Origin of the sequence: Bacillus sp. PSXD-155, assembly GCF_049310765.1 — a bacterium.
Lineage (GTDB): Bacteria > Bacillota > Bacilli > Bacillales > Bacillaceae_G > Bacillus_A > Bacillus_A cereus.
In genome coordinates this window covers 1-57,671 of the sequence record NZ_JBMOWC010000002.1, presented here as the reverse complement: position 1 = coordinate 57,671, position 57,671 = coordinate 1, and the positions used below count along the sequence as shown (strand labels likewise).

Sequence of the window (57,671 nt, the reverse complement as noted above, 5' to 3'; positions counted from 1 at the left end):
TCGGTTTTTATGATATTGAAATGGATGAATCGCTGCTTAGGCGCATGAGATGGTATGTGATAGCACAAACGATTTTGTCTATTCAATGGCATACAACAAAAAAACAGCAAGCAGAAGCTGAATATTGGCATCAATATTTACAGCAACTACTTGCTTCAGAATAATACTTAAGAAAAATTGTCCATTCCAGCAATCCACTGAGTAAGTTGTTCTTGATTATTGGAAATATGGTTGTCCAAATTAGAGGAAGATTTACCCGATTGACTATAAGAATATACATCGTTTAGCATTGTTTTAGCGTCACTACTTATATTATCGTTTGCGAGTAACGATTGAATGAGGCGCTCTAATTGCTCGCATTCTGAAACTGTCCCGCAGCAATCACTTTGGTGGTTGACTAAAATATCTTTCAGCACTTCTAATTGATGTTGTTGATTAATTGGCATGAACGGATCATCCTTTCGATTGTTTTTCTCTTCAAATGTAAGAGAAAAAGCTGTTTCGTCATGGAATGTTTAGTGCTGTATGTAGTTTTTATCAAAATGGTACATCTTATACTTGAAAGAAACGGACCGAGTGCTCGTACGTACTTGGTTTTTTGTTTGGTAGATTGATTAAAAAAAGAAAGAAGGAATTATTCCTTTAAAATAGTTTTGTAAAGAGAGGGAGACATCTATGCGTTTAAGACATAAACCATATGCAATGGATCGAATTAACGAGTATTCACATATCGTAATCGGAAACCCAGAGGAGCGCGCTGGTAACTGGAAAGAAGTATTTGGAAATGAACAACCAATTCATATTGAAGTAGGTACAGGTCGTGGCCGCTTTATGTATGATATGGCAAAAGCGAATCCACATATTAATTATATTGGAATTGAAAAATTCACAAGTGTTGTTGTAGATGCACTTGATAAATTAATTGAAGAAGAAGTGCCGAACTTAAAGTTAATTAATAAAGATGCTGAAGATTTAACAGTTTTCTTTGCAAAAGGTGAGATTGATCGCGTTTATTTAAACTTCTCAGATCCATGGCCAAAGAAGCGTCATACGAAGCGTCGTTTAACGTATAAAACGTTTTTACGCAATTATGAAGAAGTGTTAGTAGAAGGCGGAGAAATTCATTTCAAAACAGATAACCAAGGTTTATTTGAATATTCTCTTATGAGTATGGCTGAGTATGGTATGTTACTAACTTACTTAAGCTTAGATCTTCATAACAGCGACTTTGAAGGTAACATCATGACTGAATACGAAGAGAAATTCTCTAGTAAAGGTCATCGTATTTACCGAGTTGAAGCAAAATATCGTACAGAGCCTATGCAGTAATGCATAGGTTTTTTATATCTAAAATAATCAGAATTTTATGTTAAGATTAATTGAAAGGGGGATGTGTAATGGAACAGTTACAAATTGGAGATATAAAAGTAACGTGGTTAAAAGGCGGAAATACACATTTAGATGGAGGGGCAATGTTTGGTGTTGTGCCGAAAGTACTTTGGTCACGTAAATATAAACATAATGACACAAATCATATTTACTTACGAACAGATCCGTTACTTTTACAAACGAAAGATGGAAATATGCTCATTGATTCAGGAATAGGAAACGGTAAGTTGGATGAGAAGATGAAACGAAATCAAGGTGTAACAGAAGAATCATCGGTTTATGAATCGTTAGAAAAACAGGGATTAAAGCCTGAAGATATTCAATATGTTTTAATGACACACCTTCATTTTGATCATGCATCTGGCCTAACAAAATGGGATGGGGATCACCTTGTACCAGCGTTTCCAAATGCAAAAGTTTACGTAAGTGAAACAGAGTGGAATGAAATGAGGAACCCAAATATTAGATCCCGTAATACATATTGGAAGGAAAATTGGGAACCGATTGTAGATCAAGTTGTTACGTTTCAGCAAGAAATAGAAATTACAGATGAAATCAAGATGGCACATACGGGTGGGCATAGTGATGGACATGCAGTCATCATTTTGGAGAGTCAAGGGGAAACGATGCTACATTTAGCAGATCTCTTGCCGACGCACGCGCATCAAAATGTATTATGGGTAATGGCATACGATGATTATCCGATGACCTCGATTGAAAATAAACAAAAATGGATGAAGTATGGTGCTGAAAAAGAGGCATGGTTTACGTTTTACCATGACGCATATTATCGCGCTGTGAAGTGGAATGAGGAAGGTCATATCGTAGAAAAAATAGAACGGAAAACGAGTATAGAAGCATAAAAATAGGAGGTTGTTCCATCATATTTATTGGAGCAGCTTCTTTTTTATTGTCGGGTTTTGTCGGTAAGTCGATATATTTAAAAAATCGCTGATATAATTTTAATCAATACCCGCAATTTCAAAAAAATAAGAGGTTCACCTAATGGGAACCCTCCGTTTTATGCTGCTATAACCTCTAAAACAGTACCTGTTTTAGCATCAACTAAAAATTCAAATCGTTCTTGTATATCATCTAACATTGTTGTAAGACCGCCGCGATAAACTTCATATGCGACATCATATTTTTCAAATGTCTCTGGAACCATATGTACCCAAGAGCCAGTAATTTCACCTTTATGACTTAATGCTTGTTTCACCATTTTCAATGCTTTTTCTGAAGAAATATGGGATTGTTCTTGTACTTTGTTTGCAACGAGATAACCAGCTGCGAACCCAACGCCAAGACCTGCTACTAAACCTTTCCAGCTCATATATTCACCTCAATTCTATAAAATAAAAATAGTGTACCAATAATAATTATAAAGCAAATACAGCTAAAAAAGAAGAAACTAGAAACATTTCGAAAATTTCGTTACAATAAAAGAGGTATTCTACTAAGGTTTGAAAGAAGGGGACTTCGTGAATAAAGAGACATTGCAATTATTTCGTACGTTAACAGAATTACAAGGTGCATCAGGTTTTGAACATGATGTACGCCGTTTTATAAAACAAGAATTAAGCAAATATGCGGATGAAATTGTACAAGACGGTTTAGGTAGCGTATTTGGTCTGAAAAAAGGGGACGAAACTGGCCCGCGTGTTCTTGTAGCAGGTCATATGGATGAAGTAGGTTTCATGGTTACGCAAATTACGAAAAACGGAATGCTTCGTTTTCAAACGTTAGGCGGCTGGTGGAGCCAAGTTTTATTAGCACAGCGTGTACAAGTTATGACGAAGAATGGTCCTGTTATTGGGGTTGTTGGTTCTATTCCTCCTCATTTATTAAGTGACGCGCAACGTGCAAAACCGATGGATATAAAAAATATGTTAATTGATATAGGTGCAGATAGTTATGAAGATGCGATTGAAATTGGTGTAAAACCAGGACAACAAATCGTGCCGATTTGCCCATTCACACCGATGGCAAATGAGAAGAAAATTATGGCGAAAGCTTGGGACAACCGTTACGGATGTGGTCTTGCAATCGAATTGTTAAAAGAATTAAAAGACGAAACATTACCAAATACATTATATTCTGGTGCTACTGTACAAGAAGAAGTAGGTCTTCGCGGAGCGCAAACCGCTGCAAATATGATTCAACCAGACATTTTCTATGCGCTTGATGCAAGTCCAGCAAACGATGCATCTGGTGACAAAACGCAGTTCGGTCAATTAGGAAAAGGTGCCCTTCTTCGTATTTACGATCGCACGATGGTAACACATAGAGGAATGCGCGAATTCATTTTAGATACAGCAGAAACAAACAACATTCCGTACCAATACTTTATTTCACAAGGTGGTACAGATGCTGGTCGTGTACATACAAGTAACTCTGGTATCCCATCAGCAGTAATTGGTGTTTGTGCACGCTACATTCATACACATGCTTCAATTTTACATGTTGATGATTATGCAGCGGCGAAAGAATTAATTACGAAGCTTGTAAGAACAACAGATAAAACGACGTTAGAGACAATTAAGAATAACGCGTAGAGAAGAAGGGCGAAAAACCCTTCTTTTTTTAGGTTGAATAGATGACCCAGCGATGAGTGGGAGCGGTCAGTGCTTAATTGGTGTTCGAATGATGTATGAAGACTCCAAGTAGGAAGTGAGAGGAAGGCTGTTTTTGTTTTCGAAGACGGTAATGTTGCTAGAAAAAACCTTCTTTTTTAGGCTGAATAGATGACTTGGTGATATGTGGTAGTGGTTGATGCTTAATTCGTATCTGATAGGGATATTAGAATAGAATGATGAATTTTTATAGAGGTGAACGAAATGAAAGTAGTAGTAGGATCAAAGAATAAAACGAAGGTTGGCGCTGTGGAGAAGGTTTGGAAAGATGCTGAAATTACATCTCTTTCTGTTCCGTCAGGAGTATCAGCTCAGCCTTTCTCAGATGAAGAGACGATGCAAGGAGCGATTAATAGAGCGAAGCGAGCGCTAGAGGAAGGAGAAGCTCCAATTGGTATTGGGCTAGAAGGCGGCGTAATGAAAACGGAGCACGGTTTATTTATGTGTAACTGGGGCGCGCTAGCAACAATTGATGGGAAAGTATTTGTGGCCGGAGGAGCGCGTATTACGTTACCAGACGATTTTTTAGCACCTCTTGAAGATGGTAAGGAATTAAGCGAAGTGATGGAAGAGTTTGTGCAGCGAAAAGATATTCGTAGTCACGAAGGTGCTATCGGTATTTTTACAGATGATTATGTCGACCGCACGGAATTATTTGTACACGTTGTTAAGTTGTTAGTTGGGCAATATAAGTATGACGAAAAGCAAGCATAAACCTTGCACCGTGCGCGATGTATGGTAGTATAAAAGAAAGATTATAACATGAAAACATGCACTCGTTAGAGGAGGAAATATAGATGAAGTCATTAGAAAGCATGGAGCAATTCCAACAGTTAAAAAATGAAGAGAATGTAGTCTTTATGTTCTCAGCAGAATGGTGCCCAGACTGCCGCTTTGTAGATCCATTTATGCCAGAAGTAGAAGAGAAATATAGTGATTTCTCATTTTACTATGTAGATCGTGATGAGTTTATTGATCTATGTGTAAAATTAGACGTATTTGGCATTCCGAGCTTTGTAGCGTACAATAAGGGTGAAGAAACTGGTCGCTATGTAAACAAAGATCGTAAAACACAAGAACAAATCGAAGAGTTTATTGAAGGTTTAAAATAAGGCAATTTGCCAATTGAATTGTAAAACAACCTCTACCTTCGCGGGGGAGGTTATTTTTTTGGAAGGGAGGAAAAAGAGATGAAGATGACAAGTAAAAAGATGAAAGACGAGTTAATGAAGAAATTATCTCGCCCAGAATGGGACTTTCAGTATGATAGCGAGAAAGAAGTTCTACGTATTGAACAGAAAGACTCTAAAAAAGGTATTAACGTATCGCTTCCAGGAGTTGTGGCAAAATGGGAAGTGAATAAAGAAAAAGCAATTGAAGAGGTTGCTTATTATGTACAAGAAGCGCTAATTGCGATGCATAAAGAAGAAAATAGCGGAGCGAAAATTTTACCTGTTATTCGCTCTACTTCTTTCCCGAAACAAGCAGAAGAAGGAAATCCGTTTATTATGACGGATCATACGGCGGAAACACGTATTTACTATGCGTTAGATTCGAATAAAACGTATCGACTAATCGATGAGCGTCTGTTACAAAAATTAGAACTTACAGAACAGCAAGTACGTGAAATGGCATTATTCAATGCTCGTTCATTAGGTTATGAATTTAAACAAGACACAGTAGCGGGTAATACATTCTACTTTTTAAACACAAATGATGGGTATGACGCGACGCGTATTTTAAACGAATCGTTACTACAATCGATGCGTGAAAAGATTTCTGGTGACATGGTTGTTGCTGTTCCTCACCAAGATGTATTAATTATTGCTGATATCGTTAACGAAATCGGTTATGATATTATTGCACAAATGACAATGAAATTTTTTGCCGAAGGGCATGTTCCGATTACATCACTTTCATTCGTATATGAAGATGGAGACTTTGAACCAATCTTTATTTTAGCGAAGAATCGGAAGAAGACAGATGGAAAAGAGAAAGGATGAACGAAGTGAACGTTTTTTACAACCTTGAAGGAATTGGTGACACTTTAATTGTTGCCTTACAAGATATTACTTTAGAGAACCGTACTTTTGATCGCAAAGGAGATGTTGCTCGCGTTTATGATCGTGAAAGCAACGTAACGGGAGGATTCAACATCTTTAATGCATCTTCTTATTTAGAAGTAACAGAAACAGGTAACCTTACATTAACGAAAGAGCTTGTTGAGAAAATCAACGAAATTTTAGCGAAGAACGGCTTTGAAGAAACAGTAGAAGCAGATCTTTCTCCGAAATTTGTTGTAGGTTATGTAGCTGAAAAAGAAAAGCATCCAAATGCTGATAAGTTAAACATCTGTAAAGTAGAAATCGGTACAGAAACATTACAAATCGTATGTGGCGCACCAAACGTTGATGCAGGACAAAAAGTTGTCGTTGCAAAAATCGGTGCTGTAATGCCAAGCGGTATGTTAATCAAGCCAGCTGAGCTTCGCGGTGTTCCTTCTTCTGGAATGATCTGCTCTGCACGTGAATTAGAGCTTCCAGACGCTCCACAAGAAAAAGGTATTCTTGTATTAGAAGATAGTTTTGAAGTTGGACAAGAATTTAAATTTTAATTGATATAAAAAAAGAGAGGTTGTCCTTTTGGGCAGCCTCTCTTTTTTGTCATTTTTGTTGGTAAGTCGAAATTTCGTGTTGAATCGTTAATATATTGAGAGTTGTGATAGATATACTCAAAAAATCGTAAATATGATAAGGGTGTCACCTTTTGTCTTAAAATCTATATTGTATTTTATAAACAAACTAGTTAAAATTTAGAAAAATAGAAGGGGATAGACGTATGAAACAACAACCAAAAATCGCAGAACTTCTAAAACGAATTGAAACTTCAAAACAGCAAGATGTTGAACTAGGTACTTATGAAATATATGTGTTTAGTGAAAGTGAATTAGAAAAAGGACAAATCGGTTACCGATATGATAAACATAAAAAGTCATTAATAAGTGAAGAAAACGGAAAGTGGCAAGAAGGATGGATTGCAATTGGATATGAAACGGATATGGGCGATCCAGTTTTCGTAAATATAGATGATGACGCTTATCCAGTTTATACTGCAGAACGTGGTACAGAAACATGGCAGCCAGTTTATATTGGAAATATGGATGAGATTATAGGGCAATTATAAGAAAGACTTTGAATCCGGTGCAAAGTGATGGGAGAGAAGTATGAAGTATATAAAAATAATGAGCATGATTGTATTCATTGGAATATATATGGCCGGTTGTTCACAAGAGCAGCCGAAAAAAGAAACTACATCTTCTATACAAGAGAAAAACAAAGATACCAAAGAAGACGCACCGGTAGAAAAGCAGCAAGAACAAGAAAAGAACGAAGAATCACAAGCAATTCAAACGAATGAGCAAGTAGAACATAAGCAAGAGGAAGTATCATCTGAGGAAAAGAAAGAAGAAACTACGCCAGTGCAGCCAATTGAGCAACCAGTGCAAAATAATGAACAAAAAGTAGAGAGTAATGAAAAGCAAGGAAAGTTTCTCGTCGTTATTGATCCAGGGCATCAACAAAAAGCGAATTTAAATTTAGAGCCGATTGGACCAGGGGCAACAACGCAAAAATATAAAGTGACAGATGGTACAACAGGTGTTGTGACGAAAAAGAGAGAGGCTGTACTTGTATTAGAAATGGCTTTTTTATTAAAAGAAAAGCTTGAAGAAAAAGGGATACAAGTGTTAATGACAAGAACGTCACAAGACGTTGATATAAGTAATAAAGAACGGGCGACATTCGCAAATAATCATAAGGCTAATTTATTTTTACGTCTTCATGCAGATGGTTCTGAAAATCCAAACCAAAGTGGATTTGCTGTATTGACGCCGGCAGAAGGAAGTCCGTATACGAAAGAGATTTATGCGGAAAGTCTTCAAATCTCCCAAACGATAGTAAATAAAATGAGAGAAAATCAGCAAGTGAAAGTAAATGGAATTAAATTTAGGGGTGACCTTTCTGGATTCAATTGGTCCAAAGTACCTGGCGTACTATTAGAACTTGGGTTTATGTCAAACTATGAAGAAGATAAAAAATTATCTGACCCGCAGTATGTAAATTCTTTATTGCAAAGTGTAACGGATAGTGTAGATGCATATCGGAAGAGTAAAGCTTAAGCGCAGTCTTACATGAAAGGCTGCGTTTTTCCATAGGAAAACACTCGTAAATTAGAATATTGTGGATAAATATGACATGCTTAATTTTACCTGCACTTTTTGCCGAATGCTGATACAATAAAGGATGTTACTATTTAGTAGAAAGAGTGGTAAGCATGTTAGATTGGATGAAAAAGCTGTTTAACAAAGAGGAAGAACAAACAGCGATGAATAAAGAAGTACCAAAGCAAATTGAAAGTCAGCCGAAAATTCCTCGTGTAAACCACTACACTGAAGCAAGAGAAGCACAAATGGCAAGTAGGAATGCAGGTAAATGCCGTTTTCCTTTAGTACCGGATAATGGGTTCGATGAAGAGGATGAAAGCGAAGTAAATCGCTTTGAAGAACAACCTGTTCAAGGAGTAGCATATGAAGAACCGACTGCCCAAAGAGGAATAAAGGTGGAAAGAAGCAGACGACCGTATGTGGAAAAGGTTGTTTCTACATATGAAGAACCGGAAGTGCAATATGAACCGGTGCGGGAGTCTGTCGTTAAAAAGGCATCTGCACCTTCGCAAGAGAGTAACCGTAGACCATTTCGTCCAACAGAAATGATTTCGCCAATTTATGGATATAATCGTCCTTCAGTAGAGAAAAAGGTTGAAAAGCAGGAGGAAGTAAAAGAAAGAGAAGATCTTGAAATATCTGTAGAGGGAAAAGCAGTTGTTGATGCATGGTTAGAGAAAAAAGGATATAAATTATCTGATTTCTCAGAAGGGCAAGCAACGTCTTCTGCTCCAGGTGAAGTAGTTGAACAGAAAGGCCAACAGAGTAAAAAAGAAGAAAAATCAGTTGTTGATCAATGGCTAGAGAAAAACGGTTATGAAATTGAACGCCAAGTGCCTTTAGTAGAAGAAAAAGAAGTGATTAAAGAAATGAGTACACCGCAGGAAGTTTCAGCGGATGAATTACTTCATAAAACAGTAGCTGAGCAGATGGAAAGTGCTAAGCTAGAAAAAGATGTAGTGGTGTTAAACGAAAACAATCTACAAGAAGAATTAGTAGCTTCTAAAGTAGAGCACGAGGATACAATATTATCAGAAGAAATTAAACGTAATACAGAAATAAAACAACCTACTATTGAAGTAGAAAAGCAAGCTCCAGAAGAATCAGTGATTGTCAAAGCAGAAGAAAAACTTGAAGAAACAATCATTGTGGAAATACCAGAAGAGCTAGAAGAAGTGGAAGTAATTACAGAAACAGAAGAGCAAGAAGAAGTAGAAGTAATTGCAGAAACAGAAGAGCTAGAAGAAGTAGAAGTAATTGCAGAAACAGAAGAGCTAGAAGAAGTAGAAGTAATTGCAGAAGTAGAAGAGTCAGAAGAAGTGGAAGTAATTGCAGAAGCGGAAGAGTCAGAAGAAGTAGAAGTAATTACAGAAACAGAAGAGCAAGAAGAAGTGGAAGTAATTGCAGAAACGGAAGAGTCAGAAGAAGTAGAAGTAATTACAGAAACAGAAGAGCAAGAAGAAGTAGAAGTAATCGCAGAAATAGAAGAATCAGAAGAAGTGGAAGTAATTGCAGAAACGGAAGAGTCAGAAGAAGTAGAAGTGATTGCAGAAGCAGAAGAGCAAGAAGAAGTAGAAGTAATTGCAGAAGCAGAAGAGTCAGAAGAAGTGGAAGTGATTGCAGAAGCGGAAGAGTCAGAAGAAGTAGAAGTGATTGCAGAAGCAGAAGAGCAAGAAGAAGTAGAAGTAATTGCAGAAGCAGAAGAGTCAGAAGAAGTGGAAGTGATTGCAGAAGCGGAAGAGTCAGAAGAAGTAGAAGTAGAAGTAGAAGTAGAAGTAGAAGTAGAAGTAGAAGTAATTACAGAAACAGAAGAGCAAGAAGAAGTGGAAGTGATTGCGGAAACAGAAGAGCAAGAAGAAGTGGAAGTAATTGCGGAAACAGAAGAGCAAGAAGAAGTAGAAGTGATCGCAGAAACAAAAGCGCCTGTAGTAGAGACATTTGTAGCACTTGAGGAAATTCAGCAAGAAGATGAAGTAATTGAACAAAACAGTGAATTCATACATGTAGCTGAGGCTGATGAACAGACAAAGAACGATGTTCAAAGCTTTGCGAATGTTTTAATTGCAGAAACAGAAGAAAATAAACGAGTTGTAGAAGAAGCACCGGTCGTAGAAGAGCAATCAGTTGAAGAAGAAGTGCCGGTCGCAGAAGAACAACCCGTTGTAAAAAAAGAAGAACCAAAACGTGAGAAAAAGCGTCATGTACCATTTAATGTTGTTATGTTGAAACAAGATAGAACACGATTAATGGAAAGACATGCAGCTAGAGCAAATGCAATGCAGCCTTCTGCTAATGTACGAGTAGAGAATAAGCCAGTACAACAAGAGGTAGCAGAACCACAAGTGGAAGAACAACCAATGCAGCAGGTGGTAGTAGAATCACAAGTGGAAGAAAGCCCAGTGCAGCAAGTAGTAGCAGAACCACAAGTGGAAGAACAACCAATGCAGCAAGTAGTAGCAGAACCACAAGTGGAAGAAAGCCCAGTGCAGCAAGTAGTAGCAAAGACACAAGTAGAAGAACAACCAATGCAGCAAGTAGTAGCAGAACCACAAGTGGAAGAGCAATCAATGCAGCAGGTGGTAGTAGAATCACAAGTGGAAGAAAGCCCAGTGCAGCAAGTAGTAGCAGAACCACAAGTGGAAGAACAACCAATGCAGCAAGTAGTAGCAGAACCACAAGTGGAAGAGCAACCAATGCAGCAGGTGGTAGTAGAATCACAAGTGGAAGAAAGCCCAGTGCAGCAAGTAGTAGCAGAACCACAAGTGGAAGAACAACCAATGCAACAAGTAGTGGTAGAGCAAGTACAAAAGTCAATTTCAAGTACAGAACCAAAAGAGAAGGCATATGTTGTAAATCAAAGAGAGAACGATATGCGAAATGTATTGCATACACCACCGACGTATACTGTTCCGCCATTAGCGTTGTTGTCAATTCCACAGCAAACAGCGCTAGATAATACAGAATGGTTAGAAGAGCAGAAAGAATTATTAGATACAACGTTTAATAATTTCCATGTTGGAGCACATGTTATTAATGTATCGCAAGGACCAGCAGTAACTCGTTTTGAAGTGCAACCAGACCCAGGCGTGAAAGTAAATAAAATTACAAATTTAAGTGATGATATTAAGTTAAGTTTAGCTGCGAAAGATATTCGTATTGAAGCGCCGATTCCAGGGAAGAGTGCGATTGGGATTGAAGTTCCAAATAAAGAAAGTAAGCCAGTATTTCTTCGTGAAATTTTAAGAAGTCCTGTATTCACAAAGAGTGAATCACCGCTTACTGTTGCGCTTGGACTTGATATTTCAGGGGATCCAATTGTAACGGATATTCGAAAAATGCCGCACGGACTTATTGCGGGTGCAACGGGTTCAGGTAAAAGTGTGTGTATTAACGCAATTTTAACGAGTATTTTATATAAAGCGAAACCACATGAAGTGAAGTTAATGTTAATTGATCCGAAGATGGTTGAGCTTGCACCATACAATTCTGTTCCGCATCTTGTAGCACCTGTTATTACGGATGTAAAAGCAGCAACAGCTGCATTAAAATGGGCAGTTGAGGAAATGGAACGCCGTTATGAATTGTTTGCACACGCAGGTGCTCGTGATTTAACTCGCTACAATACGATTGTAAGTGAGCGAGAAATTCCAGGAGAGACATTACCTTATATCGTTATTGTCATTGACGAGTTAGCTGATTTAATGATGGTAGCACCGGGTGATGTTGAGGAAGCGATTTGTCGTATTGCGCAAAAAGCACGTGCTTGTGGTATTCATTTATTAGTAGCGACGCAGCGTCCATCTGTAGATGTTATTACAGGTTTAATTAAGTCAAATATTCCAACGCGTATTGCGTTTACTGTATCATCTCAAGTTGATTCACGTACGATTATCGATATTGGGGGCGCGGAGAAATTACTTGGCCGTGGTGATATGTTATTTTTAGGGAACGGTACATCTAAGCCAGTTCGTATACAAGGTGTCTATGTATCGGATGATGAGATTGAAAAAACAGTTGATCATGTGAGAAAGCAAATGAAGCCGAATTACTTATTTAAGCAAGAGGATTTATTAGCGAAAACAGAACAGGCTGAGTCGGAAGATGAATTGTTCTTTGATGCATGTCAATTTGTTGTAGAACAAGGGGGAGCGTCCACATCTTCTGTACAGCGAAAATTCCGCATCGGTTATAATCGCGCGGCACGTCTCATTGAAGAGATGGAATCGCAAGGAATTATTTCTGAAGGTAGAGGAACGAAACCGAGAGATGTCCTTATTTCTGAGGATGAATTTGCCGCTATGCAGGAAACAAATGTATAGTAAACGGTTTTGCTGTATACTAAGAGAAAATGTTGGATAGTAAAGTAGGGAGTAAAGCGACATGAAAGAAATTGAATTAAAATTAAAAGGTGAAATAAATAGACTAACAAATAAAACATTTAAATTTGACGAACGTGTTGGAGAAGGTTGGTTCTCTGCCGTTTACTTTTTAAAGACTAGAGAAATCATCGAAGAATTTCGCCCGAAAAGTGTTGTAACGATGCAATTTTTCCAAAAGGAAAATGCAGTTCTTTGCGGAACGGATGAAGTAATTGCATTGCTACAAACATTCGCTAAAAATCCTGAGGAACTTGAGATTAACTCTTTAAAAGATGGCGATAAAATTAGTCCATTTGAAACAGTGTTAACAATTCATGGTCCTTATGAGAATTTCGGATTTTTAGAAGGTGTTATTGATGGGATTTTAGCTCGTCGTACATCGGTTGCAACAAACGTATATAATGTTGTTCAAGCTGCACGTAGTGTAGATAAAGAAAAACCAGTTATTTTCATGGGAGATCGTGACGATCATTATACACAACAAGCTGGTGACGGTTATGCAGCATACATCGGAGGTATGAGCGCACAAGCGACGCATGCGATGAATGAATGGTGGGGCAGAAGTGGTATGGGAACAATGCCTCACGCATTAATTCAAATGTTTAATGGTGATGTTGTAGAAGCGGCAAAAGCATATCATAAGAAATTCCCAGAAGATGAATTAGTTGTACTAATTGATTACAATAATGATGTTATTACAGATGCACTTCGTGTAGCGCGTGAGTTTGGATCAACATTAAAAGGTGTGCGTGTAGATACGTCTCGCACAATGATTGATCAATACTTTATTCGCCACCCAGAAGTACTTGGAACATTCGATCCACGTGGTGTAAACCCATCGCTCGTATTTGCACTTCGCAAGGCGCTTGATGAAGAAGGATTCCAGCATGTAGACATCGTTGTAACTGGTGGATTTGATGAAAAACGTATTCGTGAATTTGAAGCTCAAAAGGTACCTGTTGACATATACGGGGTAGGAAGTAGCTTGTTAAAAATGAATATTGGCTTTACTGGTGATAATGTAGAATTAAATGGGAAACCAGAAGCAAAAGCTGGTCGTAAATATCGTCCAAACCCACGTTTAGAGCGTGTTCAATTAGAAAAAAGAGAAGATATGTAAAAGAGAGAAAAACTGATAGGTGATTGACCCTATCAGTTTTTCTGTTATCATAGTATAGCGGCTTCTTTTTTGCTATAATGGACTTGTTATGGACATATAAAGAAGTACGTACGAGTTTATCCTGATAAGTGAAGGGAAAGAATAACTTCACTACATCAAAAATGTATGATGATTACCAAAATAAGAAAAGATTCATATACTGTCTTATAGATAGGCCGTTGTATTAGTTCGAAATGTTGGAGGTTCTTTAAGATGACAGTTTACCATTTTGTAGGAATTAAAGGAACAGGAATGAGTTCATTAGCGCAAATTCTTCATGATATGAAGCATACTGTTCAAGGGTCTGATTATGAAAAGCGTTTCTTTACACAAACAGCGTTGGAAAAGCGTAGTATCTCGATCCTTCCTTTTGATAAGAATAATGTAGAAGAAGGACAAGTGATTATTGCAGGAAATGCATTTCCTGATACGCATGAAGAAATCGTAGCAGCAAAAGAATTAAACATCCCAGTCCATCGTTACCATCATTTCTTAGGTGACCTGATGAGCCAATACACAAGTGTTGCTGTAACTGGTGCACACGGAAAAACATCAACAACAGGTTTGTTAGCCCATGTAATGCAAGGTGCACACCCGACATCTTACCTTATTGGAGATGGAACAGGGCATGGGGTAGAAAATAGTAAGTATTTTGTATTTGAAGCTTGTGAGTATCGTCGTCATTTCTTGTCTTACAATCCAGACTATGCAATTATGACGAATATTGATTTTGATCATCCAGATTATTTTGCAGACATCAATGATGTATTCAGTGCATTCCAAGAGATGGCATTGCAAGTGAAAAAAGGCATTATTGCATGTGGAGATGATGAAGAACTTCAAAAAATTCAAGCGAAAGTACCTGTTATTTTCTATGGATTTGGAGAAGATAATGATTTCCAAGCACGTAACATTCAAAAGAGAACAGATGGCACGATATTCGATGTATTCGTTCGTAATACGTACTATGACACGTTCAAAATTACAGGATACGGCAACCATAGCGTATTAAATGCATTAGCAGTAATCGCGCTTTGTCATTATGAAAACGTTGATGTAGAAGCAGTAAAACATCAATTAACAACTTTTGAAGGCGTAAAACGTCGCTTTAATGAAAAGCCGATGGGAGAGCAAGTAATCATCGATGACTACGCACACCATCCGACAGAAATTAATGCAACGATTGAAGCTGCTCGTCAAAAACATCCAGAGCGTGAAGTTGTCGCTGTATTCCAGCCACATACATTCTCACGTACAGAAAAGTTCTTAGATGAGTTCGCAGAAAGCTTAAGCAAAGCTGACCAAGTATACTTATGTGATATTTTCGGATCAGCACGTGAAAACAAAGGTGAATTAACAATCGAAGATCTGCAAAAGCGTATTGACGGTGCAGAATTAATTACAGATACAACAACGGATGTATTAAAGAAACATAAAAACGGCGTTCTAATTTTCATGGGCGCAGGTGACATCCAAAAATTCGAAGCAGCTTACGTAAAAGAAGTTCAAGTTGCAGAGAAATAATAGAAAAGACGCATAGCGGTGGCTGTGCGTCTTTTTTGTTGTGTTCAACTTTTATTTATGTATTGACCTAGAGCTAACTCTAGGTTGTAAGATGAAAATGTAAAAACAAGGGGGAGAGAACATGTATAAAATCGGTGAAGTAGCAGAATTAACAGGGATGGGCATTCACACTTTGCGCTACTATGAGAAATTAGGTTTATTACCACCACCAACGCGATATAGTGGTATTCGTCAATATACAGAAGGCGATGTACGTTTATTAAAATTTTTATATTCATTAAAACAAACTGGGATGTCATTAGAAGAGATGGCTGAGTTTGCAAGTGATGGGTGCATTATAGAGGAAATTAGGCAGAAGAAAGAGGAAGTACCAGCGAAAGTAAAAAAGAGAATTTCCATTTTAACAACGCACTTGGAGCGATTAAAAGAACAGCAGGAACAATTGCAAAAAGTTGTTCAGCTAACGGAGGAGAAGTTAGAAATTTATTACGGTTTTCTAGAAGAAAAGGACTTGGAGGCCGGCAATGAAAAATAAAGTATATACGCAGTTATTAGGTTTTGCGATATTTACTGGTGGGACATTTAATGCGTCGAAATATGCGGTGCAGTATTTCGACGTAATTCATATAGCAGCATGGCGTTTTGGGATTGCTGCATTTGTGATGTTATGTTTGTTAAAAATACGAAAAGATTTTGATTTGAAAGTATGGATGCAGAATAGGACCTATTATCTTTTGCTAGGTATTGTTGGTGTATTCGGCTTTAACTTTTTTTTCTTTTTAGGAATGAAATATACAGAAGCTGTTAATGGTGCACTTATTATGGCGACAAATCCTCTCGTTACGACGCTGTTAGCAAGTGTCATTTTACGAGAGAAAATTGTGAAGCGCCAAGCTATTGGAATGTTACTTGCACTAATTGGCGTTGTTTTTGTACTTACACAAGGTTCGTTTACAATACTACAACATTTATCATTTTCAAAAGGGGATTTTTATATTTTATTAGGGAATATTTGCTGGGCGTTATACGGCGTGCTAGGCAGACGGTTTATTAAAACTGGTAATCCAATACAAACGACGACATATACGATGACTATTGGTGCACTTGCCTTTATTATCATATCTTCTACACAAAAAAGTATAGTACCAGTTTTAGAAATTCCTTTGTTGGCATGGGGAGCAATTCTCTTTATGGCAATTGGAATGAGTGTGCTTGGTTACTTATGGTGGAATAATGGAATTGCTCAAATTGGTGCAGCAAGGACATCATTATTTTTTAATCTAGTGCCTGTTGTTACAATACTTATTTCTTTTATTGAAGGATTCAATATAACATCTGCACAATCTGTAGGAATGATATTAGTTATTACGGGAGTATCGTATTCTTCTGGTTTTATACAAAGAAAATCAAAAGAAAGTGTTAATATTTAACTTTTTACACCTAAAAATGTTAGAATAATAAGAAAACTAAAAAGGGGACTAAAAAGCATGTTCACACTCCGAGTAGATGACGAAATCGAACTACAATTACTAGAAAAACATCATAAAGAGGAATTATATCAATTATTAGATCAAAACCGTAATCATTTACGAAAATGGCTCCCTTGGGTAGATGGGACAAAATCTGCTGATGCTTATGATGAGATTTTTCCGATGTGGTTAAAGAAATTTGCAGAGGGAGACGGTTTTGAAAGTGGTATACGTTACAAAGGAAAGCTCGTTGGGATGGTAGGTATTCATCCAGTGAGCTGGGGGAAGAAAGCCGCGAGTCTTGGGTATTACCTTGCAGAAGATACTGGAGGAAAAGGCGTTATGACGCGTAGCGTGAAGGCTGTGCTTCAATATGCATTTGAGTATTTAAAATTAAATAAAATGGAAATCCGATGCGGTGTTGAAAATGTGAAAAGTCGCGCTATTCCAGAGCGTTTAGGGTTTAAGTTAGATGGTATTTTACGAGATGAAGAATGGTTATATAATCATTTCCATGATGTCGCTGTATATAGTTTATTAGCTTCAGAGTGGAAAGAAATTCGATGAACGAGAAAATTCGTATTGTTCCGTATGAAAGTACGTTTCAAGAGGAAGTAGTAGATCTTATCGTTCATATTCAGCAAAAAGAGTATAATGTTCCCATTACGAAAGAAGAGCAACCTGATTTACTTGAAATAGAAACATTCTATCAAAAGGATCACGGAAACTTTTGGGTAGCAATTTATGATGGTAAAGTAGTTGGAACAGTAGCTTTATTAGATATTGAGAATCATCAAGTAGCGCTAAGAAAAATGTTCGTACAAAAAGAGTTTCGTGGAAAAGAATGGGGCGCATCACATATGTTGCTTCAAACAGCAATTTCATGGGCTGAGGATAAAAAATTGAAAGATATTTACTTAGGAACAACAGTAAAATTTTTAGCGGCACATCGTTTTTATGAAAAGAATGGTTTTCAAAGTGTGAGTATAGATCAGTTGCCGAAAAATTTTCCAGTGTTACAGGTAGATAAGAAATTTTATAGGTACATTGTGTAAAAGGTCATTTAGAAATGGCCTTTTTCTATGAACTAAAATGGAAATAGTGGTATAATTTGGATTAGGGGGTGTAGGTATGAACTTTCCAATTCAAAGAAGTAAGTCAGTAGTCATTTTTGTTTGTCTTACGTTAGCTTTTATGTGTATATATCCAATTGTCATGCTTTTCACTAATAAAGCGCATTGGATATCGGCGTTGATTGGGATGGGTTTATGCTTCATTGTAAATGTACCACTTGTTTGGGAAGTATTTATTAAAAAACATAAAGTAGAAAATGGCGTATTAAAGTACGGTGTTTTAAATGACGATATTGTATTGAAAGAGATAAGAATAATTCGTCAAGTTAGGAAATCGCTTGAAATTACGACGAATGCATATAAAGTACATATAATTGCGATGCCGCAAAATATGAATGAATTTTTGGCGCTTATCGAGAAAGAAAATCCGCATGTGAAAATAGAAATGGTAGGTAAGAAATGAAATATGTAAAACCTTTGTTTTGTTTGGAAATTTTGCTTGTGTTTGCTATTTGCACTAGAGTATATATGAAATGGGATCTGCCCTTATATGAACCAATATTAATAGGTACTATCGCAGTGGCGCTTTTATATTATTTTCATTTTCAGCAAACAAAAAGTAAGAACAGTAGATCGATATAGGGTGAGGATAATAAAAAACGCTCGGATATAATTCCGAGCGTTTTTTATTATTTTAAGTTCTCTGGGTTTAAAGCTTCTAGTTCAGGTACAACGAAGCGTCCGTCTTTACGGATTAGTACGTCGTCGAAGTAAATTTCACCGCCGCCGTATTCAGGGCGTTGGATGCATACTAAGTCCCAATGGATGTTTGAGTTGTTACCATTCCATGCATCGTCGTAAGCTTGTCCAGGAGTGAAGTGGAAGCTGCCATCGATTTTTTCATCGAATAGGATGTCTCCCATTGGATGTAAGATGTATGGGTTTACGCCAATTGCGAATTCACCAACGTAGCGTGCGCCTTCGTCTGTATCGAAGATTTTGTTAATGCGTTCTGAATCGTTTGCAGTTGCTTCAACGATTTGGCCGTTCTCGAACTTAAGTTGTACATTTTCAAATGTATAACCGTTGTAAGGAGATGGTGTGTTGTAAGAAACTGTACCGTTAACAGAGTCACGAACTGGTGCAGAGTATACTTCACCATCTGGAATGTTTAAATGACCTGAGCATTTAATTGCTGGAATGTCTTTAATAGAGAATGTTAAGTCAGTTCCAGGACCAGTTAAACGAACTTTATCTGTTTTATTCATTAATGTAACAAGGCTATCCATCGCCTTATCCATTTTACCGTAGTCTAAGTTACATACTTCAAAGTAGAAGTCTTCGAAAGCTTCTGTACTCATTTTAGCAAGCTGTGCCATAGAAGCATTTGGGTAGCGAAGAACAACCCAGCGTGTTTTTGGAACGCGAATGTCTCTATGAACTTTTTTGCCAACTGTTTGGCCATGAACTTTCATACGCTCACTTGGAACGTCAGCTTGTTCATTAATATTATCGCCAGAGCGAAGACCGATATAAGCGTCCATGTCTTTCATTACGCTTGCTTCATATGCAGCGATTTGTTCGAAATGTTCTTCAGTAGCACCCATTAATAAAGAGCGATCTACTTGATGATCTTTTAAAGAGACGAATGGGAAACCACCAGCTGCATATGCTTCTTTTACAAGTGCAGTTACAAGTTCTTTTTGTAAGCCAAAGTTTTCAATTAATACTTTTTCACCTTTTTGTAAGCGGATAGAGTAGTTAATTAAATTGTATGCTAACTTTTCAATACGTGGATCTTTCATATGTAAAGCCTCCCTACTAATTATGTATCCTCTCCTATTGTAACCTACTTAGTGGAATTTGTTGAATGATTTATGTTACAGTTAACGAATAAGTATGAAAATTCTAATGATGAGATAGGGATTAGAATGAAACGGAAAATGATTGTATAATAGGGGAAAGTATGAAAAAGATAAAGGAAGTGATGAAATGCAAGTTCTTTTATATGTAAGTGCGGCTATTATCGCGGTTGCTTTCGCAGTATTAGTAGTGTATGTATGCAGAACGTTGTTATCGGTTCAGAAGACGTTAGAAAACGTTGCAAGCACGTTAGAAGGTTTAGAAAAACAAATGCAAGGAATTAGCGTAGAGACAGAGCAATTATTACATAAAACGAATGCGTTAGCTGATGATATTCAACAGAAGTCACAGTCATTAAATAAAGTGGTAGCGGGTGTAGATGGGATTGGAACGACAATCCAATCTTTAAATACGAAGCTTCGTAATGTATCAGACTCTGTAACGGACGAAATTGAAAATAACGCTGATAAAGTAGCGCAAGTTGTACAGTGGAGCAGTGCGGCGATTGAAGTATACAATCATTACCGTGCGTCGAGACAAGAGAAGAAGGTTGAAAAAGAAGAGCGTAAATTAGAAAGAATTGAGAAAAACGCTGAAAAGAAAGAGAAGCGCTCTAGATTTCGTATGAGAGGTGAATCGTGATGAATATGACAAAGCTTGAAACAATTGAAGAGCTTGAAGTCTTAGTAGAAAAGAATGAGCCGTATGTTCTTTTTAAACATAGTACGACATGCCCGATTAGTCACGGTGCATACACAGAATTTCAAGCGTATTGCAGTGAAGAAAGAGAAGTGCCAGCGTATTACTTATACGTACAAGATGCAAGAGATGTGTCAAATCGTGTTGCAGAACAATACAGTATTAGACATGAATCACCGCAAGTGCTATACATAAAAGATGGGATGGTAGTATGGAATACATCTCATTGGAATATTAAAAAAGATGCTTTAGAAGAGAATATAAAGTAAAAAGAAGCAAGCTAAAGGTGCTTGCTTCTTTTTTTTGTTTTTGTTGAAATATATTTAATGGTACACTATTAATAGTTCAAACTAAATAACTAGATTGTTGAAAGTAGGTTTTAAGTAATGAAGAAAATGGCATTATCCTTCGCAGTCGTAAGTTTATTACTGGGAGCTTGTAGTAACAATAGTAATACGATTAGTAAGAAGGATGAAGTTATACAAAAAGATACAAAAGAAAAAAGTATGATTCCGAGAACTGCTGTTTCTAAAGATTATTATAGAACTGTTATTCCTTTAAAAGAACAAAAGGTTATTAATACAGCTAATATAAAAACAAATTCTAAATTAGATTTAGCAGAGTATGAAAATGGTTTAATAAATATTGCAACGCAGCAATTTGATACAGAGAGTCACGTACTGCAATTAAATCAGTATATTCCAGAGAAACTAGTTGATGAACTAGTTGCGAAAGTAGAAGCGCCAGTTTTGACGAATATTATAGAACAAGACTATTTCGGAAAACAGAATTCAAATGAATTAAGTTTATCTGGTGTTATGATTGGCTTAGCTATGTCTTCAAGTGTATCGAATGAAGAAGCTATGTCTAAAGGGTCTGAAGTTGCTAAACAACTTATTGAAGCTATTAACAAAAATGATAAATATAACAAATCTCCAATTACGTTTGCTATCTTTAAGCAAGAAAGTACAAGTTCTTTAAAAAATGGTACGTATATTGCTAGTGCTACTGTTCAAAAGAATGATGCGAACCTTGGAAATTGGAGTACAATTGATGAAAAGTCGTATTCATATCCTTCTGATGAATTTACACAAGCACATGGAGAAGATAATACAAAAATAACTAACTTTGCTAAGGAAATAAAAGGTTTTTCTACTGGAGATTTTATTCCAGTCAACGCAAAAGTTTCTTATAAGAAAGATCAAATGGATACATTAAATATGAATATTGTTATTAAATATAACGGTAAAACAGAATTAATGGCTCTTACCCAATTGGCTGCGCAAGGTATGTTGGACAAATTGCCTAAAGATGCGAAAGTACAATTACAGATCAAGTCCGAGAGTAAAATTGAGGCCGTTATTATAAAAGAGAAAAACAGTGATAAACCGTTTGTTTCCTTCTTGTAAAAAAGACAGTATGTAAACTGTCTTTTTTTTTATTTTAAATGAAAATATACAATGTTTTTTGATGATAATTCATTGCTGTATATCGTGTGACAATCGTATATGTATCAACTATAATAAGTTATCTTAAAAAAGTAATATATAGGAATTTGAAAGATGTGGCTTTTTTATGGCATCACAACAATTAGGTCATTTACGTTCTGAAATTGATTAACTTAATTTACAAATATTAGAGTTATTAAACGAAAGAGGTCGTCTCGTACAAGAAGTTGGTACTTTAAAAGAAGTATAAGGTGTGAAACGTTTTGATCCTGTACGTGAAAGAAATATGCTGGATTTAATTGTAGAGAATAATAATGGTCCATTTGAAACTTCGACTTTACAATATATTTTCAAACAAATTTTTCAAGTTGGTTTAGAGTTACAAGAAGAGGATCATCGTAAAGCACTACTTGTGTCTTGTAAGAAAAAATAGAAGATACGATTGTTGAAATTAATGCGTGGTGGTGCTTTCAAGCCACATACTTCACCGTATGATTTTCAAGGTCTTGGATTAGCAGGATTACAAATTTTACGCCAAGTAGCAGATAAATATGATTTGGCTGTTATTAGTGAAATTTTAAATCCAAATGATATTGAGATGTCATTAGATTACGTTGATGTTATTCAAATTGGCACTCACAATATGCAAAACTTTGATTTGCTAAGGGCAGCTGGTGCTGTAAATAAACCAGTATTATTAAAACGTGGTCTATCAGCAACGATTGAAGAATTCATTAATGCGGCAGAATATATTATGGCAAAGGGAAATGGGAACATTATTTTATGTGAACGAGGTATTCGCACGTATGAAAGAGTGACGCGTAAGACGCTTGATATTTCCGCTGTACCGATTTTAAAGAAAGGAACACATTTACCTGTTGTTGTCGATGTAACGCATTCTACAGGGCGACGTGACCTTCTCTTATCAACTGCAAAAGCAGCGATGGCAATTGGTGCAGACGCAATTATGGCTGAAGTACATCCAAATCCCGCTGTAGCTTTATCAGATGAGGCGCAGCAAATGAATATTCCGCAGTTCAATGATTTTATGAATGAATTAAAATCATTTGGAAGTAAATTATAAAAGCTTTTAATGAGCTGTTCCAATAAGGCGTTTTGGGGCATCTGTATAGAGACTGTCATTGTCGATTTTTGTTGGTAAGTTGATATATTTAAAAAATCGCTGATATAATTAGAGTTGTGGTAGATATATTTGGAAAATCGCTGATATATTTCGAGTTACGGTTCATATATTCGAAAAATCGTCGATATAAATTTCATTTACTATCGTACTGCTTAAAATAAGATTTCTACTTAGGAAACATCTATTTTTTTACAAAAAATGCTCTTTTTTCATAAAAAATACGAAAATACGAGAAAAGAAGCGAATTTTTTCGAAACTTTTGCGGGAAAATATTGTATGAGCCTGCGTTTTTATCGTATCATTAGTAAAAGGAAGAACTCGGGACGATTGGTGGCATCTGCAAATAGAGTTGATGTCTTTTTTTCATTCAAGTAACCGATACATAAAAATAGATAACAAAAATAGAAGGAGTGTGCGATGAGATGAACGTAACAATCTATGATGTAGCGCGCGAAGCGAACGTTTCAATGGCTACCGTATCACGCGTTGTGAACGGTAACCCAAATGTAAAGCCTACAACAAGAAAGAAAGTATTAGAAGCAATTGATCGTTTAGGGTACCGCCCAAATGCGGTAGCACGTGGACTAGCAAGTAAGAAGACAACTACAGTAGGTGTTATTATTCCTGATATCTCAAATACGTTTTATGCAGAACTTGCACGTGGAATTGAAGATATCGCAACAATGTACAAATATAACATCATTTTAAGTAACTCTGACCAAAACAAAGAGAAAGAGTTCCATTTATTAAATACGATGCTTGGAAAGCAAGTGGACGGAATTGTTTTCATGGGTGAAGATATTACAGACATTCACATTGAAGAATTTAAAAAATCTCCAGTACCAATTGTATTAGCAGCGTCATTCGATGAGCAAAATGAAACGCCATCAGTAAATATTGATTATACACAAGCAGCTTACGATGCAATGAAGCACTTTATTGAGCAAGGACATAAGCGTATCGGTTTCGTCTCTGGTCCATTCATTGATAAAGCGGGAAGCGCGAAAAAGTTACAAGGTTATAAAAAAGCTTTAGAAGAAGAAGGTATTTCATATGATGAAAATCTTGTAATCGATGGAGATTACACATATGACTCAGGTATCGAAGCATTCGAAAAGCTTTGGAGCAATGATGAAAAGCCAACAGCAATCTTCGTATCGTCTGATGAAATGGCACTAGGTGTAATCCACGCAGCACAAGACGCTGGATTAAACGTACCAACTGACGTAGAAGTACTTGGTTTCGATAATACACGCCTTGCATTAATGGTTCGTCCGCAACTTTCAACAGTTGTACAACCGATGTATGATATCGGTGCAGTAGCAATGCGTCTATTAACAAAGTATATGAACAAAGAAAAAGTAGAAGATCACACTGTTATCTTACCTCACCGTATCCAATTTAGAGATTCAACGAAGTAAGTATAAAAAAGCTCACAGCGATTGCTGTGAGCTTTTATTCATATTCAGGATAATATTTTTCAATTACTGTATCTACAGTTTCATTTTTCTTAACGTGTAAAAATCTTGCGTACAATTCTTTTCCAGTTTCAAATGGCGTATCGTCTAATTCAAACACATGTAACACTTTTCGGAACGTCCATGTGATTTGCTCATCATACATATTATCGTATGTGTGCTCCGATTGTATAGCTATATTTTCACCTAGTTCATGAGCTTCTTCTAAACTGTTTGCTTTAACAAGAATAATACTTTCTTCAAAAAGTGTATCGTGATTCTCTTCATAATGCTCATCAATTTTCGTAGGATCAGGCTCACCAGCATGAACAGACTCAAACAATAATTTTACAGCGTACACATTATGCTGCATGTTTCACTTTATAAATAATACTTGCGACAAGCGAAGCAGGTATTGTAAATACGTTACTTTGATAATGGTAATGCACTTGGGATTCTTCATAAGACATGTTGTCATATAGTTCGTTTTGTGAGACATTCATTTTTTTCTGTTTTTCTTTGAGCATTTTAATGTAGTTGTACTGTATTGGGACGAGAATGATGAAATAAGCTAATACGATTAGTGAAATCCAAATCATTATGAACACTCCCTTACAAAGAATATTTGTATATGGTAATTATATCAATTTATATGAAAAATATCCATATTTTCCCAGTGGTCAATTTCTTTTCCAAAATGCAAAAAGTTCTTCAGCGCTTCGTAAATTATGTTCAAGGCATGTTTGGGCAGTGCGTTTTAAAACTTTGTATTAACTGTTCTAATCTAGAAGGATTATATTGTTTCACATGGCCAGTAATAATGGTTTCATCTTTGTCTAAGTCAATTGTAATTTAATCGAATCGCTCTACTTGTTTAAAATATCCTACAATATCATCTTCCAATTGAAATTCTCCCTAGTTTATAGCTTATTTAGAAGATTTCTCTATAAATTGTATGATTCCTTGTTATATGTCACATAAGTGCAAATTTACCTATTATAGGGCAATGTCATGTATAATAGAAAGAAAAGGCTTGTGAGGGGGGAGAAGAGATGATCGTTCTTTGGATAATTACGCTTTGTATGACTGCTATTTTTGCATATATGACGTTAAAACAAAATGGCTTAAAGCGATTTGTTCCAGGAAGTATTCTTGCAGGAATTGCCCTTATCACGTATGTAATTTCTATTTTTATTGAAAGTGTATCAGTAGATATGAGCACAAGTTTAATGTTTATTGGTATTACACTATTTGCAGGTAGCATTATGGTACTTATGGTTGCTGGTATTATTTTATTTATTCATATGAATTCGGAAACGTTATAGCATATAGAAAAGGCATGTCCCGAGGGACATGCCTTTTTATCCGTTCAATTATGCTCTATCTTTAGAAGAGTTTTGCTGTTTTAGTAAGTCGCGAATTTCGCCAAGAAGTTCTTCTTCTTTTGTTGGTTCTGGAAGTTCTTCCTCTTTTTCTTCTTCTCTTTTAGATGTTAGTTTGTTGAAAACTTTAACAAACATAAAGATAGCAGCTGCAATAATTAAGAAATCAAAAATAGTTTGGATGAAGTTACCATACATAATAGATGATTTACCGAATGTAATTTTTAAATCTGTAAAGTCAACGCCACCTAATACCATACCAAGTAATGGTGTGATGATATCTTTTACTAAAGAACTAACGATTTTACCAAATGCAGCACCGATTACAACCCCGACAGCTAAATCGATTACATTACCTTTGAATGCGAATTTTTTAAACTCGTTCCACATGTGTTAATCCCATCCTTTCCACGATTCATTATGAAATTTATAATTCCTATCAACATATTCTATAGAAATTTACGAGAGAAATAAAGAGGAAATGGGAATGAAAGTAAATTCTGAAAAATGTATCCGTTTTAATTTTTGTTTACATCATCTAGTAAAGATTGTAGCATTTGCTGCGTTTTTAATCCTTCTAATCCATCTACAACAGGCTTTGTATCGCCTTGTACACACTCAATAAAATGATGAACAGCATCTTCAAAACCACGTTGTTTTAACGTCGTATCCCATGATGGGGAACCACTTTGTGAAACTGAGTTTTCCTGTTCAATTTCAAATGTATTCATATTTTTTACGCGAATGATTTTCCCTGGCGTTACAAGTTCAATTTGTTCTAAATTTGTACCGGCATGGCGATGCATTGCAGTAGAAAGTAACAGTCCACTTGGAGTTGTATATGTATGATGTCCGTAAAGAAGTTCATTCTTTTCATTGATTTGCATCATATTGTGGACGGCGTTAAGGTCATCATTAGCTAACCAGCGAGCAGTATCTACAATGTGTAAATAATCATCTAACATAGTGAAGTCGTACGTATATGGCCCGACTTTATTTGTACGATGCTTTTCAATTCGAATCCATGAAATATCATTAGCCTGTTCTTTGGCAGCGACATACATAGGAACGAATCTGCGATTAAATCCGACCATTAATTTTCGGTTATACTTCTCGCTCAACTCGACTAGTTGCTCAGCTTGTTCCACTGTAGCTGCTAGCGGCTTATCAACATAAACGTCGATCCCTTTTTTCAGAAGTTCAGAAACGATTTCATAATGTGATGCAGTTGAACTATGCACGAAGATTGCATCGCATTCCGAAGCTAACATTTCAATAGAATGAAAGTCTTGAATCCGGTATTGCTGGCAAACTTGTTTTCTTTTCTCCTCGTTAGGTGTAAACGCCCCTACAAAATTCCAATCTGTTTCTTTTGTAAGTGTTGGAAGATAGGCCTTTTGCGCAATACTTCCAAGTCCAATCATCCCAATTTTAGGTTTGTTCATTTTTATTCCCACCCTATTAATATTAATGTAACGGCTTAAATGTAGCATAGGGTGGGGGAGGAAGGCAAAAATTAGCTTTTTACTTACGTCCTTCTAACAAAATCTTCTCTATCTCTTCAAAGTGATGAGCGCGAGCATGCTCTAACGGGGTAACACCATCATGGTCTGGAATATTTACATCTGCACCGTGCTCAATAAGAAGGCGAATGACTTGTTGCTGTGTTTCGTTTCCGTTATTTAGTACGATGGCTTCCATTAAAGCTGTCCATCCGAGGTTATTTACATGATTTACATCAATATTTGTTCGAGTGAGGAGTTCTTTTATAACTTCAATATAGCCATGTTCTGAGGCTGGGATAAGAGCTGTTCCACCGTAACGATTTGTAATCGTAGGATCTGCACCAGCATCAATTGTTAGCTTTAAAATGTCTAAGTAACCTTCCGCACCGGCGTATAGAAAGGGATTGTTTTTCATGTCATCTTGGATATTTACATCAGCACCAGATTCGATAAGCGCTTTTGCGGTTTTTACATCATTTTTGTATGTAGCAATCATAAGCGGAGTGCGTCCTTGATTATCCGTCGCATTTATATTTGCGCCTTGTTTTAGTAAAGATATAACAGTATTCGTTTCATTTTTTTCAGTAGCTGCTAGTAGTGCAGTCTCCATGTTTGTCATCTCCTTTTTTACTTCTTGTTCTTGCGAGCATCCTTGTAAAAAAATTACGCAACATATCATACTGAATGTTTTTTTGAACATGGAATTTCAACCTCCTAATTTCAACTGTAAAATAGGAACATTAAATTTTTATAAACTGACGCTAAAATTACTATAAAATCGCTTGAGTATTTGAACATATATTTTTATGCTTATGAATATGAAGGATGGGTAAAGTGAGGATGTAAATGATGTCTATTAAAACAAGGTTTTTATTTTCTTATATTGCTGTAATTCTCGTTTCTATTACGCTCATATTAGTCGCGGGATTTTTAATTGTTTTTTCGATAACAGGTGACTTGGAAGCAGTGAAAAATTTCTATAAAAGTTCTTACATTCAAAAGCCGCTTACACCAGAAGAAGAGAATGCCTATCTTGAATTAAAATTAGCGGCAAAGCAACATCAATCTCAATTATTAGATGAATCGTTCGTTTCATCAATTGAAAAAGAAGGCGTGAAAATAATTGTAAGAAAGGGAGAAAACATTTCTTATGCTACAAAGGGTTTTGAAAGTTCGACTTTAATAGAAGCCCTTCCGAAATTTGAAGCAGCAAATATTAATAGTCGTGGTACAACGGAACTAGGTGATACATTTTATCGATATGTAAAATTTGATTTTTATTTTGCAGAGAAAGAAGAAGGGAGTATATTTGTACTAAAAAAGCAAAGTTCATTTGTAGATCTTACACAAAAATTATTTCCAATCTTATTCGTATCGCTTTTACTATTAGCTATTTTACTTATTGGGTTATTAAGTTATCTCGTTTCAAGAAGTGTAATAAAACCAATTTTTGTATTGAAAGGCGCAACAGAGAAAATTAAAGAAGGAAATTTAGATTTTCAAATGCCAGTTACATCGCACGATGAAATAGGTCAATTAAATCAAGGATTTGAGGAAATGAGGAAGAAGTTAAAAGAATCGATTGAAGTACAAACGCAGTATGAAGAAAATCGAAAAGAACTTATTTCAAACATATCGCATGATTTAAAAACACCGATTACATCTATTATCGGATATGTAGAGGGAATAAAGGACGGGGTAGCAAATACGCCAGAAAAAATGGATAAGTATTTAACGACAATTCACACGAAGGCAAAACATATGGACACACTCATTGATGAACTCTTTTTGTTTTCAAAGCTCGATTTGAATCGAGTTCCATTCCAATTTGAGACAGTTGAATTAAATACGTTTATGCAAGAATTAATAGAAGAGATGCAGATGGATTTAAGTGAAGAAGGTATAGAAGTTAACTTACAATTACATTCATCGCCATTATATGTAACGGCTGATTGCGAAAAGATAAATAGAGTTATATCAAATTTAATTCATAATAGTGTGAAGTACATGGATAAAGAAGAGAAGAAAATTACTGTAACAGTATCGAGTGATAACAATAAAGTTATTGTGAAAGTGATGGACAATGGATCAGGTATAGAATCTGATACGCTACCGTATATCTTTGAACGTTTTTATCGTGCAGAACAATCGCGAAATTCTAGCACAGGTGGAAGTGGACTTGGTTTAGCAATAGCGAAGCAAATTGTTGAAGAACATGGCGGGGGAATTTGGGCGGAAAGCGAGCTTGGTAAAGGCACAAGCATTTTCTTCTCATTGGAAAAAGTAGAGGAATGTGGTGAGTAAATTGAAAAGAATTTTACTAATAGAAGATGAAGTAAGTATTGCAGAATTACAGCGAGATTATTTAGAAATTAATGATTTCCAAGTTGATGTAGAGCATTCAGGAGAAACAGGTTTACAAATAGCCCTGCAAGAAGAATATGATTTAATTATTTTAGATATTATGCTCCCGAAAATGAACGGATTCGAAATTTGTAAACAAATACGTGCTGTAAAAGATATTCCGATTCTACTTGTTTCAGCAAAAAAAGAAGATATAGATAAAATTCGCGGACTCGGATTAGGAGCGGATGATTATATAACGAAACCGTTTAGCCCAAGCGAATTAGTCGCAAGAGTAAAAGCTCATATTGCTCGTTATGAAAGATTATCAGGAAATGTAAGTAAGCAACGTGATACGTTATATATTCACGGAATTTCTATCGATCAACGAGCGAGGAAAGTTTTTATAAACAATGAAGAAGTGGCATTTACAACGAAGGAATTTGATTTATTAACATTCTTTGTCACACATCCAAACCAAGTATTAAATAAAGAACAGTTATTTGAACGCATTTGGGGATTAGATTCCGCTGGTGATTTAGCCACTGTTGTCGTCCACATTAGAAAGCTACGTGAAAAAATTGAAAGAGATCCTGCCCACCCACAATATATTGAAACAGTATGGGGAGCTGGTTATCGTTTTAATGTGTAGGGAACCTGCCGAGTAATTGGCAGGTTTTTTTGTATGTTATTCGAATGAAAAGGAAGGAATAGGTAATTTATGTTAAAATGTAAAGAGAAACAAAACAGAGGAGAGCATGAGGGGCGTGCTATATGTTGGGGGATATATTAAAAGATAATAAATCAAACAAGGCTTTAAAGATTGGAACTAATATCGTACTTATCTTATTGATTATTGGTGCAATACAAATGTTTTATGATGAAGATTCTACGAATGATCATTTTGGTTGGTTCTTTTTTGCGATCTTTTGGGTAATTAAAAGCATTTCTAGCTCTAAGGTAAGTTTAAAAGATAGAGATAAAAAGTCGGTATTACTTGATGTGGGTTTAGTTGTTATTTCTTGTATTTTTTTAGTTGTTTTTAGTGTGAAATATTTCTTTTGAAAAAAGCTCATAGTCTTATAGAGGCTGTGAGCTTTTTGTTCGAAAATTAGCTTGCGACCTTAACATACTATTTTAGAGTTCCTTGTTGCAATGATTTATAAAATGTTTGAGTAGTAGAAGTAAACTGAGTAGCCTCTTCTAAAAAAGGATAATGGTTGCTGTTTTCAAATGGAATGAAGATAGAATTACGTATCCCATCATGCATCTTGATAGAATACTGAATTGGGCACTGTACATCATATCTTCCGCATATAATAAGTGTCTTTGTTTGGATGGAAGGTAAATACTCTCTTAAATCAAATGAAGGATATTCATTGACGAAAGCATTCATCCGGCTAACGGACATTGTTTTTTTGATTGGTTTACAAAAATAAGAGTTGTAGTTTTCTGGTTTATACAATGATAATTTTGTTCTCTTAGTAGATAGTTCTTTCCGTTCTTCACTTGTAAGGTGAGGGCTTTTTAAGTTTTCGATGAGCTCTTGCATATAATGAAATTGTGAATGTTCGGGATGATAAATGCAAAATGGTGTTTCGGTATAGTTACTTGCTGCAGCTCCTACTACGACTAATGATTGTAAGGAATTTGGATATGTAATCGCATATAAAAGGCCAAGCATACCACCTGTTGAATGACCAGCGAAATGCCATGTTGGAAGTTGTAATGCTTCTCGTATTGCTTCTAAGTCGTGGATTGTTTCAATCATGCTTAATTCGTTTTCTGAATGGGCGGTTACAGAGCGACCAGTATCTCGTAAATTAATGAGAAATACACGATGCGTAGCAGTAAAAACATCCGCAAAGTAATCACCAGTTTCATTAAATTGTGAATAGTGATGTGTAATACAAAGCGATTCGCCATCTCCTTTTGTAAAGAGTTCAAATGTACCACGTTTCGTGTGGATCATTTGTCGTTTCCACATAATATCACGACCTTTTCTCATAAAAGTTGGGCCAGGCTGTTATGAAATGAAAATATATCGGCGCATCTCGAAATATATCAGCGATTATTAAAATATATCGACTTACCGACAGAAACCGACAATAAATAAAAGGAGGCTATTCAAAAACGAGCCTCCTTTTCGTTTAGTACAAAGATTTTGTCATATTATTCCGAATAATTTCAAGGGATTTCGCTACAGTTAATGCATTTTTTTCTTCAATTTCTGGTTTACGGGGGATAGGTTTATACATGTTGTCTGGATCTTCCCATGTGAGGGGAAGTTCTGTTTCTGCTTGTCCTTTCCAAGCTTCAATCCATTCTGGAGGGAGATAACCTGAGATGTTTTGGATGTTGTTCATTTCGAGCCAAATGAGCGCCCATGCTCTTGGTACGACGCGCCAATGGTCATAGCCGCCACCGCCGACAGCGATCCAGCGACCGTCGCAATATTCATTAGCAATTTCACGAGCGAGTTTCGGTATTTCGCGGTAAATATTCATGGTCGCACAAAGGTGTGTAAGTGGGTCGTAGTAATGTGCATCAGCACCATTTTGCGTTAAAATAATATCCGGTTTAAAGTATGCTGCAACTTCTTTTACAACAGTTCGATATGATTCTAAGAACGATTCATCTTCTGTAAAAGCATCGAGTGGAACGTTAAAAGAATAACTATAACCATTACCTTGTCCGCGTTCGTTTACAGCGCCAGTTCCAGGGAATAAATAGCGACCAGTTTCATGTAATGAAATGGTGCATACGTTAGGGTCATCATAAAATGACCACTGTACACCATCACCGTGATGAGCGTCTGTATCAATATATAGGACGCGTAAACCGTATTTCTTCTGAATATACTTCATTGCGATAGAACTGTCGTTATAAATACAAAAGCCAGATGCTTTACCACGGAAGCCATGATGTAAGCCGCCTCCTAAGTTAAGCGCGTGTTTTACTTTTCCGGAAAGAACAGCATCGACAGCTGTTAATGTACCACCAACGAGCAATGCGCTTGCTTCGTGCATATTTGGAAACATCGGTGTATCTTCTGTTCCAAGTCCATATGTCATCGCAATTGATTTTTCTAAATTTCCTTCTCCAGCACGTTTTACCGCATTTATGTACTCCTCTGTATGAACGTAGGCAATCTCTTCATCTGTAGCCATCCGTGGTGAGATGATTTGAGAGGGAGAGATGAAACCGCCCTTTTGTAATAAATCATACGTAAGTGTGACGCGCAGTTGGTTAAAAGGATGATTAGGGCTAAATGAATAGCCCCGAAAGTCATCCGAATAAATAAACGCGCTACTCATGCTTGCATCCCCATGATGTTCGGCCATAATACGCGATAGCCTTCTGCTTCAAGTGCATCAATCACTTTTAGAGGATTCATCGTTTGAATGCGGAAAACAAGTACTTTATCATTCTCGTCTTTTGCTGGATAGACGAGAACGCTCACGATATTTATTTGTAAATCACTAAAAATAGCAACGACTTTTCCAAGAATACCAGGTTCGTTTTTTACTTGAATTTCAATTTGTGAACTCGGTTGATGTGCCCCTGTTAATTTCACTAACGTGTGCAGTACTGTAGATTCTGAGATGATACCAACTAACTTACCAGCCTTTGTAACAGGAAGGCAGCCAATTTTATTTTCAAAAAATAAAGTAGCAATTTCCTCAACGAAATCGAGAGGGTGGCAAGTCATTACAGGATGTTTCATAATAAGTTCAAGCGGTTGCTGTAGCATATCGAGTGAAACTTGTTCATCTAGAATAGACGGACTTGCATCTCTTACATCCCGATCAGAAATAATGCCTACGACGTGATTATTTTGATCGACAATTGGAATGTGCCGAATGCCTTTCGTGCGAATCGTTCGGATTGCTGTTTCGATTGTATCGTTTGGATGTAGTGTAACTACATTTTGATTCATAATTTCTTCTACAATCATTCCAGTTGCCCCCTTTATTAATACATAAAACGATTGTGAAAACGTAGACGATCAAAAGCTTGAATAGAATCCGTATCAACGCGTTTACCGATGCGGACCATTAAACAGTTGGCGGGATGTGAACAAATTTCAGGATCGTCTGTAGCCATCCATTGTAACCCGCCGGCATTCATCATCTTTTCCATTACTTTTCGGTATTCCCACACATTCAATCCTGTTTGTTTCAAATCCCAGTGCCAATAATATTCAGTCGTCAATATAATGTAATCTTCCATATAATCGTCCATCATAGAAACCTCTAGTAAGTTCTTTCCGACAGAACTCCCGCGGAAGGCTGGGACTACTTCTATTGCCCCAAGCTCAATTAAGTTTTCCATTTTTCCTTCTGACCATCGTTCAAGTGGATCAGGATATAAATATGTAACATATCCAACAATCATTTGGTCATGTCTAGCGATAATGAGTCGAGCTTCTGGTAATTTAGAAATTTCGACAATTGCTTTATATTGCTGTTCAGCAGGACGAAATGCAACTAAATCTGGATGAAATTCATACATTTCAAGATTATGTGTAGAGACAGGACCTTCAATAATTAAAGTGCCTTTCGCTGTTTTTAAGTTTCTAGCATTGTATATTTTTTTATGAATCAATGTATTGCTCACCACCTTGAGGGTTTGTGAATCTATTAATATCGTACTTTATAATATATGCGATGTGAATCGAATTTTGTCATTAAAAATTTGTCTAAAAATCAACAAATATACTGAAAATTTTAAATAATATCATTATAATAGATAATAGAATACATAGGAGGGGGATGTAAAGTATGAAAGTAGAAACGCTTCCTGTCATTAAAGGAGAAAATAATTTGCCGAATTATGATGAGGCATACGCGAATTTTAACTGGGAAGAGGTTAATAAAAACTTTACTTGGAATGAAACAGGCCGAGTAAATATGGCGTATGAGGCAATTGATAAGCATGCGAAATCCGATCGAAAGAATAAAGTAGCTCTTTATTATCAAGATGGATCGCGAAAAGAGAAATATACGTTTAAGGAAATGAAGGATTTTTCTAATAAAGCAGGGAATGTCCTGAAAAATTATGGCGATGTAGAAAAAGGCGATCGCGTTTTTATTTTTATGCCACGTTCTCCAGAGTTATATTTCGCACTTTTAGGTGCAGTGAAATTAGGAGCAATTGTTGGACCGTTATTTGAAGCATTTATGGAAGGTGCGGTTCGCGATCGTTTAGAAGATAGTGAAGCGAAGGTGTTAATTACAACGCCTGAGTTATTAGAGCGTGTACCATTAAATGATTTACCTGCTTTAAAAACAGTTTTCCTTGTTGGAGATAATGTAGAAGAAGGCGGTAAAACGGTAGCGTTCAATCCTTTATTTGAACAAGCTTCAAAAGAATTACATATTGAATGGTTAGGCCGTGAAGATGGTTTAATTCTTCACTATACGTCTGGTTCTACTGGTAAGCCAAAGGGTGTGCTTCATGCGCAAAATGCAATGGTTCAGCACTATCAAACGGCGAAATGGGTATTAGATTTAAAAGAAGATGACGTATATTGGTGCACAGCTGACCCGGGCTGGGTAACGGGAACTGCTTACGGTATTTTCGCACCGTGGTTAGTTGGAGCGTCAAATGTTATTTTAGGTGGACGCTTTAGTCCAGAAGCTTGGTATGAAGCACTGCAAGATTACGGTGTGACGGTTTGGTACAGCGCACCAACAGCGTTCCGTATGTTAATGGGAGCTGGACAAGACGCAATTAAAAAATACGACTTATCACAAGTTCGTCACGTATTAAGCGTTGGTGAGCCGTTAAATCCAGAAGTAATTCGCTGGGGTATGAATGCATTTGGACTTCGTATTCATGATACGTGGTGGATGACAGAAACAGGCGGACAAGTTATTTGTAACTACCCTTGTATGGAAATTCGCCCAGGCTCAATGGGTAAACCAATTCCAGGTGTGAAAGCAGCGATTGTTGATAATGAAGGAAATGAAGTTCCTCCATACACAATGGGTAACTTAGCAATTGCGAAAGGTTGGCCATCTATGATGCGTGCAATCTGGAATAACCAGAAAAAGTATGAATCTTATTTCATGCCGGGAGATTGGTACGTATCAGGTGACTCTGCCTATATGGATGAAGATGGATACTTCTGGTTCCAAGGACGTATTGACGATGTAATTATGACGTCAGGTGAGCGCGTTGGTCCGTTTGAAGTAGAAAGTAAATTAATCGAGCATGCTGCTGTTGCAGAAGCAGGTGTAATTGGTATTCCTGATCCAGTGCGTGGTGAAATTATTAAAGCATTTATCGCACTTCGAGCAGGATACGAACCATCTGATGAATTAAAAGAAGAAATTCGTCAATTTGTAAAGAAAGGCCTAGCAGCTCATGCAGCGCCAAGGCAAATTGAATTTAGAGATAAATTACCGAAAACGAGAAGTGGTAAAATTATGCGCCGCGTATTAAAAGCGTGGGAATTAAACTTACCAACAGGTGACTTATCAACGATGGAAGATTAAGAGAGGAAGGTCTGAACGAAAAATGTTCAGACCTTTTTTTATGTTATTATTAACTTATATATATAAGTTAAAGGGGGGAGTATGATGAAAACAGAAAAAGAAAAGATGATACTAGGAGAAATGTACATACCGGCTGATCCAGTTTTAGTACAAGAAAGAGAGCAAGCACGTATATTAACGAGAAAATTAAATGATACGCCAGAAGAGCAATTAAAAGAGCGTAGCGAAATCGTAAAAGAATTATTTGGAACGACAGGAGATAATATTCATCTTGAATCTTCTTTTAGATGTGATTACGGTTATAACATTCACGTTGGCGAAAATTTTTACGCGAACTTTGACTGTACAATTTTAGACGTATGCCCGGTAACAATCGGAGTGAACTGTATGTTAGCTCCAGGTGTTCACATTTATACAGCAACACACCCGCTTGATCCAGTAGAGCGCATAAGCGGATCAGAATACGGAAAACCAGTTACAATTGGCGATAACGTATGGATTGGCGGAAGAGCAATTATTAATCCAGGTGTAACAATTGGAGACAATGCGGTGATCGCATCTGGTGCTGTCGTAACGAGAGATGTATCTAATAATGTAGTAGTTGGCGGGAATCCCGCAAAGATTATAAAAAAATTAAAATAATATTTGAACGAAGTGTCTTCCTCGTCTGTATACATTTGTGAAAGAATAGATGAGGGAGGCTTTTTTATGTCTAATAAATTACTTCTTGCTTTTGCTTTAATTGGAATTATAGTTGTATTTTCTTGTGGTCTTTTCTTACCGATACCAATTGGATATAGAGTATCAATGCTTACAGCTGGAGCTATAATGGGTGTTCTGTTTTCAATAATTATTCCATTTGATAGAAAACATATAGTACGGAAAAATGGATATAAAATTGATTTTACAAAAACAAAAGTGTATTTTCGCTGGAATGTATTTGATACTATTTCTGTCTGCCTTGCGTTGTATGCATGCATATGTGTGCAAGCGTTAAATATTTTAGTTGCAATGGGATTTACGATTCAAAACCCATATGTGCAATTTTTTACAAATCAATCACAATTGTGGATTTTTATTGCGATTGCATATTTAATTTCCCGTATTTCATTAACGTTAAAAGGAATAAAGGAGATCAAAAATCATGGCGCAGATTGGGATTGAGGAGGAGCTCATGCTTGCGTATCAAAGTGGAGATAAACAAGCGGGAGAAAGACTATATATTTTAATCAAACCAGCGCTATACAAATTTTTATATCGATTTAACCGAGATGAACAATTAAGTATCGATCTTGTGCAAGATACGTTTTTGACGCTAGAGCGTAAGAAACATATGTATGAAATTGAAAAAGGTAAAATAAAAACGTATTTATTTCAAATTGGTTATCGTCTTATGATTAATAAATTAAATAGGAGAAAAAGGTGGCGTACGCTTTTGCCATTTTTAGTGCCGATTCCGGAAAAAGAATTTTCTCACGAAGATCGGCTCACAGTAAGAGAAGCAATTTTGAAAGTTCCAGAAGAGCAAAGAGCGGTCCTAATCCTTTCTTATTATCATGATATGCAGCAAAAAGAAATTGCAGAAATATTAAACATTCCGATTGGAACAGTGAAATCGAGACTTCATAATGGAATAAAGAAATTGAAACAATTGCTGGAGGTGGATGAAATTGAGCGAAAATCCCTTTAAGAGTGAATATAAGTTAAAGCAACATTTAGATAGTGATCATGTAGAAATACCAGACTTTCCAAAAACGGTAAGTCGATTCGATCGATTAATCGGGTTTCTTGGTTCCCCGGCGAAAGATCCTGTGGAGGCGACCATTGGAAATGATTTATCGGTTGTGTTTCATGTATCGTTGTTAGTTGGGGTTCCAATGCTTTCTCTTATTACGATACTCTTTATGGCGTTGTAAAGGATTGGAAAGAAGAGAAATTCCACCTCTATTTGACACGCCTATATAAATGATGGTATAAAGAAAAGTATATGAATAATTGAGCGTGGAAAGGGAGAAGTAGTGATCATTTCCCTGTTTTAGAGAGCTGATGGTCGGTGGAAATCAGCACATAGATGATCGCGAATTACGCCCCTAGAGCATCTTTTTTCGATTGAATTGTATTCAAAAGGGAAAAGACGGTGCTAAGCCGTTATGTAAATAAGGTGGTAGGCTTTTTTGCCTGCAACTAGGGTGGTAACGCGATAATCAAAATCGTCCCTTATTTGAAGGGGCGATTTTTTTATGTTTTCAACTTTCACGCCAGTAATGAACTTAAAGGAGAGTATGTAGGATATGGGTATTTTACAAGATCTTGAATTTCGCGGTCTAATTAATCAGCAAACAGATGCTGAGGGCCTTGAGCAATTATTAGAAAAAGAAAGCGTTAAATTATACTGTGGTTTCGATCCGACAGCAGATAGCTTACACATTGGTCATATGTTACCAGTATTAATGTTACGTCGTTTCCAATTAGCTGGTCACCAACCAATCGCACTTGTTGGCGGTGGTACTGGTATGATCGGTGATCCAAGTGGTAAAAAAGCAGAGCGTACATTAAATACGAAAGATACAGTTGCTTACTACACAGAAAGCATTAAAAACCAACTTTCAAACTTCTTAGAGTTCGAAAACGTGGACAACCCAGCAACGATGGCTAACAACTATGACTGGCTTGGTAACTTAGATGTAATTTCATTCTTACGCGATATCGGTAAAAACTTCGGTTTAAACTATATGTTAGCAAAAGATACAGTAGCATCTCGTTTAGAAACTGGTATTTCATTCACTGAGTTCAGTTACATGATTTTACAATCATATGACTTCTTAAACTTATACCAACACCATAATTGCCGTCTGCAAATCGGTGGTAGTGACCAATGGGGTAACATTACAGCTGGTCTTGAATTAATCCGTAAATCAGAGGAAGATGCGAAAGCATTCGGTTTAACAATTCCACTTGTTACAAAATCTGACGGTACGAAGTTTGGTAAAACAGAAGGCGGAGCAATTTGGTTAGACCCAGAGAAAACAACTCCTTACGAGTTCTACCAATTCTGGATTAACACAGATGACCGCGACGTTGTTAAATACTTAAAATACTTCACATTCTTATCTCATGAAGAAATTCTTGAGCTTGAAAAGCAAGTAGCTGAAGCACCAGAAAAACGTGCAGCACAAAAAGCATTAGGTTCTGAAATGACAAAACTTGTTCACGGCGAAGAAGCATTAGAGCAAGCAATCAAAATTTCAGCTGCACTATTCAGCGGTTCTGTAGCAGAACTAACTGCAAGCGAAATTGAACAAGGATTCAAAGACGTACCATCTGTAGAACGTACTGCAGAAGATACAGTATTAATCGACTTACTTGTAGAAAGCAAAATCTCTCCATCAAAACGTCAAGCACGTGAAGATGTAACGAACGGCGCAATCTACGTAAACGGTGAGCGTACACAAGCGTTAGACTACGTTGTAACAGAAAACGACCGCATCGAAGGTAAATTTACAATCATTCGCCGCGGTAAGAAGAAATATTTCTTAATTCGTTACTAATTAGGAACGAATGTAAAACAAATAAAACCCCGAATTGTAAACTGAAAAGTTTATGATTCGGGGTTTTTTATGTATGGATTTAAAACGTCGGATCTTTTCTTTTAAATAGAATATAAAGAATTAATATGAACATATAAAGTAAACTCACTAGCATAACGATAAATGCTGTTGGATAAAATTTTGCTGCATATATAAAGAAATCGATTTGATAAATATCTTCGTAATTTGAAACGGTGCCTTTGAAGTAATTCGTAAACTTAGCGCTATATTTCCATTCATCAGGATCATCTATTAAATTACTTCCCTGATACCAATTAATAAGCGCGGAAGTAATAAACAACATACATGCACTGCCTAACTGAACCATTTGGTTTATCGTCAAAATGAATCAACCTCCTGTTTTATGGTTATTATAGCGTGCATTCATATACTTGTAACCGTTTTGTTGTAATCTCCTTTTCGAGTTCATACGGAAATCACATGTAAGCGGTATGATAAATGTATAACAACTAGAAAGGAGTGGTAAAACGAAATGTCACTAGAAGCGCTAATTATTTTTTCTTTGCTAAATGCGGGTCAGCTTGCAGAGAATTCGAAGGTGGATGTACATAAAGAGCAGAAAGATGCTTATGTATATGTTCAGAAAGAGGAAAATAAATAATTTTATTTTATATATAAACGAAAAAAGCCAATCCACAGGATTGGCTTTTTGTCATTAACGAGAGTAGAACTCTACGATTAATGCTTCGTTGATTTCAGCTGGTAACTCAGCACGCTCAGCGTGACGAGTGTAAGTAGCTTCTAATTTGTCAGCATCGAAAGTTAAGTATTCTGGTACGAAGTTGTTAACTTCGATCGCTTCTTTAACAACAACAAGGCTGTTAGATTTTTCGCGAACGCTGATAGTTTGACCAGGTTTTACACGGTAAGATGGGATATCTACGCGAGCGCCATCAACCATGATGTGACCGTGGTTTACTAATTGGCGAGCTGCACGACGAGTGCGAGCTAAGCCCATACGGTAAACTAAGTTGTCAAGACGAGCTTCAAGAAGGATCATGAAGTTTTCGCCGTGCTTACCAGGCATTTTACCTGCTTGGTCAAATGTGCGACGGAATTGACGCTCAGTCATGCCGTACATGTGACGAAGTTTTTGTTTCTCTTGTAATTGTAAACCGTATTCTGAAAGTTTCTTACGTTGGTTAGGACCGTGAGGACCTGGTGCGTAAGGGCGTTTTTCTAATTCTTTTCCTGTGCCGCTTAGAGAGATTCCAAGACGACGAGACAGTTTCCAAGCTGGACCTGTATAACGAGCCATAGTTGACTCCTCCTTTAAAAATGTTTTTATTTACGTAAAATAAAAACAGACGTAATCGATATTTACGGGCATTTTGTTTTCATGTACCTTCGCTCCAGCAGCAGGGAGTTACGAGATACACCTCCGTAGAGGAACAAAATACAAACGATAAACTCACATTACAAGGCTGCCTTTTTATTTTACACAAACGCTATTATATCTTTTACCCAGAGTTTCGTCAAGCGAGTACGTTTTTGTTTTATGCATATAAATTTTGGGAATTAATATAAGAAGGAATTTAAAACAATATAAAAGAAGAGATAGAAACACAAATAAAACGCTTACATAAAATGTAGTAAAAACGTTCATCAGTTTTTTACTGGTGAATATGCGGTAATAAAAACATAAAGGGGATGTTTTTATGAAAAAGAAGCATATGGAGACAGCGTTAATTCATCACGGTTATACACCTGAGGAACATAAAGGAAGTTTAACACCACCTTTATTTCAAACCTCTACGTTTACATTTGAGACTGCGCAGCAAGGAGAGGCGAGTTTTGCGGGAGTGGATCCATCTTATATTTACTCAAGGCTTGGAAATCCGACTGTGAAATTATTTGAAGAACGTATGGCGGTGTTAGAAGGAGGAGAAGAAGCACTTGCCTTCGGATCTGGTATGGCAGCTATTTCAGCAACTTTAATCGGTTTTTTAAAGGCTGGAGATCATATTATTTGTTCAAATGGATTATATGGGTGTACGTACGGTTTTTTAGAAGTGTTAGAAGAAAAATTTATGATTACGCATTCGTTTTGTGAGATGGAGACAGAGGTTGATATTGAAAATAAAATTCGTCCAAATACAAAGCTTATTTTCGTTGAAACACCGATTAATCCGACAATGAAATTAATCGATTTAAAACAAGTTATTCAGGTTGCGAAGCAAAATGGTTTACTTGTCATTGTTGATAATACGTTTTGTTCACCTTATTTACAAAGACCGCTTGAGCTTGGCTGTGACGCTGTTGTGCATAGTGCGACAAAATATATTGGTGGTCATGGCGACGTTGTGGCGGGTGTAACGATTTGTAAAACGAAAGCGTTAGCTGAAAAAATTCGTCCGATGCGAAAAGATATCGGCGGCATTATGGCGCCGTTTGATGCGTGGTTATTATTACGCGGGTTAAAGACGTTAGCGGTAAGAATGGATCGTCATTGTGATAATGCAGAAAAAATTGTATCGTTCTTAAGAAAACATGATGCGGTAGAAAGTGTTTGGTATCCAGAAGGGGAGTTAGCATCTCGTCAAATGAAGCGCGGGGGCGGTGTTATTTCTTTTTCAGTAAAAGGCGGAAAAGAAGAGACGCAAGCATTTATTAATGACCTCCACTTTATTACAATTGCGGTGAGTTTAGGAGATACAGAAACGTTAATTCAGCATCCAGCAACGATGACGCACGCTGCGATTCCAGCTGAACTAAGAAAAGAAATGGGCATTTTCGATAATTTAATACGCTTATCGGTTGGTTTAGAATCTTGGGAGGATATCGTTTCTGATTTAGAGCAAGCATTAAAGAAAATATCTACTGTTAATCAATAAAAAAAGAGTGAGCTATCGGTTTTGTACAGGACGTACTAAATCGATAACTCGCTCTTTTCTTTTTACATATGTTTTAGGAGTGTTTCCACAAACTTTTCTAAATAGCGCTGATCTACTTCATCAAAACGATTTTTTTCAGGACTATCAATGTCAAGTACACCAATGACAGCTCCTTCTTTCACAATCGGTACAACGATTTCTGAATTAGAAGCACTATCGCAAGCGATGTGACCTGGGAATTGGTGAACGTCCGCTACAAGCTGCGTTGTTTTTGTTTCAGCTGCTACGCCGCAAACGCCTCGTCCAAATGGAATGCGTACGCAAGCAGGCATTCCTTGGAACGGTCCAAGGACAAGCTGATTTCCTTCTGTTACATAAAAGCCAACCCAATTAACGCGATCTAAAAATTGGTTTAATAATGCGGACGCATTTGATAAGTTTGCGACTACGTTTGATTCGCCAGTTAATAACGCATCCAGTTGTTTAATTACTGTCTCATATTGCTGCACGCGAGATCCTGCATAACTTTCTTTAGTAAACATGGAAACAGCTCCTTTTTTATCGAGATGTGTAAAATATTAGCAAAATACGATGTATTTCACATGACTTTGTCGATAGAAAATTAAAGGAATTTGTCTTAAAAGTCAAGAAATTTAAACTATAGCTGTTCATTGAGAGGAAGTGAGCGCATGAAGCAGACGAAACAAAAAGTAATTGATGCGGCAATATCGTTGTTTAATACGAAAGGTTATGATGGAACGTCGGTGCGAGACATTGCAAAGCGAGCGGATGTGAATGTAGCGAATATTTCATATTATTTTGCTGGGAAGCAAGGTTTATTAGAACAGCTTATTACTGATTTTTTAGAAGGGTATATTCATGTGATTGAAATTTCGTTTGAACAGAGAGAATATTTGTCGGCTAAAGATGTGATGGTGCAAATGGTGCGTGGGATGTTACGATATCAATTTGAAAATAGAGAACTAACACGTTTCTTCTACCGAGAGCTTTCACTTGATACGACATTAATTCGTGAAGTGATGACCGTTTATTTTTCTAAAGAAAGATATTATATAGAGCAAATTATTAGACAAGGACAAATGAAACAAGAATTTCAGAAAGTATCATTTACAATGTTTATGACGCAATTAAAAGGTATGATAAATATGCCGTTTTTATATCCACAATATATATCAGAAGTACTGCATTCTTTCCCGTCTGAGACATTTTTCATAGAAATGTACACGAAAGAGATTGAGCAATGGATGGAACAAGCATTATGTAAAGCGAATATGTACCATGAATGGCCAAGAGCTGTTCATATGTGAAGAATCCCCACCTAACGAACTGAGGTGGGGATTTTTATGTTTACTTTTCTTTGCCATAAATTGTTACATAATAGCGCGATAATTGTTAATGCAGCTCCAGCGATTTCAATTTTATCGACTGTATAACCTCGAAACATAGAACCGATCAGGGCAAGGATAGGAACTAAATTCATAAATAATATGCCGTTAATAGATGAAATATAGCGATTGCCCATATTCCAGCAAAATACAGCGATAACTCCTGCGATAATCGACATATAAAGGAGCTCAAAACGAACGCTCACAACTGTACGCAGTGAAGGCATAGTAACTATATTTGTGTACGTTAAGAAAGTAACAATAACGATGAGTGAAATTGAGCCAAATAAACAAGTTAATGTCGTATATCGAAGTGGTGACCAAGATTGAAAACGAGCACCCCCGTTTGTATAAATGACCCAGCAAGTAACACCGCATAGCATTAATATATTTGTCGATAAGTGACTTGCAGCTCCAAATAATAAGTGAATATTTCCTTTTGAAATGACAAGCATAACACCGAGTAATGCAACGAACATACAAAGAAATGTGTAGTTTTGAGGGCGACGATTTTTCGTTATCCATTGCAGTGATAAGGCGATTAGAGGCATAAGGGACTGAATCATAGCTGCATGAATTGCTCCAGAAGGCCCGGCAAGTTGTTGTCCGTAGAAAACGAGAAAACCATATCCTGCGAAACCGACTGTCCCGTAAAAGAACAGAGAAAGTGTTCTTTTTTCTAAGCGGAGTGAAGTCTTCCCTTCAGTAATTAATAGCAAAATAAGAAAAATAATAGCTGCTGATCCATAGCGAATCGTTGTGAAGAAGAACGGATCGATAAATTGCAGGGCATTTGCCATTACAGGAAACATAAATCCCCAGGCAGTTACGGCGAGTAAGCATAGAAAGGATCCGAGTAGCATTTGTTTTTTGTTCAAGAGTATCTTTCCCCTTTACATTTCGTTATAGTAAGTTGATGAAATAAGTATAAAGAGTAATTGTTTATAGGAGGAAATATCGATTTCTTATAACGGTTATAACTTTTTGTTAGAGGTGTGTACGATGGATTTGGAGGCAGTACGATCGTTTATCGAAGTGAAGCATACGCGAAGTTTATCAAAGGCAAGTAAGATTTTACATATATCTCAACCAGCGCTTAGTAAGCAAATTCAAAAGTTAGAAGCGGATTTAGGGGTTACTTTACTTAAGCGTTCTGCGCAAGGAGTGGAGTTAACGGAGGCAGGAGAGTTATTTATAAAAAGAATGCTACCGATTTTGGAACAAATAAATGAAGTGAAAACAGAAATGAGGAGGTATCAAGAGAACCGAAAGTTTTCAATTGGTATACTACCGAGTTTAGCAGAGCATTACATATTAGAGTGTAAAGATGTATTAGGTGATGAGTTCGAAGTAGAGTGGCAAATCGGACATACGGAAGTATTAAGAGATTTATTTAAAGCGCGGGAGATTGACGCGATGTTCATCGATTCAGTAGTAGAAGGTGCTACGTATATAAAAGAAGTGCAACAAGAGAAAATTGTTTGTGCCATTTCAAATAATCATCCGTATAAAGAGAAGAAAGTCATTCAAATAGAAGAGCTGCAAAATGAAAAATTAATTGTATATCCAGAAATATGCGATGTAAGGAAAATGATTATGAACATGTTTCATGAGATAGGTGTAAAACCAACTATAGCTGTGGAAACATCTTACGCAGAACCGATGCTTGCAATGGTAAAAGCTGGCCTTGGCATCACGTTACTTCCAGAAAGGGCAGTAGAGCAGTCTGTAAGGCAGGGAAATGTACATGGAATTTCTGTTGAACCACCACTCATGCGGAAAATTTATTTCGTATCTCATACGAAAGATTGTTTGTTATTACAATCATTTGAGGATAGGTAGTGAGGTAGGCGGAATATTGAGAAAGATTACAATCGCATTGAAAGAAACATGAAATTTTAAAAAAAACTAGGTCAAAAACAAGCCATTACATGGTATGATTAGTACATTGTTAGTTGTTAAATATAGGGGAATTCCCTTTTTATACATAATGCCTTCCATTTTATAAACGGAACGGACAAAAAAAGAGATATAACTAGGAGGCTTTTTTGCATGGATTCTATCCTGACGATCGTTATCATTGTAGTAAGCTCTATTCTAGTGCTGCTCATGATAGAGCTTGTGATAAGAAATCGTTCATATAAAGATATTGAAGCACTGGAGCAGTGGAAACAAGAGATAAAAGATAAACCTGTGGCAGATGAACTAAAACGGGTAAAAGATTTAAACATGACGGGTCAAACAGAAGAACTGTTTGGTAAATGGCGTGAAGAATGGGATGAAATTGTATCAACAACCCTTCCGAAAGCTGACAAAGATTTAGCGCAAGCGCGAAAATTCGCCTCGCAATTCTCCTTCCGAAAAGCAAAGCATGCGATGAACGAATCCATAAGTGGTTTAGATGACGCTGATAATCGTATTACAGGTGTTTTAAATGAATTACAGCAATTGTTAGAAAGCCATGAGAAAAATAGCTCGGAAATTGAAGGGTTACGTGATACATATCGTAGTATGAAAAAGAGTGTTCTTGCTCATAGACATATGTATGGAGCAGCAGAGCAGAAAATCGAAGAGATGCTAGACGCTGAATCTAATAAATTTAAAAGCTTTGAAGAAGCAACAGATAATGGTGACTACTTAAAAGCGAGAGAAATTGTTATTAGTTTAGAAGAAGGTTTAGCAAGTTTAGAAATCATTATTCACCAAATTCCAGATTTATTAGTAGAGTGTCAAGCGACGCTACCAGTTCAACTGGAAGATTTATTACAGGGTCATAATGATATGGTAAGACAAGGTTATGTATTAGAGTATTTGGAAATCCCTAAAGAAGTTCGTGATATGACGACACAACTAAACACATGTTTAATGGATATACAGGAGCTTCATATAACAGAAGCGGCTGAAAAAGTGGAAGACTTAAAAACTCGTTTAGATGGTTTCTATGATCAACTTGAGCAAGAGGTGCATGCGAGACATTATGTGGAGCAAAAAACACTTTCTGTTTATGAAGACTTAGAAGAAATACGTATCGAAACGATTGAAACGAAAACAGAAACACAACTTGTGAAACAAAGCTATCAATTGCAAGATAAGGATATTGAATCTCAAAAAGTAATTGAAAAGCAAATGCACATTTTAACGAAACGTTTTGAAATGCTACAATTACGCGTTGCTGAACAAGATATTGCCTTCTCTATTATTCGTGAGGAACTAGAAGAGGTTTATGAGCAATGTGAAACGTTAAAAGTACTTCATGCAGAATATAAAGAAATGCTGCAAACGATGCGTAAAGAAGAATTTGAAGCGCGTGAGAAGTTACAAGAAATGCGAAATACTATTTTCGAAACGAAACGCTTTATGCAAAAGTCGAATTTGCCAGGTCTTCCAGAGAGTATTATGGAAGATTTAAAAAGAGGGCAAATGGCAATGCAAGCTGTATATGAACAATTAGAAGTGAAGCCGTTAAATATGAACGCTGTAAATAGCAGTTTAGAAGAAGCATACACAACTGTGAACGGTGTAGCTGAAATGACAGAAGAATTAATTGGACAAGCGTATTTAGTTGAAAAATTAATTCAATACGGTAACCGTTACCGCAGTCATGATGAAAGCCTTGCAGAAAGCTTAAATTATGCGGAGAAATTATTCCGTGAATATCAATACGATGCAGCTTTAGAACAAGCCGCTTCTGTACTAGAGCAACTTGAACCTGGTGTTGTTCAAAAAATAGCTGAATATGTAGACAATGAACAAACCCTTTAGGGTTCCCGATACTCTGGAATCTTTTTTGATTTTTAACGAAAGAAAAACATGTAAAATCATAGATTTTAGAAAAATAGCTCTCCATTTAGCTGGTGGAGAGCTATTTTTTTCATATTTTGACAAGCTGCTGTGGGATAAGCACATTTGAACAGACTTCAGCCCTCAAAATCGGACATATAGATAGTCATGTAATTCTTTGGTATCCGCACAGTTCGCTCATGCAGAGCAACAAGGGATTAAAAGAGGAATGGAAGAAGGGAAAATACAACTTATTCGTGGTATGTACAAAAATGAATGCCAATAAAAAATATTGCAAGTGTTACAAAGTTACGTATTGAATAAACGTAAGAAAATTTGTAAACATAAATAAAATAATATAATATAATATCTGTATATGCAAGTGTTATTTGTTAATATCTACCATAATTTTCAGGTGGATATCTCCAACCTAAGCCAATAACCAGTGTTTCCATTTGCGTAGTTATTAACCTTCGTGATGTTTCTGAAACAAGAAGTATTTCATACTACAGGAATCTTATGGAATCAGCAATAACAACAGATACTAAGTGCTGATATAGAAATTCCGAAGTTATGTAACAATGGCATAATAAACAAATTAAAATTTAAAAAGATTCGTTGGTTATTATTACTCCCAGTAAATGAGGGTGAACATTTAACTCAAACTTTGGAGGGCATTGGTATGAATTAAGATTCTGATAAATATGAATAGCATATCGAAATACCCTTGTTGGATACCTGCGCCTTCTCGTGCAGGTATTTTTGTGCTAGTTTCTATCTAGCAAATACATTGTTTTCACTCCTGTCTGATGACCCGCATCCAATAAATACATATTATTAAACTTGAAAAAATCTAAAGTATGAACAATCGATTACTTAGGATACAGGAAATCGACGTTTTTCTTTATCGAAATTGGTTAGTGGGGTTTTGTCGATATCCTTGTACCTCTTATAAGTTATGGTTCTACAAATATTAAGTGTTAAAAGCCTTGATAATAAGGGATAATAAAAATGATTTATTATTCAGAAATATCGTAATTTATTGAATTGTTATTTTTTGTATGTTAACATAATTAAGAGGGATCTGCACGACTTACAATTTAACAGGAATAATTTTTATACACCAAAGGAAATAGGGATATCTATATATATGAACGGTCCCCTTTGATGTATACTTAAATATTTCATTTGGCTACTGTGACTGGAGGGAGAGATATGGAAGGATTAGCTTTACAAATTAAAAATACTCAGATTAATTTTGGAAGTAAAGAGATATTTAATATAAAAGAACTAACAGCTTATCAAAATGATAGAATTGGTATCGTCGGGAAAAATGGCCAGGGAAAAACAACCTTATTAAATGTAATTGCAGGTTTGATTGATCCTGATAATGGCGAAGTTGACCGATTTGTTGATTTCAATTATTTTGAACAAATAGCGGAAGTAAAAGAAGAAATAAATGCTGGCGATCTAAATCCCCAATTACTTAGCCGCTTGAACATACCGAAAAATAGTGTGGCGACACTTAGTGGAGGAGAGCAGTCGAAATTTCGTTTGGTACAGTTGCTTTCTAATTATAAATTGGGGTTACTTTTAGATGAACCAACCACTCACATAGATAAAAAAAGCATCAATATTATGATAGAAGAGTTAAAGTATTACTATGGAACTTTAATATTTGTGAGTCATGATCGTTATTTTATAAACTCTATAGCTACTAAAATATGGGAAGTTGACAATGGAATAATTCGAGAATTCAGTGGAAACTATGATGATTATATTGAACAAAAAGAACATGAGAAATTAGAGTTACAAAGAAAATATCAAAAGGTCACAAAAGAAAAAGAAAGATTAGAGATAGCGGTAGAATCTAAAAGAAATCAGGCAAGAAAAATTTCTAATGTTAGTGAAAAAAACAAACAAAAAAATATTAAACCTAATCGATTAGCTTCTTCAAAACAAAAAGACACTGTTCAAAAGAGTATGTTGAAGACTGTTAAATCAATAGAAAAAAGAATTGATATGTTAGATGAAGTTCATATTAAGAAAGACTCCAAACCAATTTCTTTTCCAATGGTAAAAGGACTTGAAATACACAATCGTTTCCCAATAATGGGCCATAACATTGCTATTACTATCAATGATAATGTTCTTCTTTCTGAATTGAATTTCCAATTCCCTCTTGGAAAGAAGATTGCTATAGTCGGAGACAATGGAACGGGAAAAACAACTTTATTAAATTATATTATTAATAACCAAGAAGGCATAACACTTTCTTCTAAAATTGTATTTAGTACGTATAAGCAAATGGATTATAAACTTTTTGGTAATATAAGTGTATTAGAATACCTTATGAAAATGAGTGAGTATAAAGAAAGTCTTATTCGTGCAATACTTAGTAATTTAGGTTTTGAAGAAACTGAAATCAGAAAACCAATAAGCTCGTTAAGTGGTGGAGAAGCAACCAGAATTTCAATGGCCTGTCTTTTTGCAAAACCGTCTAATGTTCTTATTTTAGACGAACCAACAAATTTTATAGATTTGGCTACAATTGAAGCCTTAGAAAAGTTTTTGAATGGATATAGAGGAACAGTTCTTTTTACTTCTCATGATCACTTTTTTGTAGAAAGAGTCGCTGATCAGATTTGGGAAATGAAAGATAAAACTTTACATCTTATAAAAGAAAAAAAGTAGATAGAAGTTATCAAAAAAGCGTTTCATTAAAGAGATATAAAACTTTAGTGAAACGCTTTTTTCTTAAATTTTATTTCTTATTATTAATTTAAAATAAGATTGTCACTATTGTATTTATTCAGAGCAACCTTTTGTTTCAGAACTCTCCAAACCATATTTCCAACCAGCTCTTCTTCCTCTGATTTAATGCCAAAGAGTCTTATACATGTTATATGTATTAAACTTCGAATAATATTAAAATCGAATAGGTTTTCTTGTTTTAATTTGTTAAAGTAGTTGGATAATTCATATTCCCAAAAAGTAAGTTGATCTTTATTGAATACAATATAGTTAGCAGTTAAATTATAATCTGAAGATGCAGCTAAATCACTATACGTCAAATATTTTTTCCTATTATCTCGATAATTTTTTGCAAAGTCCTTATTAGAGTATCCGTCGTCCATAATTAGGAATTGCTGATAAACTTCTTTAGTATGAATAGATAAGATCTTGAAAATTAGATATATTGCATGGTCAACCTTATCTAGTTTCTCGTTTTCTAAACAGGAGTGTAACAAATCAAGAATAAGGGAGCTATCAGCACAGAAAAAGTCTTCAGCACTAGATATAGTAGATAATCCCCCATATCTTTCGTACTCTGGCTCATACTTTCCAGGACTATAGTCTATGATATCGCCTTTGATGACTCCCTTTGCTAAGTAGTCATCAATCAAGTCATTTTCATACTTAGAACTTGGAGAAAGCCTCACCCTTATGTGATGCCGGTCATCAAAATAACGAATAAAAAAGAATTTACTCACTACTCCATTATCTTTTAATTTATTTATAAATTCGAATAAAAAAGCACCTAAAAAATCGTCATGATGTTCGTGTGGTAAGTATATATTAAAATGATTCCACTTAACTTTTCTTTTTAGATTTAATTCTTCTTTGCTATGATACGGAGATTGAAGGTTTAATTTCTTAGGGTTAATCTTTTGAGATACAAAATTGAAAACAAACTCAGATATATAGTGATTTCCTTCAGAGTCAATTGTGGCTGAGTTTGAAAAATCCATTGATTCTGCTTCAAGGTACATATCCAAATGAGTATCTTTTTTATAAATATCCCATAAAATATCCAAATCATCTTCACAATTAGTATCAATTAATAATCTTAAATCATTAGTTCTAATGAAAAAGGAATCGGGTATCTCATAAATTTTTTTCATATCGTCAAACTTACTGAAAAATTCATCTTTTTGAAGTCCATCTTCCAAATAATTTTTGATCAACCAAGATTGAGGAAATAATTCAAGGCCTTTAAAGTGAACCCTTGGGAAGTAAATGAAGTCTTTTCTTAATTTTTGAATATCAAAAATTAAGGACATTAAATTTGAATAATAATTACTGCTCCAGAATAACAAGTCATTTAAGACATGTGGTGAAAAGTGTTCTATGTTGGATACATTATATTGTTCAAATTTAACAATTTTTTCATTTCCATTCAAACATGAAAAAAATGTTAGTTTATTATCTTGAACTCCTATAAACAAATTTTCTAATGATAGGGATTTATGATTTTCAGCAGTTCCAAATTGAAGATTAAAATTCCCTTCATAACAATCATTCATAATGTTATAGTAATGATGTTCTTTCGGCATATATTTAACGGTAATAATCTCTGTATTAGCTTCTAAATGTTTATTCCTTTCAATATCTTTCACCATTGTAAAATATTCAGGGTTTATATAAGAAAAGCGACCTTCTAAACGACCAAGACCATTGTTACCACCATATGGAGTGAGAGAAAAACTAGTTTTGTCATTTTCTACCCCTAAATGAAAACAAGTTTGAATTGTAGGAGGCATTTCGCCTTCTATCTTCATTTTTTTGAAACACAGTTTGGATATGTCTATCTCTATTGAGTTTAACTTGCTTGCTGTAGAAATAAAGGCTAATAATTGTGTTCTAATTTTGCTCTCCAAATTAGAGGTTTTGCTTTCTAGTGAACGATTATTTTCTCTGACTAATTGATAGTTTTTATAGAATTCGGGAAACTTTACCTTTGCATTTCCATACTTCTCTTTGAAAAAATGTACATCAGCTTGATACCTCTCACTTAATGGCACTCTTATAGCATAAGAGGAAAGAAAATTTATTAAGGGTAAGACTGATTCCTCGATCATTTTCTTATCTAAATCAAGATTAACTACATTTGTTTCGCTATCATAACGAAGATAATGTTTACTAACAATTATCGAAGATAACAATTCTTCCAATTCATTTACAGTATCTAGGTTGAAATCATTTACTGGACAATTTAACCTCTTTATCATATTTTTTGCTTTACTTATTGTATCCTCTGGAAAACTATATTTTTTCTTTTTAAGGTACCGAATGAGAAGTTCAAAATTCTGAACAAAAGTTAAATTATCAATATCAGTAATTAAATAGCCCCCTTTTACCAACTGCTTCACTACACTTAATAAAATATGATTTGGTAGAGGGATGTTGTTATTTTTCTCCAGTTTTTCTGAAAGTTCTTCAAGGGTTAAGAAGTTTTTCGAATTATCTCGAATGCATTCAATAAGATTATTCACATGAATTTTATTACTACTGAACTTTTTCTTATCATCTGGTGTCCAAGTGTTATATATATAATTAGAGTTTTGATATATAACATTATTATTCCAGCACACCGCTAGTTTATCTAAATTTTCACTTTTCGTATTTGAAATAAACTTATGAATCCATTCTGAATCAATACTTGTATACACTTTGTAATCGTTCTGAATAATCATTTGGTTTTTCGGGTTACTTACTTCAGACATCTCGCATAATTTTACCGAAGAAAACAAACCAAAAGGCGTAGCTCTATATCTAGATCTATTTATGTATTTCCTTTTCGCTATTGTAGCTTTCTGAAGGTTTTCGTTTCTTTGCAGTTGGTCGTATAAACTTCTGGAACCAGTAAAAAGTTTTTTGTCAAGCCAACTATCGTGAATTGATTTGCTAGTTGGCTGATTTACTGTTCTAACTTTTGTGTAAGGTATCATTTTATACATTATATATTCCCCCAAAGAATTAGTTTATAACATTAAATGGATTATAGGTTAACTCTCATAAACGTAATTTCCTTTTTCTACATCACTATGCTCAAGTATGTAATCCAACATACGAGTAAACATAATCTCGTGTTCATCTGCTTCGATATGTCCAACAAACTCAATTGTTTTTATTATTTCTGAAATGTTTTTTCGATTGTTGTTAATATTTATTTCATAGAATCCTTTGAATATTTTAGATAGTGTTTTTTCGAAGAAGTCACTATCATTTAGCTCTATCGTTCCTAGTAAATCAACCCATTTGTTGGTGTAAAAAGAATTTTTTTGTTCAAATGATAAAATTAGGGCATTTACCACAAGTCTAAAGCTCTCATTCCCATAAGGTCTAACTTGACTATATTTCTTGAAGTTTTGAATACAACGCACAAGAAGAGCATCAATTAACTCTAATGAAAATACATACATGCTATTTGTAAATAGAACAAGCTCATAGTGAGTCCAAAACTCAGTATTAACCAAATATTTAAATAATTCACTATTTTCTCCGTTTACATCTTTCCCCACCAATCTACAAATTCTAAAGTTTAGAAGTTCCGTCAAATGTTCTTTTTTTACACCAGTAAAATCTGCCTCTAATTTACTTCTCAAAGAGCGTATTCCTTGAAGGTCTTGTACCCTGTATGCTCGTGATAATTCTTTTAAAAATGAAACTATCTTATCGCTAGCATAGTTGTTATGAATTAGAAAAAACTCATCAGGGGAAATCTGCAACCTATCCATAAATAAAGATAGATTCAGAATACTAGTGTCAGATTGTCCGATAGCAAATCGATGATAAGCTGCTCTAGATACAATACCGTCACAAAGATCCTTTATTTTAATCTTTTTACCTTCTCTTATCTTCTCAATTGTAGGGCCAAACAAGTAATTACCTCCCAAAATGTGTATATTTATATACATTTTACCTTTAAATCAATTCGATTGTCTATCATCAACCTTATAAACAATTTGTTAATTCAAAATAATTCAAAAATTAAATCTGTAAAGAGATAAAAAAAGGGGGATTCAAAATGGGAGGATGGATTGATATTTTATAAGTTATTATAATTTTCAATTTATAGATATGGATAAGTGAGTAGTTATTGTGAATTTTACATAAACAAATGCTTCCGGAGACATAAATATATACATCTCACCACTAAATCAAGATCTATTCGCTATCATCAATCTTGTGAGTGAACTTGTTTTTCGGAAAAAACTAAATATAAATAAGTGAAAGTAAAAAAGGGGGATTCAAAATGGGAGGATGGATTGATGTTTTATATTTTTTACAATATACAATTTATTAATATGGATAAGTGGGTAGTTATTGCGAATTTCATATAAAAATATATAAATAAACACTTCCTTACATGTATATATTTGTATACATCTTGCCGCTAAATCAAGATTTATCCTCTATCATTAATCTTGTAAGCAAACTTGTTTTTCGAGAAAATCTAAACAAAAAGCAAGTGGAAGTAGTAAAAGGAGGATTCAAAACGAATAGATGGATTGATGTTTTAGGTTTTATTGCTACTCTCTTTATTTAAACAAGAATAAAATGGGAGGATTATTATATATATGAAGAATTCTATGATTTTTGGTATTAAGAATAAAAATACCTTTCTGTTGATTTTAATTCTAGTTGTTTCAACGCTTATTGGAACAGTTATTCAATTCGTTAAAGGAGATTTATTTCAAGGAGCACTTGATCATAATTTAAGTAATGTATATAAATATATTTTGGTATTCGGATTATTAATAATGATAGAAGTACTTTTTTACTTTTTTGAATGGGTGTACGAAAATTACTTAATTAGAAATACTTTTGCAAACCAAAAAAGTCTTATTATTAAGAATGTACTTAAAACTAAAGACTTCACAAATATAAAAAAGACAAAAGAAAATAGTTTAAACACGTTAACTAATGTGGTTGACAGCTTAGAGTTTCTATATTACAGAAGTTTTTTTGATGCTATTTACTTATCACTGAGAATAGTATTCGTTACAACATCCTTATTAATTATAAATGTCTATATTGGTTTGGTTGTAATTGCATTCATGTTTTTACCATTATTATTAACTAGAGTATTTAAAGATAAGTTGGCTAATCTGGAGAAAAAATTCCTAAATCAAAAGGGCGATAACCTGAATTTTTTTAAAAACCTACTAGACAATCTAAAGTACGTAAGAGTTTTAAATGCGGATGTTATTTTTCTTAATAAATCAAAAAGAATAATTAATAAAGAAAGGGAGGCTGGGTTAACAACTGAGAATTATAAAGTAACATTAAATGCCCTATATTCGTTACTATCATATGTATCGCATTTCATAATACTGGCTATTTCTACTTTATTAATTATAAAGGGGCATATTACTCCTGGTGTTACTATTACCCTTCTAGGACTGGTAGAGCAATTAAGTATGCCGATTCTATCACTTTCGAGAAGTATTAACAATATAAACAGTACGAAGGAATTGAGAGAGGAAATCAGTTCGATCCTTTGCTCAGAAGTGGATGAAAGAGAAACAATCATTGATTATCAAAATTCAATTTCTACTAAGAAAATATCTTTAAAATTCGATAATACTATTTTCAATTACAAGGATATAGCTTTCCTAAAAAATAAAACACATATCATTACGGGGCAAAGTGGCTTAGGGAAATCTATATTCTTAGAATCAATACTTGGTTTGTTAAAGAATAAAAATGCTGGAGAAATCTGTTATGACCATGACAACCTTAAGATTAATAGTAATCCATTTGAGGACATTATGTATGTCATGACTGACAATAATCTTTTTGATGAATCGCCTATATTTAATATCTTGTTAAGAAATGAATATAGCAAAGAAGAATTCATTTACATGAAGAGGTTTTTATCTGAAGAGAAACTTTTAAGTGAGGATGTAACAAAACTTTCTAGTGGCGAAAAAAGAAGATTGCTTATATTGAGGGGATTAATGTCAAATAGATCAACTTTGATATTTGATGAACCTACATCTAATTTGGATCGCCTTAATAGTCAGATATATTGGGATGAGCTTTTAAATATTAAAGATAAAACTATCATAGTTATTTCTCATAATACGCCTAAAGATATATACGATAGATTTGATATTAAATATGATTTTACAAATTATGTATCTAAGGAGTCTGTCAGTCATGTCTAAAGTGATAACTATAGAAAGAGATACTTTAGAAAAATTCCTTGAAAAATTCGGTATATTCGTTAGTAAAAGTAATTCTAAAATTTATATTATAGACATTTATCCACCATTACCAAAAGAGATACAATCCAATGTCATCGTTAAAGTTAACGGTAAACCACCGGATGTTATTAGTAGTTGGTTAGTCGGTGATAATCTGGTTGAATTCAACAACGGTAGCCAGTGGATACTAACTTTGGAAGACTTAGATTGGAATAAGATAGTTTACAAAAACTTTGCAAGTAATAATTATTTTTTTATACAATGCATCAGTTTTGATATCATTCCAGAAATTGATGAAACTATTTATGAGAAAAATGTAGTTGTAGATTTAAGAATCAATTTTGGTGGAGAACTACATAAAATGATTGATTTCTATAATTGGTTTAATAATATATGCAATAAATATTCTATTAATCATAAATATATACTTGTTTCAAACTCAACTTGCAGCTCTGCAGAGTTATTCACCGATAGATTTAAAAGCGATGAGGATACAACAATTATTGGTAGTAAGACCTACGGGAAGAAGTATATCTATAAACAAATCACCAATCCTAATACAAAAGTTCTTATTCCTATATCGAAAATAGAAACTGAATTTGACATTGATATTAATTTTGATTTCGATTATTACTATCCTATCAAAAGCATATCCAATTTTCGACACTACAAGCCTCCTGAAATATTGATGCTTTAGTTATGAATTGGAACGCCTAAAGGAGGTGAAATACATGAAAAAATGGATCAATCCAAAAATGGACTCTCTATCTATCACGAAGTTTGATAATAAGATTGTGTCAATTGAATCTTCATTATATGCAAGCAGTGGTCACCGTGGAGAGCTTACAAGACCCT

General features: G+C 35.4%; 59 protein-coding genes, 3 pseudogenes and 1 other annotated feature (1 of these 63 running past the window's edge). Of the genes and pseudogenes, 44 read left to right on the top strand and 18 right to left on the bottom strand.

Annotated elements, in window-relative coordinates; all coding sequences use genetic code 11:
- Positions 1-164: the end of a phosphotransferase family protein gene (locus ACO6VI_RS01750; protein ID WP_002094168.1), read on the top strand. It extends 634 nt beyond the left edge of the window; only the last 164 of its 798 coding nucleotides appear in the window; the start codon falls outside the window, past its left edge; it ends in the stop codon at positions 162-164.
- A gap of 3 nt (positions 165-167) precedes the next feature.
- Here the strand turns inward: ACO6VI_RS01750 and ACO6VI_RS01745 are convergent, their stop codons facing one another.
- The gene (locus ACO6VI_RS01745) at positions 168-446 is read right to left on the bottom strand and encodes a YtzH-like family protein (RefSeq protein WP_001122235.1); all 279 of its coding nucleotides are present in this window, start codon (positions 444-446) and stop codon (positions 168-170) included.
- Positions 447-675: 229 nt separating this feature from the next.
- On the opposite strand from ACO6VI_RS01745, the gene trmB reads away from it, so the two are divergent.
- Positions 676-1,329, top strand: coding sequence for a tRNA (guanosine(46)-N7)-methyltransferase TrmB (trmB, locus tag ACO6VI_RS01740; protein ID WP_001239383.1), 654 nt, complete (start codon positions 676-678; stop codon positions 1,327-1,329).
- A gap of 68 nt (positions 1,330-1,397) precedes the next feature.
- Positions 1,398-2,252 carry a YtnP family quorum-quenching lactonase gene (locus tag ACO6VI_RS01735; protein WP_000436840.1) on the top strand — a complete coding sequence of 285 codons (855 nt, stop codon included), beginning with the start codon at positions 1,398-1,400 and terminating at the stop codon, positions 2,250-2,252.
- 158 nt (positions 2,253-2,410) lie between these two features.
- Here ACO6VI_RS01735 and ACO6VI_RS01730 read toward each other — a convergent pair whose 3' ends face one another.
- Positions 2,411-2,722 (bottom strand): PepSY domain-containing protein, encoded by a 312-nt coding sequence (locus ACO6VI_RS01730; protein WP_000118541.1) that lies wholly within the window; start codon positions 2,720-2,722, stop codon positions 2,411-2,413.
- 148 nt (positions 2,723-2,870) lie between these two features.
- On the opposite strand from ACO6VI_RS01730, the gene ACO6VI_RS01725 reads away from it, so the two are divergent.
- The 16 genes from ACO6VI_RS01725 (at position 2,871) to ACO6VI_RS01650 (ending at position 18,490) form a co-directional block, all read left to right on the top strand.
- A complete protein-coding gene (locus ACO6VI_RS01725) occupies positions 2,871-3,944 on the top strand; it encodes a M42 family metallopeptidase (RefSeq protein ID WP_422422966.1) in 1,074 nt (357 codons plus the stop codon).
- A gap of 282 nt (positions 3,945-4,226) precedes the next feature.
- Entirely contained in the window at positions 4,227-4,736 is a 510-nt protein-coding gene (locus ACO6VI_RS01720; protein ID WP_000869939.1) for a DUF84 family protein, read from the top strand.
- 83 nt (positions 4,737-4,819) lie between these two features.
- Positions 4,820-5,134, top strand: coding sequence for a thioredoxin family protein (locus ACO6VI_RS01715; protein ID WP_000838193.1), 315 nt, complete (start codon positions 4,820-4,822; stop codon positions 5,132-5,134).
- Positions 5,135-5,212: 78 nt separating this feature from the next.
- On the top strand, positions 5,213-6,025 hold the full coding sequence (locus ACO6VI_RS01710) for a DUF1444 domain-containing protein (RefSeq protein WP_000784605.1): 813 nt from the start codon (positions 5,213-5,215) through the stop codon (positions 6,023-6,025).
- On the top strand, positions 6,022-6,636 hold the full coding sequence (ytpR, locus tag ACO6VI_RS01705; protein ID WP_001006777.1) for a YtpR family tRNA-binding protein: 615 nt from the start codon (positions 6,022-6,024) through the stop codon (positions 6,634-6,636). Before ACO6VI_RS01710 ends, ytpR begins: the two co-directional genes overlap by 4 nt.
- 224 nt (positions 6,637-6,860) lie before the next feature.
- Entirely contained in the window at positions 6,861-7,205 is a 345-nt protein-coding gene (locus tag ACO6VI_RS01700) for a hypothetical protein (protein WP_000813348.1), read from the top strand.
- A 40-nt stretch (positions 7,206-7,245) separates the two neighbouring features.
- Positions 7,246-8,199: an N-acetylmuramoyl-L-alanine amidase gene (locus ACO6VI_RS01695; RefSeq protein WP_023523194.1), complete on the top strand. Its 954-nt coding sequence runs from the start codon at positions 7,246-7,248 to the stop codon at positions 8,197-8,199.
- A 155-nt stretch (positions 8,200-8,354) separates the two neighbouring features.
- Positions 8,355-12,563: a DNA translocase FtsK gene (locus ACO6VI_RS01690; RefSeq protein ID WP_422422965.1), complete on the top strand. Its 4,209-nt coding sequence runs from the start codon at positions 8,355-8,357 to the stop codon at positions 12,561-12,563.
- Between the two features lie 61 nt (positions 12,564-12,624).
- Complete coding sequence (locus tag ACO6VI_RS01685) at positions 12,625-13,743, top strand: nicotinate phosphoribosyltransferase (RefSeq protein WP_000658372.1); 1,119 nt, start codon at positions 12,625-12,627, stop codon at positions 13,741-13,743.
- Positions 13,744-13,995: 252 nt separating this feature from the next.
- Entirely contained in the window at positions 13,996-15,306 is a 1,311-nt protein-coding gene (gene murC, locus ACO6VI_RS01680; protein ID WP_000219469.1) for a UDP-N-acetylmuramate--L-alanine ligase, read from the top strand.
- Positions 15,307-15,427: 121 nt separating this feature from the next.
- Positions 15,428-15,841, top strand: coding sequence for a MerR family transcriptional regulator (locus tag ACO6VI_RS01675; RefSeq protein ID WP_000276605.1), 414 nt, complete (start codon positions 15,428-15,430; stop codon positions 15,839-15,841).
- On the top strand, positions 15,831-16,736 hold the full coding sequence (locus ACO6VI_RS01670) for a DMT family transporter (RefSeq protein ID WP_078993688.1): 906 nt from the start codon (positions 15,831-15,833) through the stop codon (positions 16,734-16,736). The genes ACO6VI_RS01675 and ACO6VI_RS01670 overlap by 11 nt, the downstream gene beginning before the upstream one ends.
- 57 nt (positions 16,737-16,793) lie before the next feature.
- Complete coding sequence (locus tag ACO6VI_RS01665) at positions 16,794-17,342, top strand: GNAT family N-acetyltransferase (RefSeq protein WP_422422964.1); 549 nt, start codon at positions 16,794-16,796, stop codon at positions 17,340-17,342.
- Entirely contained in the window at positions 17,339-17,830 is a 492-nt protein-coding gene (locus ACO6VI_RS01660) for a GNAT family N-acetyltransferase (RefSeq protein ID WP_001003161.1), read from the top strand. Before ACO6VI_RS01665 ends, ACO6VI_RS01660 begins: the two co-directional genes overlap by 4 nt.
- A gap of 76 nt (positions 17,831-17,906) precedes the next feature.
- Positions 17,907-18,311: a PH domain-containing protein gene (locus ACO6VI_RS01655; RefSeq protein ID WP_063548790.1), complete on the top strand. Its 405-nt coding sequence runs from the start codon at positions 17,907-17,909 to the stop codon at positions 18,309-18,311.
- Positions 18,308-18,490, top strand: a complete 183-nt coding sequence (locus ACO6VI_RS01650; RefSeq protein WP_023523191.1) for a hypothetical protein — start codon at positions 18,308-18,310, stop codon at positions 18,488-18,490. Before ACO6VI_RS01655 ends, ACO6VI_RS01650 begins: the two co-directional genes overlap by 4 nt.
- Before the next feature lie 47 nt (positions 18,491-18,537).
- On the opposite strand, the gene ACO6VI_RS01645 is transcribed toward ACO6VI_RS01650, so the two are convergent.
- Positions 18,538-19,653 carry an aminopeptidase gene (locus ACO6VI_RS01645; protein ID WP_000654729.1) on the bottom strand — a complete coding sequence of 372 codons (1,116 nt, stop codon included), beginning with the start codon at positions 19,651-19,653 and terminating at the stop codon, positions 18,538-18,540.
- A 187-nt stretch (positions 19,654-19,840) separates the two neighbouring features.
- Here ACO6VI_RS01645 and ACO6VI_RS01640 point away from each other — a divergent pair, with 187 nt between their 5' ends.
- From ACO6VI_RS01640 to ccpA, 5 genes and pseudogenes are all read left to right on the top strand, one after another.
- Entirely contained in the window at positions 19,841-20,353 is a 513-nt protein-coding gene (locus ACO6VI_RS01640) for a DUF948 domain-containing protein (RefSeq protein WP_001197721.1), read from the top strand.
- The gene (gene ytxJ / locus ACO6VI_RS01635) at positions 20,353-20,679 is read left to right on the top strand and encodes a bacillithiol system redox-active protein YtxJ (RefSeq protein WP_001057469.1); all 327 of its coding nucleotides are present in this window, start codon (positions 20,353-20,355) and stop codon (positions 20,677-20,679) included. The genes ACO6VI_RS01640 and ytxJ overlap by 1 nt, the downstream gene beginning before the upstream one ends.
- A 117-nt stretch (positions 20,680-20,796) precedes the next feature.
- Positions 20,797-21,819 (top strand): CamS family sex pheromone protein, encoded by a 1,023-nt coding sequence (locus ACO6VI_RS01630; protein WP_088021583.1) that lies wholly within the window; start codon positions 20,797-20,799, stop codon positions 21,817-21,819.
- Positions 21,820-22,042: 223 nt separating this feature from the next.
- Positions 22,043-22,942: pseudogene (locus ACO6VI_RS01625) on the top strand (bifunctional 3-deoxy-7-phosphoheptulonate synthase/chorismate mutase).
- Between the two features lie 482 nt (positions 22,943-23,424).
- Positions 23,425-24,423: a catabolite control protein A gene (gene ccpA / locus ACO6VI_RS01620; protein ID WP_001103303.1), complete on the top strand. Its 999-nt coding sequence runs from the start codon at positions 23,425-23,427 to the stop codon at positions 24,421-24,423.
- A 34-nt stretch (positions 24,424-24,457) separates the two neighbouring features.
- Here ccpA and ACO6VI_RS01615 read toward each other — a convergent pair whose 3' ends face one another.
- Both ACO6VI_RS01615 and ACO6VI_RS01610 read right to left on the bottom strand, forming a co-directional pair.
- Positions 24,458-24,820 (bottom strand): DUF4288 domain-containing protein, encoded by a 363-nt coding sequence (locus tag ACO6VI_RS01615; RefSeq protein WP_003271799.1) that lies wholly within the window; start codon positions 24,818-24,820, stop codon positions 24,458-24,460.
- Between the two features lies 1 nt (position 24,821).
- Complete coding sequence (locus ACO6VI_RS01610; protein WP_000637899.1) at positions 24,822-25,058, bottom strand: DUF3949 domain-containing protein; 237 nt, start codon at positions 25,056-25,058, stop codon at positions 24,822-24,824.
- Between the two features lie 453 nt (positions 25,059-25,511).
- Here ACO6VI_RS01610 and ACO6VI_RS01605 point away from each other — a divergent pair, with 453 nt between their 5' ends.
- Entirely contained in the window at positions 25,512-25,784 is a 273-nt protein-coding gene (locus tag ACO6VI_RS01605; RefSeq protein ID WP_000636589.1) for a DUF3917 domain-containing protein, read from the top strand.
- Between the two features lie 48 nt (positions 25,785-25,832).
- Here the strand turns inward: ACO6VI_RS01605 and mscL are convergent, their stop codons facing one another.
- The 3 genes from mscL to ACO6VI_RS01590 all read right to left on the bottom strand — a co-directional run bounded on the left by mscL (position 25,833) and on the right by ACO6VI_RS01590 (position 28,046).
- Positions 25,833-26,231, bottom strand: a complete 399-nt coding sequence (gene mscL, locus ACO6VI_RS01600; RefSeq protein WP_000267003.1) for a large-conductance mechanosensitive channel protein MscL — start codon at positions 26,229-26,231, stop codon at positions 25,833-25,835.
- Positions 26,232-26,359: 128 nt separating this feature from the next.
- A complete protein-coding gene (locus tag ACO6VI_RS01595; protein WP_063548786.1) occupies positions 26,360-27,286 on the bottom strand; it encodes a Gfo/Idh/MocA family protein in 927 nt (308 codons plus the stop codon).
- Between the two features lie 79 nt (positions 27,287-27,365).
- On the bottom strand, positions 27,366-28,046 hold the full coding sequence (locus ACO6VI_RS01590; protein ID WP_053563542.1) for an ankyrin repeat domain-containing protein: 681 nt from the start codon (positions 28,044-28,046) through the stop codon (positions 27,366-27,368).
- A gap of 149 nt (positions 28,047-28,195) precedes the next feature.
- On the opposite strand from ACO6VI_RS01590, the gene ACO6VI_RS01585 reads away from it, so the two are divergent.
- From ACO6VI_RS01585 to ACO6VI_RS01575, 3 genes are all read left to right on the top strand, one after another.
- Positions 28,196-29,650 carry a HAMP domain-containing sensor histidine kinase gene (locus ACO6VI_RS01585; protein WP_161520045.1) on the top strand — a complete coding sequence of 485 codons (1,455 nt, stop codon included), beginning with the start codon at positions 28,196-28,198 and terminating at the stop codon, positions 29,648-29,650.
- A 1-nt stretch (position 29,651) separates the two neighbouring features.
- Positions 29,652-30,341 carry a response regulator transcription factor gene (locus ACO6VI_RS01580; RefSeq protein WP_003271808.1) on the top strand — a complete coding sequence of 230 codons (690 nt, stop codon included), beginning with the start codon at positions 29,652-29,654 and terminating at the stop codon, positions 30,339-30,341.
- Between the two features lie 122 nt (positions 30,342-30,463).
- Entirely contained in the window at positions 30,464-30,754 is a 291-nt protein-coding gene (locus ACO6VI_RS01575) for a hypothetical protein (RefSeq protein WP_000900160.1), read from the top strand.
- A 67-nt stretch (positions 30,755-30,821) separates the two neighbouring features.
- Here the strand turns inward: ACO6VI_RS01575 and ACO6VI_RS01570 are convergent, their stop codons facing one another.
- The 4 genes from ACO6VI_RS01570 to acuA all read right to left on the bottom strand — a co-directional run bounded on the left by ACO6VI_RS01570 (position 30,822) and on the right by acuA (position 34,297).
- Entirely contained in the window at positions 30,822-31,697 is an 876-nt protein-coding gene (locus tag ACO6VI_RS01570) for an alpha/beta fold hydrolase (RefSeq protein WP_003271811.1), read from the bottom strand.
- Between the two features lie 142 nt (positions 31,698-31,839).
- Entirely contained in the window at positions 31,840-33,006 is a 1,167-nt protein-coding gene (acuC, locus tag ACO6VI_RS01565; RefSeq protein WP_080469885.1) for an acetoin utilization protein AcuC, read from the bottom strand.
- The gene (locus ACO6VI_RS01560) at positions 33,003-33,647 is read right to left on the bottom strand and encodes an acetoin utilization AcuB family protein (protein ID WP_000634583.1); all 645 of its coding nucleotides are present in this window, start codon (positions 33,645-33,647) and stop codon (positions 33,003-33,005) included. The genes acuC and ACO6VI_RS01560 overlap by 4 nt, the downstream gene beginning before the upstream one ends.
- 17 nt (positions 33,648-33,664) lie before the next feature.
- On the bottom strand, positions 33,665-34,297 hold the full coding sequence (gene acuA / locus ACO6VI_RS01555; RefSeq protein WP_000581393.1) for an acetoin utilization protein acetyltransferase AcuA: 633 nt from the start codon (positions 34,295-34,297) through the stop codon (positions 33,665-33,667).
- A 176-nt stretch (positions 34,298-34,473) separates the two neighbouring features.
- On the opposite strand from acuA, the gene acsA reads away from it, so the two are divergent.
- From acsA to tyrS, 6 genes are all read left to right on the top strand, one after another.
- On the top strand, positions 34,474-36,192 hold the full coding sequence (acsA, locus tag ACO6VI_RS01550) for an acetate--CoA ligase (protein WP_063548778.1): 1,719 nt from the start codon (positions 34,474-34,476) through the stop codon (positions 36,190-36,192).
- An 81-nt stretch (positions 36,193-36,273) separates the two neighbouring features.
- Entirely contained in the window at positions 36,274-36,834 is a 561-nt protein-coding gene (locus tag ACO6VI_RS01545; protein WP_003271816.1) for a maltose acetyltransferase domain-containing protein, read from the top strand.
- A gap of 66 nt (positions 36,835-36,900) precedes the next feature.
- On the top strand, positions 36,901-37,356 hold the full coding sequence (locus tag ACO6VI_RS01540; protein WP_000066427.1) for a hypothetical protein: 456 nt from the start codon (positions 36,901-36,903) through the stop codon (positions 37,354-37,356).
- Positions 37,337-37,882: an RNA polymerase sigma factor gene (locus ACO6VI_RS01535; protein ID WP_000057196.1), complete on the top strand. Its 546-nt coding sequence runs from the start codon at positions 37,337-37,339 to the stop codon at positions 37,880-37,882. Before ACO6VI_RS01540 ends, ACO6VI_RS01535 begins: the two co-directional genes overlap by 20 nt.
- On the top strand, positions 37,863-38,108 hold the full coding sequence (locus ACO6VI_RS01530) for a hypothetical protein (protein ID WP_001293786.1): 246 nt from the start codon (positions 37,863-37,865) through the stop codon (positions 38,106-38,108). Before ACO6VI_RS01535 ends, ACO6VI_RS01530 begins: the two co-directional genes overlap by 20 nt.
- A gap of 77 nt (positions 38,109-38,185) precedes the next feature.
- Positions 38,186-38,413: a binding site (T-box leader), on the top strand.
- A 70-nt stretch (positions 38,414-38,483) separates the two neighbouring features.
- The gene (gene tyrS / locus ACO6VI_RS01525) at positions 38,484-39,740 is read left to right on the top strand and encodes a tyrosine--tRNA ligase (protein WP_000512081.1); all 1,257 of its coding nucleotides are present in this window, start codon (positions 38,484-38,486) and stop codon (positions 39,738-39,740) included.
- Between the two features lie 79 nt (positions 39,741-39,819).
- Here the strand turns inward: tyrS and ACO6VI_RS01520 are convergent, their stop codons facing one another.
- Entirely contained in the window at positions 39,820-40,122 is a 303-nt protein-coding gene (locus ACO6VI_RS01520; protein ID WP_023523185.1) for a YjdJ family protein, read from the bottom strand.
- Between the two features lie 150 nt (positions 40,123-40,272).
- Here ACO6VI_RS01520 and ACO6VI_RS01515 point away from each other — a divergent pair, with 150 nt between their 5' ends.
- Positions 40,273-40,401 (top strand): hypothetical protein, encoded by a 129-nt coding sequence (locus ACO6VI_RS01515; protein WP_000050944.1) that lies wholly within the window; start codon positions 40,273-40,275, stop codon positions 40,399-40,401.
- 54 nt (positions 40,402-40,455) lie between these two features.
- On the opposite strand, the gene rpsD is transcribed toward ACO6VI_RS01515, so the two are convergent.
- On the bottom strand, positions 40,456-41,058 hold the full coding sequence (gene rpsD, locus ACO6VI_RS01510) for a 30S ribosomal protein S4 (RefSeq protein ID WP_000135315.1): 603 nt from the start codon (positions 41,056-41,058) through the stop codon (positions 40,456-40,458).
- Positions 41,059-41,458: 400 nt separating this feature from the next.
- Between rpsD and megL the strand changes: the two genes are divergently transcribed.
- Positions 41,459-42,634, top strand: coding sequence for a methionine gamma-lyase (gene megL, locus ACO6VI_RS01505; RefSeq protein WP_063548776.1), 1,176 nt, complete (start codon positions 41,459-41,461; stop codon positions 42,632-42,634).
- 62 nt (positions 42,635-42,696) lie between these two features.
- On the opposite strand, the gene ACO6VI_RS01500 is transcribed toward megL, so the two are convergent.
- Positions 42,697-43,176, bottom strand: coding sequence for a GAF domain-containing protein (locus ACO6VI_RS01500; protein WP_000494340.1), 480 nt, complete (start codon positions 43,174-43,176; stop codon positions 42,697-42,699).
- Between the two features lie 147 nt (positions 43,177-43,323).
- Between ACO6VI_RS01500 and refZ the strand changes: the two genes are divergently transcribed.
- The gene (gene refZ / locus ACO6VI_RS01495) at positions 43,324-43,962 is read left to right on the top strand and encodes a forespore capture DNA-binding protein RefZ (RefSeq protein ID WP_000814914.1); all 639 of its coding nucleotides are present in this window, start codon (positions 43,324-43,326) and stop codon (positions 43,960-43,962) included.
- An 11-nt stretch (positions 43,963-43,973) separates the two neighbouring features.
- Here the strand turns inward: refZ and ACO6VI_RS01490 are convergent, their stop codons facing one another.
- Entirely contained in the window at positions 43,974-44,918 is a 945-nt protein-coding gene (locus ACO6VI_RS01490; RefSeq protein ID WP_063548774.1) for a DMT family transporter, read from the bottom strand.
- Between the two features lie 124 nt (positions 44,919-45,042).
- Here ACO6VI_RS01490 and ACO6VI_RS01485 point away from each other — a divergent pair, with 124 nt between their 5' ends.
- From ACO6VI_RS01485 to abc-f, 5 genes and pseudogenes are all read left to right on the top strand, one after another.
- Positions 45,043-45,882 (top strand): LysR family transcriptional regulator, encoded by an 840-nt coding sequence (locus ACO6VI_RS01485; protein ID WP_023523182.1) that lies wholly within the window; start codon positions 45,043-45,045, stop codon positions 45,880-45,882.
- Positions 45,883-46,092: 210 nt separating this feature from the next.
- Positions 46,093-47,802 carry a septation ring formation regulator EzrA gene (gene ezrA / locus ACO6VI_RS01480; RefSeq protein WP_023523181.1) on the top strand — a complete coding sequence of 570 codons (1,710 nt, stop codon included), beginning with the start codon at positions 46,093-46,095 and terminating at the stop codon, positions 47,800-47,802.
- Positions 47,803-48,004: 202 nt separating this feature from the next.
- Positions 48,005-48,144, top strand: a pseudogene (locus ACO6VI_RS01475) (Rpn family recombination-promoting nuclease/putative transposase); the annotation flags it as partial.
- A gap of 139 nt (positions 48,145-48,283) precedes the next feature.
- A pseudogene (locus ACO6VI_RS01470) lies at positions 48,284-48,508 on the top strand (Rpn family recombination-promoting nuclease/putative transposase); the annotation flags it as partial.
- A 527-nt stretch (positions 48,509-49,035) separates the two neighbouring features.
- Complete coding sequence (gene abc-f / locus ACO6VI_RS01465; protein ID WP_422422963.1) at positions 49,036-50,514, top strand: ribosomal protection-like ABC-F family protein; 1,479 nt, start codon at positions 49,036-49,038, stop codon at positions 50,512-50,514.
- 83 nt (positions 50,515-50,597) lie between these two features.
- On the opposite strand, the gene ACO6VI_RS01460 is transcribed toward abc-f, so the two are convergent.
- The gene (locus ACO6VI_RS01460) at positions 50,598-53,561 is read right to left on the bottom strand and encodes a lantibiotic dehydratase (protein ID WP_098818315.1); all 2,964 of its coding nucleotides are present in this window, start codon (positions 53,559-53,561) and stop codon (positions 50,598-50,600) included.
- Positions 53,562-53,609: 48 nt separating this feature from the next.
- Positions 53,610-54,485, bottom strand: coding sequence for a transcriptional regulator (locus ACO6VI_RS01455; RefSeq protein ID WP_023523175.1), 876 nt, complete (start codon positions 54,483-54,485; stop codon positions 53,610-53,612).
- A gap of 699 nt (positions 54,486-55,184) precedes the next feature.
- On the opposite strand from ACO6VI_RS01455, the gene ACO6VI_RS01450 reads away from it, so the two are divergent.
- On the top strand, positions 55,185-56,777 hold the full coding sequence (locus ACO6VI_RS01450; protein ID WP_063548770.1) for an ABC transporter transmembrane domain-containing protein: 1,593 nt from the start codon (positions 55,185-55,187) through the stop codon (positions 56,775-56,777).
- Positions 56,770-57,513, top strand: a complete 744-nt coding sequence (locus ACO6VI_RS01445) for a S41 family peptidase (RefSeq protein ID WP_023523173.1) — start codon at positions 56,770-56,772, stop codon at positions 57,511-57,513. The genes ACO6VI_RS01450 and ACO6VI_RS01445 overlap by 8 nt, the downstream gene beginning before the upstream one ends.
- Positions 57,514-57,671: the final 158 nt, after the last annotated feature.

Bases quoted from the DNA above. Each gene is read 5' to 3' on its own strand.
- ACO6VI_RS01575 (WP_000900160.1), top strand. From the start codon at position 30,464: ATGTTGGGGGATATATTAAAAGATAATAAATCAAACAAGGCTTTAAAG.
- ACO6VI_RS01720 (WP_000869939.1), top strand. From the start codon at position 4,227: ATGAAAGTAGTAGTAGGATCAAAGAATAAAACGAAGGTTGGCGCTGTG.
- ACO6VI_RS01730 (WP_000118541.1), bottom strand. From the start codon at position 2,722: ATGAGCTGGAAAGGTTTAGTAGCAGGTCTTGGCGTTGGGTTCGCAGCT.
- trmB (WP_001239383.1), top strand. From the start codon at position 676: ATGCGTTTAAGACATAAACCATATGCAATGGATCGAATTAACGAGTAT.
- ACO6VI_RS01560 (WP_000634583.1), bottom strand. From the start codon at position 33,647: ATGATTGTAGAAGAAATTATGAATCAAAATGTAGTTACACTACATCCA.
- ACO6VI_RS01515 (WP_000050944.1), top strand. From the start codon at position 40,273: ATGTCACTAGAAGCGCTAATTATTTTTTCTTTGCTAAATGCGGGTCAG.
- ACO6VI_RS01450 (WP_063548770.1), top strand. From the start codon at position 55,185: ATGAAGAATTCTATGATTTTTGGTATTAAGAATAAAAATACCTTTCTG.
- ACO6VI_RS01665 (WP_422422964.1), top strand. From the start codon at position 16,794: ATGTTCACACTCCGAGTAGATGACGAAATCGAACTACAATTACTAGAA.
- acsA (WP_063548778.1), top strand. From the start codon at position 34,474: ATGAAAGTAGAAACGCTTCCTGTCATTAAAGGAGAAAATAATTTGCCG.
- ytxJ (WP_001057469.1), top strand. From the start codon at position 20,353: ATGAATATGACAAAGCTTGAAACAATTGAAGAGCTTGAAGTCTTAGTA.
- ACO6VI_RS01610 (WP_000637899.1), bottom strand. From the start codon at position 25,058: ATGATTTGGATTTCACTAATCGTATTAGCTTATTTCATCATTCTCGTC.
- megL (WP_063548776.1), top strand. From the start codon at position 41,459: ATGAAAAAGAAGCATATGGAGACAGCGTTAATTCATCACGGTTATACA.
- tyrS (WP_000512081.1), top strand. From the start codon at position 38,484: ATGGGTATTTTACAAGATCTTGAATTTCGCGGTCTAATTAATCAGCAA.
- ACO6VI_RS01570 (WP_003271811.1), bottom strand. From the start codon at position 31,697: ATGAGAAAAGGTCGTGATATTATGTGGAAACGACAAATGATCCACACG.
- ACO6VI_RS01545 (WP_003271816.1), top strand. From the start codon at position 36,274: ATGATGAAAACAGAAAAAGAAAAGATGATACTAGGAGAAATGTACATA.
- ACO6VI_RS01535 (WP_000057196.1), top strand. From the start codon at position 37,337: ATGGCGCAGATTGGGATTGAGGAGGAGCTCATGCTTGCGTATCAAAGT.
- ACO6VI_RS01745 (WP_001122235.1), bottom strand. From the start codon at position 446: ATGCCAATTAATCAACAACATCAATTAGAAGTGCTGAAAGATATTTTA.
- abc-f (WP_422422963.1), top strand. From the start codon at position 49,036: ATGGAAGGATTAGCTTTACAAATTAAAAATACTCAGATTAATTTTGGA.
- acuC (WP_080469885.1), bottom strand. From the start codon at position 33,006: ATGAGTAGCGCGTTTATTTATTCGGATGACTTTCGGGGCTATTCATTT.
- ACO6VI_RS01605 (WP_000636589.1), top strand. From the start codon at position 25,512: ATGATCGTTCTTTGGATAATTACGCTTTGTATGACTGCTATTTTTGCA.
- ACO6VI_RS01650 (WP_023523191.1), top strand. From the start codon at position 18,308: ATGAAATATGTAAAACCTTTGTTTTGTTTGGAAATTTTGCTTGTGTTT.
- ACO6VI_RS01685 (WP_000658372.1), top strand. From the start codon at position 12,625: ATGAAAGAAATTGAATTAAAATTAAAAGGTGAAATAAATAGACTAACA.
- rpsD (WP_000135315.1), bottom strand. From the start codon at position 41,058: ATGGCTCGTTATACAGGTCCAGCTTGGAAACTGTCTCGTCGTCTTGGA.
- ACO6VI_RS01485 (WP_023523182.1), top strand. From the start codon at position 45,043: ATGGATTTGGAGGCAGTACGATCGTTTATCGAAGTGAAGCATACGCGA.
- ACO6VI_RS01445 (WP_023523173.1), top strand. From the start codon at position 56,770: ATGTCTAAAGTGATAACTATAGAAAGAGATACTTTAGAAAAATTCCTT.
- ccpA (WP_001103303.1), top strand. From the start codon at position 23,425: ATGAACGTAACAATCTATGATGTAGCGCGCGAAGCGAACGTTTCAATG.
- ACO6VI_RS01595 (WP_063548786.1), bottom strand. From the start codon at position 27,286: ATGAACAAACCTAAAATTGGGATGATTGGACTTGGAAGTATTGCGCAA.
- ezrA (WP_023523181.1), top strand. From the start codon at position 46,093: ATGGATTCTATCCTGACGATCGTTATCATTGTAGTAAGCTCTATTCTA.
- ACO6VI_RS01695 (WP_023523194.1), top strand. From the start codon at position 7,246: ATGAAGTATATAAAAATAATGAGCATGATTGTATTCATTGGAATATAT.
- ACO6VI_RS01735 (WP_000436840.1), top strand. From the start codon at position 1,398: ATGGAACAGTTACAAATTGGAGATATAAAAGTAACGTGGTTAAAAGGC.
- ACO6VI_RS01690 (WP_422422965.1), top strand. From the start codon at position 8,355: ATGTTAGATTGGATGAAAAAGCTGTTTAACAAAGAGGAAGAACAAACA.
- ACO6VI_RS01460 (WP_098818315.1), bottom strand. From the start codon at position 53,561: ATGTATAAAATGATACCTTACACAAAAGTTAGAACAGTAAATCAGCCA.
- ACO6VI_RS01660 (WP_001003161.1), top strand. From the start codon at position 17,339: ATGAACGAGAAAATTCGTATTGTTCCGTATGAAAGTACGTTTCAAGAG.
- ACO6VI_RS01500 (WP_000494340.1), bottom strand. From the start codon at position 43,176: ATGTTTACTAAAGAAAGTTATGCAGGATCTCGCGTGCAGCAATATGAG.
- ACO6VI_RS01655 (WP_063548790.1), top strand. From the start codon at position 17,907: ATGAACTTTCCAATTCAAAGAAGTAAGTCAGTAGTCATTTTTGTTTGT.
- ACO6VI_RS01700 (WP_000813348.1), top strand. From the start codon at position 6,861: ATGAAACAACAACCAAAAATCGCAGAACTTCTAAAACGAATTGAAACT.
- ACO6VI_RS01585 (WP_161520045.1), top strand. From the start codon at position 28,196: ATGTCTATTAAAACAAGGTTTTTATTTTCTTATATTGCTGTAATTCTC.
- ACO6VI_RS01630 (WP_088021583.1), top strand. From the start codon at position 20,797: ATGAAGAAAATGGCATTATCCTTCGCAGTCGTAAGTTTATTACTGGGA.
- ACO6VI_RS01715 (WP_000838193.1), top strand. From the start codon at position 4,820: ATGAAGTCATTAGAAAGCATGGAGCAATTCCAACAGTTAAAAAATGAA.
- ACO6VI_RS01675 (WP_000276605.1), top strand. From the start codon at position 15,428: ATGTATAAAATCGGTGAAGTAGCAGAATTAACAGGGATGGGCATTCAC.
- ACO6VI_RS01645 (WP_000654729.1), bottom strand. From the start codon at position 19,653: ATGAAAGATCCACGTATTGAAAAGTTAGCATACAATTTAATTAACTAC.
- mscL (WP_000267003.1), bottom strand. From the start codon at position 26,231: ATGTGGAACGAGTTTAAAAAATTCGCATTCAAAGGTAATGTAATCGAT.
- ACO6VI_RS01670 (WP_078993688.1), top strand. From the start codon at position 15,831: ATGAAAAATAAAGTATATACGCAGTTATTAGGTTTTGCGATATTTACT.
- ACO6VI_RS01640 (WP_001197721.1), top strand. From the start codon at position 19,841: ATGCAAGTTCTTTTATATGTAAGTGCGGCTATTATCGCGGTTGCTTTC.
- ACO6VI_RS01710 (WP_000784605.1), top strand. From the start codon at position 5,213: ATGAAGATGACAAGTAAAAAGATGAAAGACGAGTTAATGAAGAAATTA.
- ACO6VI_RS01590 (WP_053563542.1), bottom strand. From the start codon at position 28,046: ATGTTCAAAAAAACATTCAGTATGATATGTTGCGTAATTTTTTTACAA.
- ACO6VI_RS01540 (WP_000066427.1), top strand. From the start codon at position 36,901: ATGTCTAATAAATTACTTCTTGCTTTTGCTTTAATTGGAATTATAGTT.
- ytpR (WP_001006777.1), top strand. From the start codon at position 6,022: ATGAACGAAGTGAACGTTTTTTACAACCTTGAAGGAATTGGTGACACT.
- refZ (WP_000814914.1), top strand. From the start codon at position 43,324: ATGAAGCAGACGAAACAAAAAGTAATTGATGCGGCAATATCGTTGTTT.
- murC (WP_000219469.1), top strand. From the start codon at position 13,996: ATGACAGTTTACCATTTTGTAGGAATTAAAGGAACAGGAATGAGTTCA.